The organism is Thermodesulfomicrobium thermophilum DSM 16697, assembly GCF_059568695.1.
In genome coordinates this window covers 56,576-112,850 of sequence record NZ_JCANTW010000018.1, presented here as the reverse complement: position 1 = coordinate 112,850, position 56,275 = coordinate 56,576, and the positions used below count along the sequence as shown (strand labels likewise).

At 64.2% G+C, this 56,275-nt stretch carries 54 protein-coding genes and 1 tRNA gene (2 of these 55 cut by a window edge); 32 read left to right on the top strand and 23 right to left on the bottom strand.

Translation table 11 applies throughout. The annotated features are described in order from the left end of the window. The 3 genes in view from BR00_RS11335 to BR00_RS11325 are tightly spaced (at most 9 nt apart) and all read right to left on the bottom strand, a layout consistent with a single transcriptional unit that may run on beyond the window. On the bottom strand, positions 1-199 hold the 5' end (the start) of the coding sequence (locus BR00_RS11335) for a DNA repair protein RecN (protein ID WP_496477706.1). 1,370 nt of this gene lie to the left of the window's left edge; only the first 199 of its 1,569 coding nucleotides appear in the window; its start codon is at positions 197-199; its stop codon lies off the left edge, out of view. A 9-nt stretch (positions 200-208) separates the two neighbouring features. Next, on the bottom strand, positions 209-1,828 hold the full coding sequence (locus BR00_RS11330) for a glycosyltransferase family protein (RefSeq protein WP_496477705.1): 1,620 nt from the start codon (positions 1,826-1,828) through the stop codon (positions 209-211). Further along, entirely contained in the window at positions 1,825-3,240 is a 1,416-nt protein-coding gene (locus BR00_RS11325) for an ATP-binding cassette domain-containing protein (RefSeq protein ID WP_496477704.1), read from the bottom strand. The genes BR00_RS11330 and BR00_RS11325 overlap by 4 nt, the downstream gene beginning before the upstream one ends. A 176-nt stretch (positions 3,241-3,416) precedes the next feature. Here BR00_RS11325 and BR00_RS11320 point away from each other — a divergent pair. Further along, positions 3,417-3,492 (top strand) — tRNA-Ala (locus tag BR00_RS11320). A gap of 94 nt (positions 3,493-3,586) precedes the next feature. On the opposite strand, the gene BR00_RS11315 is transcribed toward BR00_RS11320, so the two are convergent. Continuing rightward, on the bottom strand, positions 3,587-4,531 hold the full coding sequence (locus BR00_RS11315; protein ID WP_496477703.1) for a diguanylate cyclase domain-containing protein: 945 nt from the start codon (positions 4,529-4,531) through the stop codon (positions 3,587-3,589). Positions 4,532-4,922: 391 nt separating this feature from the next. Here BR00_RS11315 and BR00_RS11310 point away from each other — a divergent pair, with 391 nt between their 5' ends. Together BR00_RS11310 and BR00_RS11305 are read left to right on the top strand one after the other, a co-directional pair. Then, complete coding sequence (locus BR00_RS11310; protein WP_496477702.1) at positions 4,923-6,032, top strand: efflux RND transporter periplasmic adaptor subunit; 1,110 nt, start codon at positions 4,923-4,925, stop codon at positions 6,030-6,032. A 4-nt stretch (positions 6,033-6,036) separates the two neighbouring features. Beyond that, positions 6,037-9,102, top strand: a complete 3,066-nt coding sequence (locus tag BR00_RS11305; RefSeq protein ID WP_496477701.1) for an efflux RND transporter permease subunit — start codon at positions 6,037-6,039, stop codon at positions 9,100-9,102. A 72-nt stretch (positions 9,103-9,174) separates the two neighbouring features. On the opposite strand, the gene speE is transcribed toward BR00_RS11305, so the two are convergent. After that, the gene (gene speE / locus BR00_RS11300; RefSeq protein ID WP_496477700.1) at positions 9,175-10,128 is read right to left on the bottom strand and encodes a polyamine aminopropyltransferase; all 954 of its coding nucleotides are present in this window, start codon (positions 10,126-10,128) and stop codon (positions 9,175-9,177) included. A gap of 2 nt (positions 10,129-10,130) precedes the next feature. After that, a complete protein-coding gene (gene speD / locus BR00_RS11295) occupies positions 10,131-10,529 on the bottom strand; it encodes an adenosylmethionine decarboxylase (protein ID WP_496477699.1) in 399 nt (132 codons plus the stop codon). A 444-nt stretch (positions 10,530-10,973) separates the two neighbouring features. Between speD and BR00_RS11290 the strand changes: the two genes are divergently transcribed. The 4 genes from BR00_RS11290 to BR00_RS11275 all read left to right on the top strand — a co-directional run bounded on the left by BR00_RS11290 (position 10,974) and on the right by BR00_RS11275 (position 15,197). Then, the gene (locus BR00_RS11290; protein WP_496477698.1) at positions 10,974-12,203 is read left to right on the top strand and encodes a quaternary amine ABC transporter ATP-binding protein; all 1,230 of its coding nucleotides are present in this window, start codon (positions 10,974-10,976) and stop codon (positions 12,201-12,203) included. After that, complete coding sequence (locus BR00_RS11285; protein ID WP_496477735.1) at positions 12,193-13,053, top strand: ABC transporter permease; 861 nt, start codon at positions 12,193-12,195, stop codon at positions 13,051-13,053. The genes BR00_RS11290 and BR00_RS11285 overlap by 11 nt, the downstream gene beginning before the upstream one ends. Continuing rightward, positions 13,050-13,919, top strand: a complete 870-nt coding sequence (locus BR00_RS11280) for a glycine betaine ABC transporter substrate-binding protein (RefSeq protein ID WP_496477697.1) — start codon at positions 13,050-13,052, stop codon at positions 13,917-13,919. Before BR00_RS11285 ends, BR00_RS11280 begins: the two co-directional genes overlap by 4 nt. Positions 13,920-14,264: 345 nt before the next feature. Continuing rightward, positions 14,265-15,197: an Lcl C-terminal domain-containing protein gene (locus tag BR00_RS11275; RefSeq protein ID WP_496477696.1), complete on the top strand. Its 933-nt coding sequence runs from the start codon at positions 14,265-14,267 to the stop codon at positions 15,195-15,197. On the opposite strand, the gene BR00_RS11270 is transcribed toward BR00_RS11275, so the two are convergent. From BR00_RS11270 to hisS, 7 genes are read right to left on the bottom strand one after another with little or no spacing between them, the layout of a single operon-like run. After that, positions 15,173-16,840 (bottom strand): YcaO-like family protein, encoded by a 1,668-nt coding sequence (locus BR00_RS11270; RefSeq protein ID WP_496477695.1) that lies wholly within the window; start codon positions 16,838-16,840, stop codon positions 15,173-15,175. The genes BR00_RS11275 and BR00_RS11270 overlap by 25 nt on opposite strands. A 12-nt stretch (positions 16,841-16,852) precedes the next feature. Next, a complete protein-coding gene (locus BR00_RS11265) occupies positions 16,853-18,088 on the bottom strand; it encodes an RsmB/NOP family class I SAM-dependent RNA methyltransferase (RefSeq protein ID WP_496477694.1) in 1,236 nt (411 codons plus the stop codon). After that, a complete protein-coding gene (locus BR00_RS11260) occupies positions 18,085-18,876 on the bottom strand; it encodes a DUF116 domain-containing protein (RefSeq protein ID WP_496477693.1) in 792 nt (263 codons plus the stop codon). Before BR00_RS11260 ends, BR00_RS11265 begins: the two co-directional genes overlap by 4 nt. Before the next feature lie 11 nt (positions 18,877-18,887). Beyond that, complete coding sequence (gene fmt / locus BR00_RS11255) at positions 18,888-19,850, bottom strand: methionyl-tRNA formyltransferase (protein ID WP_496477692.1); 963 nt, start codon at positions 19,848-19,850, stop codon at positions 18,888-18,890. Beyond that, the gene (gene def / locus BR00_RS11250; protein WP_496477691.1) at positions 19,814-20,335 is read right to left on the bottom strand and encodes a peptide deformylase; all 522 of its coding nucleotides are present in this window, start codon (positions 20,333-20,335) and stop codon (positions 19,814-19,816) included. Before def ends, fmt begins: the two co-directional genes overlap by 37 nt. A gap of 1 nt (position 20,336) precedes the next feature. Continuing rightward, on the bottom strand, positions 20,337-22,136 hold the full coding sequence (gene aspS, locus BR00_RS11245) for an aspartate--tRNA ligase (RefSeq protein ID WP_496477690.1): 1,800 nt from the start codon (positions 22,134-22,136) through the stop codon (positions 20,337-20,339). Positions 22,137-22,158: 22 nt separating this feature from the next. After that, complete coding sequence (gene hisS / locus BR00_RS11240) at positions 22,159-23,406, bottom strand: histidine--tRNA ligase (protein WP_496477689.1); 1,248 nt, start codon at positions 23,404-23,406, stop codon at positions 22,159-22,161. 112 nt (positions 23,407-23,518) lie between these two features. On the opposite strand from hisS, the gene BR00_RS11235 reads away from it, so the two are divergent. The 10 genes from BR00_RS11235 (at position 23,519) to BR00_RS11190 (ending at position 33,545) form a co-directional block, all read left to right on the top strand. Then, positions 23,519-24,223 (top strand): molybdopterin-guanine dinucleotide biosynthesis protein MobB, encoded by a 705-nt coding sequence (locus tag BR00_RS11235; RefSeq protein ID WP_496477688.1) that lies wholly within the window; start codon positions 23,519-23,521, stop codon positions 24,221-24,223. 3 nt (positions 24,224-24,226) lie between these two features. Continuing rightward, complete coding sequence (locus BR00_RS11230; RefSeq protein ID WP_496477687.1) at positions 24,227-24,451, top strand: MoaD/ThiS family protein; 225 nt, start codon at positions 24,227-24,229, stop codon at positions 24,449-24,451. 2 nt (positions 24,452-24,453) lie between these two features. Next, positions 24,454-25,269 (top strand): HesA/MoeB/ThiF family protein, encoded by an 816-nt coding sequence (locus BR00_RS11225; RefSeq protein WP_496477686.1) that lies wholly within the window; start codon positions 24,454-24,456, stop codon positions 25,267-25,269. Continuing rightward, a complete protein-coding gene (gene rdgB / locus BR00_RS11220) occupies positions 25,269-25,889 on the top strand; it encodes an RdgB/HAM1 family non-canonical purine NTP pyrophosphatase (protein WP_496477685.1) in 621 nt (206 codons plus the stop codon). Before BR00_RS11225 ends, rdgB begins: the two co-directional genes overlap by 1 nt. Positions 25,890-25,894: 5 nt before the next feature. After that, on the top strand, positions 25,895-27,706 hold the full coding sequence (gene glmS, locus BR00_RS11215) for a glutamine--fructose-6-phosphate transaminase (isomerizing) (RefSeq protein WP_496477684.1): 1,812 nt from the start codon (positions 25,895-25,897) through the stop codon (positions 27,704-27,706). Then, positions 27,703-29,034 (top strand): N-acetylmuramoyl-L-alanine amidase, encoded by a 1,332-nt coding sequence (locus BR00_RS11210; RefSeq protein WP_496477683.1) that lies wholly within the window; start codon positions 27,703-27,705, stop codon positions 29,032-29,034. Before glmS ends, BR00_RS11210 begins: the two co-directional genes overlap by 4 nt. Then, positions 29,034-29,720, top strand: coding sequence for a DUF554 domain-containing protein (locus BR00_RS11205; RefSeq protein ID WP_496477682.1), 687 nt, complete (start codon positions 29,034-29,036; stop codon positions 29,718-29,720). Before BR00_RS11210 ends, BR00_RS11205 begins: the two co-directional genes overlap by 1 nt. 70 nt (positions 29,721-29,790) lie before the next feature. Next, a complete protein-coding gene (locus BR00_RS11200; RefSeq protein WP_496477681.1) occupies positions 29,791-30,162 on the top strand; it encodes a response regulator in 372 nt (123 codons plus the stop codon). Beyond that, complete coding sequence (locus BR00_RS11195) at positions 30,159-31,349, top strand: sensor histidine kinase (RefSeq protein WP_496477680.1); 1,191 nt, start codon at positions 30,159-30,161, stop codon at positions 31,347-31,349. Before BR00_RS11200 ends, BR00_RS11195 begins: the two co-directional genes overlap by 4 nt. A gap of 168 nt (positions 31,350-31,517) precedes the next feature. Further along, positions 31,518-33,545, top strand: coding sequence for a methyl-accepting chemotaxis protein (locus BR00_RS11190; protein WP_496477679.1), 2,028 nt, complete (start codon positions 31,518-31,520; stop codon positions 33,543-33,545). A 99-nt stretch (positions 33,546-33,644) separates the two neighbouring features. On the opposite strand, the gene BR00_RS11185 is transcribed toward BR00_RS11190, so the two are convergent. The 9 genes from BR00_RS11185 to BR00_RS11145 form a co-directional block, all read right to left on the bottom strand. After that, positions 33,645-35,252, bottom strand: a complete 1,608-nt coding sequence (locus BR00_RS11185; protein ID WP_496477678.1) for an FmdE family protein — start codon at positions 35,250-35,252, stop codon at positions 33,645-33,647. Between the two features lie 59 nt (positions 35,253-35,311). Further along, a complete protein-coding gene (locus tag BR00_RS11180) occupies positions 35,312-35,821 on the bottom strand; it encodes a molybdopterin dinucleotide binding domain-containing protein (RefSeq protein WP_496477734.1) in 510 nt (169 codons plus the stop codon). A 1,366-nt stretch (positions 35,822-37,187) separates the two neighbouring features. Further along, complete coding sequence (locus BR00_RS11175; RefSeq protein ID WP_496477677.1) at positions 37,188-38,171, bottom strand: hypothetical protein; 984 nt, start codon at positions 38,169-38,171, stop codon at positions 37,188-37,190. A gap of 14 nt (positions 38,172-38,185) precedes the next feature. Next, positions 38,186-38,440 (bottom strand): hypothetical protein, encoded by a 255-nt coding sequence (locus tag BR00_RS11170; RefSeq protein ID WP_496477676.1) that lies wholly within the window; start codon positions 38,438-38,440, stop codon positions 38,186-38,188. 47 nt (positions 38,441-38,487) lie between these two features. After that, the gene (gene nrfD, locus BR00_RS11165) at positions 38,488-39,612 is read right to left on the bottom strand and encodes an NrfD/PsrC family molybdoenzyme membrane anchor subunit (RefSeq protein WP_496477675.1); all 1,125 of its coding nucleotides are present in this window, start codon (positions 39,610-39,612) and stop codon (positions 38,488-38,490) included. A 12-nt stretch (positions 39,613-39,624) separates the two neighbouring features. Beyond that, positions 39,625-40,050 carry a 4Fe-4S dicluster domain-containing protein gene (locus BR00_RS11160; protein ID WP_496477674.1) on the bottom strand — a complete coding sequence of 142 codons (426 nt, stop codon included), beginning with the start codon at positions 40,048-40,050 and terminating at the stop codon, positions 39,625-39,627. A gap of 123 nt (positions 40,051-40,173) precedes the next feature. Beyond that, a complete protein-coding gene (locus BR00_RS11155) occupies positions 40,174-40,281 on the bottom strand; it encodes a 4Fe-4S binding protein (protein ID WP_496477733.1) in 108 nt (35 codons plus the stop codon). A gap of 221 nt (positions 40,282-40,502) precedes the next feature. Beyond that, positions 40,503-41,207, bottom strand: a complete 705-nt coding sequence (locus BR00_RS11150) for a cytochrome c biogenesis CcdA family protein (protein ID WP_496477673.1) — start codon at positions 41,205-41,207, stop codon at positions 40,503-40,505. After that, complete coding sequence (locus BR00_RS11145) at positions 41,207-41,608, bottom strand: thioredoxin family protein (protein WP_496477672.1); 402 nt, start codon at positions 41,606-41,608, stop codon at positions 41,207-41,209. Before BR00_RS11145 ends, BR00_RS11150 begins: the two co-directional genes overlap by 1 nt. 141 nt (positions 41,609-41,749) lie before the next feature. Between BR00_RS11145 and BR00_RS11140 the strand changes: the two genes are divergently transcribed. From BR00_RS11140 to BR00_RS11105, 8 genes are all read left to right on the top strand, one after another. Continuing rightward, complete coding sequence (locus BR00_RS11140; RefSeq protein WP_496477671.1) at positions 41,750-42,100, top strand: ArsR/SmtB family transcription factor; 351 nt, start codon at positions 41,750-41,752, stop codon at positions 42,098-42,100. Further along, a complete protein-coding gene (locus BR00_RS11135; protein WP_496477670.1) occupies positions 42,087-43,388 on the top strand; it encodes a permease in 1,302 nt (433 codons plus the stop codon). Before BR00_RS11140 ends, BR00_RS11135 begins: the two co-directional genes overlap by 14 nt. Before the next feature lie 44 nt (positions 43,389-43,432). Beyond that, positions 43,433-43,684: a thioredoxin family protein gene (locus tag BR00_RS11130; RefSeq protein ID WP_496477669.1), complete on the top strand. Its 252-nt coding sequence runs from the start codon at positions 43,433-43,435 to the stop codon at positions 43,682-43,684. After that, positions 43,677-44,051: a putative zinc-binding protein gene (locus tag BR00_RS11125; protein WP_496477668.1), complete on the top strand. Its 375-nt coding sequence runs from the start codon at positions 43,677-43,679 to the stop codon at positions 44,049-44,051. The genes BR00_RS11130 and BR00_RS11125 overlap by 8 nt, the downstream gene beginning before the upstream one ends. A 7-nt stretch (positions 44,052-44,058) precedes the next feature. Beyond that, positions 44,059-44,838 carry a prolipoprotein diacylglyceryl transferase gene (gene lgt, locus BR00_RS11120; protein WP_496477667.1) on the top strand — a complete coding sequence of 260 codons (780 nt, stop codon included), beginning with the start codon at positions 44,059-44,061 and terminating at the stop codon, positions 44,836-44,838. Positions 44,839-44,914: 76 nt separating this feature from the next. Continuing rightward, a complete protein-coding gene (locus BR00_RS11115; RefSeq protein ID WP_496477666.1) occupies positions 44,915-45,976 on the top strand; it encodes a 4Fe-4S binding protein in 1,062 nt (353 codons plus the stop codon). Positions 45,977-46,131: 155 nt separating this feature from the next. Continuing rightward, a complete protein-coding gene (locus BR00_RS11110) occupies positions 46,132-46,722 on the top strand; it encodes a hypothetical protein (RefSeq protein WP_496477665.1) in 591 nt (196 codons plus the stop codon). Then, positions 46,719-47,438: a septal ring lytic transglycosylase RlpA family protein gene (locus BR00_RS11105; protein WP_496477664.1), complete on the top strand. Its 720-nt coding sequence runs from the start codon at positions 46,719-46,721 to the stop codon at positions 47,436-47,438. The genes BR00_RS11110 and BR00_RS11105 overlap by 4 nt, the downstream gene beginning before the upstream one ends. Here BR00_RS11105 and BR00_RS11100 read toward each other — a convergent pair. Further along, on the bottom strand, positions 47,425-47,712 hold the full coding sequence (locus tag BR00_RS11100; protein WP_281751678.1) for an HU family DNA-binding protein: 288 nt from the start codon (positions 47,710-47,712) through the stop codon (positions 47,425-47,427). The two genes, BR00_RS11105 and BR00_RS11100, sit on opposite strands and share 14 nt — an antisense overlap. A gap of 74 nt (positions 47,713-47,786) precedes the next feature. On the opposite strand from BR00_RS11100, the gene BR00_RS11095 reads away from it, so the two are divergent. From BR00_RS11095 to malQ, 7 genes are all read left to right on the top strand, one after another. Next, positions 47,787-48,806, top strand: coding sequence for an elongator complex protein 3 (locus BR00_RS11095; protein ID WP_496477663.1), 1,020 nt, complete (start codon positions 47,787-47,789; stop codon positions 48,804-48,806). After that, positions 48,803-50,152 (top strand): 30S ribosomal protein S12 methylthiotransferase RimO, encoded by a 1,350-nt coding sequence (gene rimO, locus BR00_RS11090; protein WP_496477732.1) that lies wholly within the window; start codon positions 48,803-48,805, stop codon positions 50,150-50,152. Before BR00_RS11095 ends, rimO begins: the two co-directional genes overlap by 4 nt. An 87-nt stretch (positions 50,153-50,239) precedes the next feature. Then, positions 50,240-51,964 (top strand): 30S ribosomal protein S1, encoded by a 1,725-nt coding sequence (locus BR00_RS11085; RefSeq protein ID WP_496477662.1) that lies wholly within the window; start codon positions 50,240-50,242, stop codon positions 51,962-51,964. Positions 51,965-52,036: 72 nt separating this feature from the next. After that, positions 52,037-53,116, top strand: a complete 1,080-nt coding sequence (locus BR00_RS11080; protein ID WP_496477661.1) for a CofH family radical SAM protein — start codon at positions 52,037-52,039, stop codon at positions 53,114-53,116. Between the two features lie 57 nt (positions 53,117-53,173). After that, on the top strand, positions 53,174-53,317 hold the full coding sequence (locus BR00_RS11075; protein ID WP_496477660.1) for a hypothetical protein: 144 nt from the start codon (positions 53,174-53,176) through the stop codon (positions 53,315-53,317). Positions 53,318-53,438: 121 nt separating this feature from the next. After that, positions 53,439-55,343, top strand: coding sequence for a 1,4-alpha-glucan branching protein GlgB (glgB, locus tag BR00_RS11070; protein WP_496477659.1), 1,905 nt, complete (start codon positions 53,439-53,441; stop codon positions 55,341-55,343). Positions 55,344-55,353: 10 nt separating this feature from the next. Next, on the top strand, positions 55,354-56,275 hold the 5' portion of the coding sequence (gene malQ, locus BR00_RS11065) for a 4-alpha-glucanotransferase (protein ID WP_496477658.1). It continues 599 nt past the right edge of the window; only the first 922 of its 1,521 coding nucleotides appear in the window; the start codon lies at positions 55,354-55,356; its stop codon lies beyond the right edge, outside the window.

Here is a 56,275-nt window from a genome sequence, read left to right as displayed (position 1 = left end):
AGGCTTCCACCACGGCGCGGTCCGCTCCGGGGCGCACGAGTTCCGCCCCGCCGCGGCCGCCGAGGATGAGGCCGAGGGCGCGCAGGACCAGCGACTTTCCCGCCCCGGACTCGCCGGTGAAGACATTGATGCCTGGAGCGAACTCCAGGGTGGCGTGTTCGATGAGGGCAAGATTGCGGATGGTCAGCAGCTCGAGCATGGGTATTTCCTAGGCCGGCTCTGTAGCCGCAGCCGCCTCTTTTGTACAGGGAAGGAGGCGGGCCAGGGCGCCGGATGGGTCGGCGGCGTTGAGCGCGCGCATGAATTCTTCCAGCGCACCGTGTCGGCGGGCGGTGTCCGCGGCCAGGGCGAGTTCTTCCGCGGCCTCCTGCAGGCGGAAGGCGCGGGCATTGGTGCCGGCGATGTCGAGGGCCAGGCGCCAGTCGTCGGGGGCGCGCAGACCCAGGAAGGAAAGGGCCCCCAGGCGCAGGGCCTCGTAGCCGCGCCATGGGGCGAGGAGTTCGGCCAGGCGCCGGGGAGGCTCGGGGTCTTCGGGGAAGAGTTCGTGGGCGAGGATGATGGCCTCCAGGGCCGAGGCCGGCAGGTGGCGCTTGGGAGCGAAGACGAACCCCGGCCGGCAGGGGCGTCCGTGCGCCTCCCAGTACGTCGCCCAGGCGAGCAGGGTCACGGCCTGGGTGGGCTTGTGCGGCGCCGGCACGTGCGCTGCGGCGTGCAGCTTTGCGGCTGCCTCCCATTGCTTAAGGCGCAGGGCCGCCAGGGCGGCGAGGCCGCAGAGGACGGGGTCCTGGGGCGGGGTGAGGGCGAGGCGTTCCACCGTGGCCCGGGCGGCGTCTGGGGCGGCCTCCACCTCCAGGCGAAGGAGGGCCGCGGCGGCCTCCGGCTGGTCGGCATAGGGCAAAAGGTGGCGGCGCAGGCGCTCCGGAGGGATCTCCAGGCGTTCGGCCTCCCGGAGCACGGCGATGGTGCACCAGAAGGCGGCGTCGGCCTCGGCGCCTTGGGCGGCGTGGGACTGGCCAGGCAGGCAGTCCAGGAGTTGGCGCGCCCGGTGTTCGGGCAGGTGCTCGGCCTGTACCCGGGCATAGGCACGGAGCCCCAAGAGGCGGGCCTTGGCGGGCGAGGCGGCAAGGTCGCGCAGCATTTCCAGAAAATCGCCGCCATGTTCGTAGAGCAGCACTTCTTCGCCGGGGACGAAGAGCTCTTCCACCCCGGGCACGCGGGGGGTGAGCACGGCGCAGCCGCAGGAGGCGGCCTCCAGCAGGCGGAAGTTGATCTCGCCGAGGATGGCCTCGTTGGGGGCGATGCAGGCGTGGGCATAGGCGTCGAGCATGGCCTCGAAGGGGAGGTCGGTTTCCAGGCGAAAGCCGGGAATGCGCGTACAAAGCTCCACAAACCATCCGCGCACCGGCCGGCTGGGGCCCACGCGGCCCACGAAAAGGGCCGGGGTCGTGCGTTTTTCCCACGCCACGTAGGGCCGCGGGGTGCCGGGCCAAGGGAGCCAGCGCACGTGGGGGTGCGCGCGCTGGAGGTGCTCGACCCAGCTTTTTTGCGTCGTCAGGACGGCATCGAAGAGGCGGCCGTAGGTGGTGTGCCAAAAGGCGTTCAAGTGGGTGTCGATGGACCAGAAGACCTTGGGGCAGGAAAAGTGGGAGAGATCCGCCAGAAAGGCGCGGGGGCCCAGGCGTTCCTGCTGGATGATGAGGTCCGGCGTAAAGCCGCCCAAGAGCGGAGCAAGACGGTGGACCCCGTCGGGCGGGTGCAGGGGAAGCACTTCATGGCCGAGATGGGAGAGGGCCTCGGCCAGACCAAGGTCGATGGCGGCGATCTTCACGTGCTCTCTCCCATGAGATGGCGCCATGAGGGGCCTTTGGTCACTTCGACCCAAGGGCCCATGGCCGAGACGCGGCCGCCGTCGAGCACCATGGCGTGGGTGGCGATGGCCGCCACGTGGTGGGGGTGGTGGGTGGCCACCACCACGAGGCGCTCGTCCGTGGCCAGGGAGGCAAGGAGCGCCGCCAAGCGGTGCTGCCAGGGGGCGTCCAGGCCGGCGAAGGGCTCGTCGAGCACCAGCACCAAGGGCTGATGCACGACGGCGCGCGCCAGGTGTACCAGGCGCATCTGCCCCAGGGAGAGACTCCCCACCGGCAGCGGCAGCCACGCCTCGATGCCGAAGGACTGCGCCAGGGTGTGGGCAGCGGCATGCGCCCCTGGAGGCAGGGGCCGCGGGCGGCCCAGGGATCCGGAAAAGCCGGAGAGGATGGCTTCGAGCACGGTGGTCGCAGGCTCCATGGCACCGGTGAGCCAGGGGGCCAGGACACCCATGCGTTCTTTGGCCAGAAGCACGCTCAGGGCCGGCTCCAGGCGCAGGATTTCGCCGCCCGGCGCCGGGTGCCGCCAGCCGGAGACGAGCTGCAAAAAGGTGGACTTGCCGGCGCCGTTTTTCCCCGCCACCACCCAGGTCTCTCCGGCGTTGCCCTGCCAGGAGAGGGGCTCAAGCAGGGTGTTGCCCCCGGCCGTGACGGCAACCTGGCGCATGGCGACGCGCACCGGCCCTGGTTGCGGGGTTGGCCGTGCAGCCAGATGGCCCCGTTGGGGACGGAAGCGAGTCGTCGGGATTGGCCGAAGCTCGCCGCAGCGTATGCTGAAATGCTGCATGGGGATGTCCGGGAGTGCGTCCTCGGCGTGGGAGGTGAGGACCACCCAGGCGCCCTGGGCGGCCTCGTCTTCCAGGATGCGGCGAACCAGGCGCATCCCTGGAGGATCCAGAGCCAGCTGCCATTCGTCCACCAAAAGAAGGGACGGCCGCCCCAGGATGGCCCGGCCGAGAAGGGCGCGCTGCATCTCTCCGCTGGAGAGGGTGTGGATGGGCCGGGAGAGCAGCGGGGCGAGGGCGAGCTTTTCCGCCACCGTACCGACGTCTGCATGGACGTGCTCCGGCACAGGGCCGTAAAGGAGCGGCGTCCCCATGGCTCCGGCGGCGAGAAGGTCGTGGACGGGAAGGCGTGGGTGGTGTTCCTGGAACCAGGCGGCCTGGTGCGGGGCGACGAGACGGATCCAGGGCCGGGCGGCCAGAGGGGATGCCGAGTGCTGTCCGTTGATGGAATAGAGGCGTGCGGGAGGCCTGCCGGGGAGGTCCTGGGGCCAGATCTCTGCGGCGAGCAAGCGCAGGAGCGTGGTCTTGCCGGCTCCGTTGTCTCCGTGGATGAAGGCGTGGGCAGTGAGGTCGAGATCAATGGATCGCAAGATGGCACGCCCTCCGAGGCGCACCTGGGCCTGGCGGAGGTGGACGGAAAGCGATGGTCGTTGCATGACGGGCTATGTAGCAGGAGCGCCGGGTTCTCGCCAGCAGGGAAAAAAAGTGAAAATTAGGTGTTGACAACGGCCGCGCTTTTCTCCAAAAGCGCCTTCGCACGTCGCGTGGGGCTGTAGCTCAGCTGGGAGAGCGCTTGAATGGCATTCAAGAGGTCGTCAGTTCGATCCTGATCAGCTCCACCAACCAAAACCAGCGACGTTTCAAAAATCCCTTGAATGCCGCACGAAAACCGCCGCAAGGCGGTTTTCGTGTTTCTGGGCCAGGCGGCGCTCGGGGTTAGAGCCCGCCAGTATCCTTTTCCCAAAACACGCGGTTGCGGCCGGCGTTTTTGGCTCGGTAGAGCTGGGCGTCGGCCCGCTGCAAGACTTCTGGCGGGGAGCCGTCGCGGTGGGGCCAGAGGGTGACTCCGCCGATGCTGACCGTCAGTACGCCGAAGTCTGAACCTTGGTGGGGGATGGCCAAGGCTTTGATATGGTGCCGCGCCGCGCGGCACAGCTTGCGCGCCCCGTTGCGGGAGGCGTGCGGCAGCAGGATGACGAACTCCTCGCCGCCGTAGCGGGCCACGAGATCGCCCGGCCGCTTGGCGGCGGTGACCAATGCTTGGGCCACCTGACGCAGGGCCCGGTCGCCGGTGCCGTGGCCGTAGGTGTCGTTGAAGGATTTGAAGTGGTCGATATCCACCATGGCCAGCGACAGGGGTTCGTGGATGCGCTGGCAACGCCCCCACTCCTGCTCCAGGGCGCGGTCCAGGGCGCGGCGGTTGGGGATTTCCGTGAGCGGGTCGAGCAAGGCCAGTTCCTGTAAGAGCTCTTGCTGCCGGATCATGGTGAGGAAGTTGCGCACCCGGGCCCGCAGGATTCCGGCCCGCAGCGGTTTGGTGAGGTAGTCTACGGCCCCGAGTTCCAAACCTGTTTCTTCGTCCTCCGCGCTTTCTAGCGCCGTGACGAAGATGACGGGGATATGCTGGGTGGCGGGGTTGGCCTTGAGACGTCTGCACACTTCATATCCGGAAAGCCCCGGCATGAGCACGTCGAGGATGATGAGGTCCGGCTGGTGTTCTTCGGCAAGACACAGGGCCTCTTCGCCGGTGGCGGCGGTGAGGACCTGGTAGTCGCGTTGAAAGATTTCCCGCATGAACAGCAGGTTGACGGGCCCGTCATCGGCGATGAGCAGTGTGTGCCCTCGAGGCTTCGAAAAGGTGGACGGAAATATCGGGAGCATACGTCGCTTCCCTAGCGCAAGGGGCAGGCGTTGCCAAGGACTTTGCGGGATTTGGGAAACGAAGTGCCGCTCACTCGGGAGGCGGGGCAGGGGCCGCTCCCCGAAGCTCGAGGGCGGCGCCGTGCGAATCCCGCGCCCTTTGGCGAAAGTCCGGATGCCGGCGGGCAGTTTCTTGCGCTCCATGGAGATCCCCGCTGGGGGGTGCTGATTTTCCTGTCCCCGCAGGGGTAGGGGAGGTCGAAAGGCCCGCGCTGCATTGTCTCGCGGTGCGTGTTTTGAGGACTTGCCAGATAGGCGATGCTCCTTCAAAGGAGTGGAGCTGCTGTTTGCAGTGCTTCTGGAGTGCACGAGATACATATTGCGCGGGCAGACCGCGTTTTCGGGAGAGGATATGCAGCATTGGAGAGCGATTGTCGGGGCTGTGGCGGTCATTGTTGTGGTGCTCGGTGCCTTGGCGTGGGTCAAATGGACACAGATTCAGGCCATGGTGCAACAAAGCGCGCAGGCGCAGGTGCCGCCGGCTTCGGTTTCGGTGGCCTTGGTCCAGGAGATGCCGTGGCCTGAGGAGGTGCAGGCCGTGGGCACGGTGACGGCCCTCCAGGGGACGACGGTGCGGGCCGAGGTGCCTGGCCGGGTGGAGCGCTTGGCGTTCGATTCCGGCGACCGGGTGCGCGCCGGTCAGGTACTCGTGGTGCAGGACGCCCGTGAGGAACGGGCGCAGTACCAAGCCGCCCAGGCCGCGGCGGATTTGGCCGCCTTGGAACTTGCCCGCGGCCGCCGTCTGGCGGCGGAAGCGGTGCTCGCCCAAGCGGAACTTGACCGCTTGGAGGCCGCGGCCCGCCAGGCTCGTGCCCAGGCCGAGGCGTTGGCCGCCCTGGTGGCCAAGAAGACCATTCGCGCGCCTTTTGACGGGATGCTTGGCATTCGCCGTGTGAGTCTGGGGCAGAGCCTGGCGGCAGGGGATGCCATCGTGGACATCCAGCAGGTGGAGCCGGTGCAGGTGGAGTTTTCCGTGCCGCAGGAGCAGGCCGCACGGCTCTCCGTGGGCCTGCCGGTGGAGGTGGAGGCCGGCGGCGAGCGTCACCCAGGCCGGCTGCAGAGCATCGAGCCCCAGGCCGATCCTGCCACGCGCATGGTGCGCGCTTTGGCCCGTCTGGATGGCGCGGCCGGGGGGCTGCGTCCGGGCATGTTCGTGCGTGTGACGGTGCGCCAGGATGAACGCCGCGCGCTTCTCGCTATTCCGGCCACGGCGGTGCTCACCGCCCCCTATGGCGATTCGGTGTTCGTGGTGGACAACGCCACCCAAAAAACGGTGGCCCGGCAGGTCTTCGTGCGCTTGGGGGAGCGGCGGGGCGATTTCGTCGCGGTGCTCTCGGGCCTGAACGCTGGGCAACCCGTCGTGTCCAGCGGTGTGTTTCGTCTGCGTTCCGGGCAGCCTGTGGTGGTGACCGACGCCTTCACACTTCCTTTCGAACTCCAGCCCCAGCCGGCCAACGAGTAAGCTCATGCGTATCACCGATACCTTCATCCGCCGGCCCGTCCTTGCCCTGGTGGTGAATATCCTCATCGTCATCGCCGGGGTTCAGGCCATCAGCGGCCTGTCGGTACGCCAGTATCCCCGCAGCGAAAACGCCGTGGTCACGGTGCGCACCGTGTACGTGGGCGCAAGCCCGGAGCTGGTGCGCGGGTTTGTCACCACGGTGTTGGAGCGGGCCATCGCCGCGGCGGACGGCATCGACTACATCGAGTCCCAGAGCAGCCAAAATCTTTCCCTCATCCAGGCGCGTCTCAAGCTCAACTACGACCCCATCAAGGCCCTTTCGGACATCAGTTCCAAGGTGGACCAGGTGCGCGGCGATCTTCCGCCCGAGGCCGAGGTGCCGGTCTTAAGCGTGGAGAGCGCGGACACCCAATTCGCCTCCGCCTATTTGAGCTTCACGTCCGAGACCTTGGAGCGCAACCAGGTGACGGACTATCTGGTGCGGGTGGTGCAGCCCCGGCTCTCGGCCCTGCCTGGGGTGCAGCGGGCGGAAATCTTGGGCCCGCGCATCTTTGCCATGCGCATCTGGCTCGACCCCGATCGCATGGCGGCCTTGGGGGTGAGCCCCACGGACGTGCGCGCCGCCCTCGAGAGCCGCAACGCCCTGGCGGCCGTGGGACAGACCAAAGGCAATCTGGTGCAGGTGAATCTCGCCGCCACCACGGATCTGCAGAGCGTGCGCGAGTTCGAGGAACTGGTGGTGCGGGACGCGGGCGACCGGTTGGTGCGGCTGCGGGACATCGCCCAGGTGGTTTTGGGCGCCGAGGACTACGACGCCGAAGTGCGTTTTTCCGGCCAGGAGGCGGTGTTCATGGGCATCTGGCCTTTGCCCACGGCCAATTCCCTGGACGTCATCGACGCGGTGCGCCGGGAGATGGCTGACATCGAGAAATCGCTGCCCCAGGGGATGCACGGACGTATCGCCTACGACGCCACGGACTATATCCGCAACGCCTTGCATGAGGTTTTGGTGGCCCTGGCCCAGACTTTGGGCATCGTCGTGGTGGTCGTCTACCTCTTTTTGGGGCGGTTGCGTTCCGCCTTGGTGCCGGCGGTGACCATCCCCCTTTCTCTGGTGGGCGCGGCCTTTTTGATGAGCCTCATGGGCTTTACCATCAACCTGTTGACCTTGCTTGCCTTGGTGCTCTGCGTGGGTCTGGTGGTGGACGACGCCATCGTGGTGGTGGAGGACGTGGAGCGCCACGTGCGCCTGGGAAAATCCGCACGCGAGGCGGCGTTGGCCGCGGGCCGCGAACTGGCCGGGGCCTTGGTGGCCACCACGGTGGTGCTGGTGGCGGTGTACGCGCCCATCGGCTTGCAAGGAGGCTTGACGGGATCGCTCTTTCGGGAGTTCGCCTTGACCTTGAGCGGCGCGGTGTGTGTGTCCACGGTGACGGCCATCACCTTGTCGCCGGTGATGAGCTCCTGGCTGCTCTCCGGCGGTCATTTGGACCGCCCCTTTTCCCGGCGCATCTCCCAGGGCTTTGCCCGCTTTGAGGCCGCCTACACCCGGGTCCTTTCCCGGGTGATGGATCGGCGGCCCGGCATGTACGTGCTGTGGCTGGCCCTTTCCGTGGCGTGCGTCCCCCTCTTTGTGCTGGCGCCCAAGGAATTGGCCCCGGCCGAAGACCAGGGGGTGATTTTTGGCATCCTCGATGCCCCGGCGGATGCCTCGCTGGATCAAACCAGCCGTTTTGCCACGGCGGTGAATGAGGTGTTTTTCTCCGTGCCCGAGACGCAGGTCACCTTTCAGGTGACCTTCCCCAGCAGCGGCTTCAGTGGCTTGGTGCTGCGGCCGTGGGAGGAACGGCAGCGTACGGTGTTTGAGATCCTGCCTCAGGTGCAGCAGGGACTTTCCGCCATCCCGGGCATTCAGATGTTTGCGGTCTCGCCGCCACCGCTTCCGGGCGGCGGTGACTTTCCGGTGGAGTTCATCATCGCGTCCACCGAGGAGCAGGACCGGGTGCTGGAGCTGGCCACGGAGCTTCAGCAGCGGGCGACCGCCAGTGGGCTTTTTGCCTTTCCGCCGCTCATCGACGTCAAGATGGATCAGCCCACGGCCCGGTTGGTCCTCGACCGGGACAAAATCGCCGCCCTTGGCCTCTCTTTGGCCCAGGTGGCCTCAGACGTGGCGGTCATGACCGGGGGCAACTATGTCAACCGGTTCAGCATGCAGGGCCGCAGCTACAAGGTCATCCCTCAGGTGCAGCGGGTGGACCGCCTGACCCCGGAGCAGCTGGGCCGCATCCATTTGCGCACTCCGCAGGGGCTCGTGCCGCTGTCCGCGGTGGCGCATGTGGAATATAGCGCCGGGCCGCGTTCCCTCAACCGTTTCCAGCAGCTCAATGCCGTCAAGTTGAGCGGATACCCCATGCGGCCGCTGGATGAGGCGCTCACGTTCTTGGAAAATGAAGCTGCGCAAATACTGCCCAAAGGGTACACCGTCGACTACAAAGGCGATTCCCGGCAGCTGCGCACCGAAGGCAACCGCTTCGTGCCCGCCATGGCCTTGGCGGTGATCTGCGCCTTTTTGGTCCTGGCTGCACAGTATGAAAGTTTCCGGGACCCGCTCATCATCTTGGCGGGATCTGCGCCGCTCGGGCTTTTCGGCGCGTTGATCTTTGCCTTTCTCAAGATCCCGGATCCGTCGGTCCCCTTCTGGACCGATCATTTCACCACCACCCTCAACATCTACTCCCAGGTGGGCTTGGTCACCTTGGTGGGGTTGGTGGCCAAAAACGGCATCCTCCTGGTGGAGTTCGCCAACCAGCTCCAGGACGAGGGCAAGGGCAAGCTGGAGGCCATCCTGGAGGCGGCGCGCACCCGCCTGCGCCCCATTGTCATGACTTCGGCTTCCACGGTGGCGGGGTTTTTGCCTTTGGTGGTGGCCAGCGGCGCCGGCGCTGCGGCGCGGTTTTCCATCGGCATCGTGCTGGTGGGCGGTATGGTCATCGGCACCATCTGTTCGCTCTTCTTCGTGCCGTGCATTTATATGCTTCTGGCACGGGCCCGCAGGCCGCAGAGCACCTAGACTGTGCCTCTTTTTTTGAGAGTGCCCCGCGCCATCCCTGATGCTCAGGGATGGCGCGGAGTGTTTTGGCGGCTATGGATTTTCGACAATAACGCGGAGCGTCGAAGCGCCTGTGAAGTCCAGATCGTCTTCCAGAGGGGGAGATGCATCGAAGAAGGGCGGCGCAGGGGACGCAAGGATGTTCTGGACGAAACCTGGAAGCGCAAACACGGCGTGATGCGTGGCTTCGTTGTAGAACTGGAGCGCGGTCAGACCGCGATCGCGGATGCGCCGCCGCACTTCCTCGGGAGTGAGGGTCAGAGGGTCTTGCTGGTGCGATGCCGTCGCCATGCCCCACCAGGTTCCGTAGAGGGGAATATACACCAAGTACGGGCGCACGATGGGAAAAACTGATCGGAGGGTCGCGATGATACGAGCGTAGACCTGGGGGCTGGAGAGGGGCGACTCCACGTGGAGAGAGAGGAGCCCATGGGGCGTCAGTCGTCTGCTGCAAGCGGAATAGAACTCATGGGTGTAGAGGGCTTGAGAGGGGCCTCGGGGGTCGGTGAGATCCAGGGCGATGAGGTCGAAGGAGTCCTTGGTGGTTTCTACGAGCTTGCGGCCGTCTCCAATGGCCAGGTGGAGGCGTGGATCGTCGAAGACGCCACCATGAATGGCTGGCAAATAGCGGCGACAGGCCTCAATGACGCCGTTGTCGAGTTCTGCAAGCACCACGCGTTCCATTCCTGCATGCTTGAGGAGTTCTTCCGCCGCGCCGCCGTCGCCGCCGCCGATCACCAGGGCTTGGCGCGGGGCCGGGTGGGTGATGGCCGCGGGGTGGATCAGGTTTTCGTGATAGAAGAACTCATCTTTTTCGGACGTCATGAAGACGTCATCAAGGCAAAGCACTCGTCCCAAGGCAGGGGTGTCGAAGATGGCGATTTTTTGAAATTGGGTTTTTCCCTGCATGACGAGAGAGCCTGCCTGGATGAAATAGCCATGGCTTTGTGTTACAAGTTCTACGAGGAATTCAGGGGGATTGTTCATGCCTACTCCCGGTCCACGCATTGAATCCGTGGTGATTTGGGGGCGAATGTCTCCACGATATGGTGAAAGAGCTGCTGTGCTTTTTCTCGATTGTCTTGACTATAATTACAGACATACACATCAAGGGTCACGTAGCGCTTTTCCGGCCAGGTATGGATGGCGAGGTGGGACTCTGCGAGGATGACAGCCCCGGTTACCCCGCCGTCTGCGCCAAATTGATGAAAGAGATCGCCGACTGCTGTAAGACCGGAACGTTTCACCGCATGCAGACAGAGGGCGCGCAGGGCCTGTTTGTCATAAAAATAGCGGGTATCTCCAAGGCAATCGTAGAGATCGCCGATAAGATGGATGCCGGGTTGTGCTTTTTTCGGCTGAGCGGTGTCCAGTGGTCCTAGTGCCATAGGTGTTCCTCCCAGACGTGGAGATGATTTCGCCTCGGCCCGAGGACTTTTACATGGAGCGTCCCTGAGAAGGCCGGGGCCTCGTGTCCGTCTTGATGGTATTCGGCCATGCGGTCCGTACCCTCCCAGGAGAGGGAAGAGTCATGGAAAAACAGCGGCTTTTCTGCCCTCGGGCGGCAGACAGAAAATCTACTCTATTCGCTGCTTGAAATTTTGTCAAAATGCGTATATCCAAATCGATGTCATGCCTTGTCTGTACAGGATTTTTTGCGTTTCCCGATTATGGAGGATAATGCCTCTTGGCATGGCTTGGAGAAACGAGTTGAAACAATGCATAAACGGCATATTTGTATATATTAAATACAAATATTTTTGTTATGAAAGGGAGTTTTAATGGAAAAATCGGACAAAGATGTTCTTACTCCAAGAATTTGCATTCGAAATGTGAGTAAGATTTTTGGAAGCCATGCCCAGGAGGCCATGGAGCTCCTCGACGCCGGCAAGTCGAAGGCGGAGGTGCAGGAGGAGACCGGAGTCGTCGTCGGGGTGCATGATATTTCTTTGGATATTTATCCTGGTGAAATTTTTGTCATTATGGGGCTTTCCGGAAGCGGGAAGTCCACCTTGCTGCGTATCATCAATCGTCTGCATGAGCCAAGCCGAGGTCAGGTGTTCGTGGATGGCGAGGACGTGACCGCCATGAATGCCCGCGCCTTGCGCGAGTTGCGTCGCGCCAAGTTCGGCATGGTGTTTCAGAGTTTTGCACTGTTGCCGCATCGTACGGTGCTGGGCAATGTGGAGTTTGGACTTGAGATTCAAGGTGCGTCCAAAGAAGAACGGCAAAAACGGGCGCTAGAAGCTATCGAAACTGTCGGGCTTTTAGGATACGAAGGAAAGTTTCCATCTGAGCTTTCCGGAGGCATGCAGCAACGTGTCGGCCTGGCCCGTGCCCTCGCAGCAGATCCGGAAATTCTTTTGATGGATGAGGCTTTTAGCGCTTTGGATCCGCTCATTCGGAGCCAAATGCAGGATGATTTGCTGGAAATTCAGGATAAACTCGGGAAGACCATCGTCTTTGTATCCCATGATTTGGACGAAGCAATCAAGATTGGCACGCGTATCGCCATTTTGCGCAGTGGTCGCCTCATCCAAGTGGGAACGCCCCAGGAGATTTTGTCGCAACCTGCCGACGAGTACGTCTCTGCATTTGTGGAGGGAGCGGATCACGCCAAGGTCTTGACCGCACAGCAGGTGATGCAGCCCTTGCGGGTGACGGCCAATCGGAAGGACTCTCCGCGCGCCGTGCTGCGGAAGATCGAGCGGAGCGGGTTCGGCGGCTTGGTGGTGCTCGACAGCGCCCGGCACCTGCTGGGGTACATCGATCTCGCCTCCGTCATCTCCCAGCGCGATCATGCGACCATTGACCCGGAAAGTTTTCGTCCGCTCCCCAGCGCTCCAATCGATACGACCTTGGCGGATTTGCTCCAGCGCATGACCGCTGAGGGCTCTCCGGTGGTCATCGTGGATGACCGGCAGCGCGCCATCGGCGTGGTGGACAAGAGTTCGCTCCTTGCCGCCCTGGCCCAGGCCGGAAGCGATGGGAATGACGTGGAAACCACCCCCGCCCTCGAAACCCCGACTCAGCCTGAAGGAGCGCCGCGTGATGTGGAATAGTCCGTTACCGATCGATCAATGGGTTTCCCAGGCCGTGGATTCGTTTACCTACCGGTATGCAACGGCCTTTGATTCCATTACGGCATTTGTGCAGCATATCGTCGGCGGGTTGCAATCTGGACTGCAATGGATCCCGGAATGGGCGTTCATTATCGCCACTTCCGTGTTCTTTGTGGCTGCAGGAGGGTGGCGTCGCATGGCGAGCTGGTCGTTGGCGCTCTTTTCCATCATTGGGCTTGGTCTGGTGTGGAATCTTGGATACTGGACCGATCTCATCCAAACACTCTCCCTGGTCCTTGCGGCGGAGATTTTGGTGCTTTTGATGGGGCTTCCCCTGGGTATATTGAGCGCCAAGAGCCGTCCAGTGGAGAGCGTCCTGCGTCCTGTCCTCGACGTGATGCAGACTATGCCCGCCTTTGTGTATCTGGTGCCCGCGGTCATCTTTTTTGGCCTCGGTCTCGTGCCCGGAGTCATTGCCACCACGATCTTTGCCTTGCCGCCGCTCATCCGTTTGACGGCCTTGGGTATCCGCCAAGTGCCCGAGGAATTGGTGGAAGCCGCGCAATCTTTTGGCGCCACGTGGTGGCAGCTCTTGGTCAAGGTGCAGCTCCCCACGGCCATGCCGTCCATCATGGCCGGGGTGAACCAGTCGATCATGCTCGGCCTTTCCATGGTGGTCATCTCTGCCATGATTGGCGCCGGCGGATTGGGCAACGTGGTCCTGCAGGGCATCACGCAGCTCGATGTCGGCAAGGGTTTTGTAGGTGGTCTATGTGTCGTTGTTTTGGCTATTTTGCTTGACCGGATGACCCAATCTATCAACCAATGGAACAAGGAGAGACATTCATGATGCATCGAAGACAATTCATCGCCATTGGGGCTATGACCACTGCTGCGTTGTGCACGGGATTTCCCGTTTTTGCCGCAGATGATCCCGTCCGTTTGACCTATGTGGAGGCCTGGCCCTCCAGCAATCTGACCACCCATATTGCTGGGGCGATTATCGAACAGCACTTGGGCCGCAAGGTGGATCTCATCAGCACGGATGCCGGCCCCATGTGGGCGGCGGTTGCCAGCGGCCGTGCGGACGCCATGCTCACGGCATGGCTGCCGACCACCCACAAGACCTATTGGGACAAGTACAAAGACAAGGTCGTGAACGTGCGCCAGATCACCACGGGCACGTGGCTTGGTCTTGCCGTGCCCACCTATGTCCCCATCAACTCCATTGCAGAGCTGGAAACCCATCACGAGAAGTTCAAGGGCGCCATCACCGGCATCGAAGCGGGCGCGGGCTTGATGATCAACACCGAAAAAGCCATCAAGGAATATGGTCTCAAGCACATGCATCTGGTCACCAGCTCCACGGCGGCCATGCAGGCGCAGCTCAAGCGCGCTGTTGCCCGCAAGGACTGGATCGTGGTCACGGCGTGGAAGCCGTTGGGCATCTGGGCGCGTTTCGATTTGAAACCCTTGGAAGACCCCAAAAAGATCTATGGCGAGGCGGGCCATATCGACGCCATCGCCCATCCAGGGCTTGAGAAGCGGGCTCCGGAAGTTCTCAACTTCTTGCGTGAATTTACGCTCCCCATCGACGATATTCAGGCCATGATGGTGGAGCTCGATAGTGGCAAGGCCCTGCAGGACGTGACGGGGGCATGGATTGCCGCCCACGCGGAAGCGATCAAGGGGTGGGTCGCCAAAGCCAAGGCGTAAGCCCTCCTCCCGTTTGCCTTTGAAGATACAGCGCCGCCCTGGGAGGCGGCGCTGTGCTTTGGTATGCCTGCGGCTTGGGAAGCGCATTTCCGGGGTGCGCGGGCCGGAAACGCGGGGCCCTGCGTTGTCCATGTCGCCGTGAGGCTGCGCTGAAGGGGCTTGAGGTATCCGTTTTTTGGACTCCTCTGTTTGGTGGGAACGCTTCGCCTGCCTCCACACGGACCGGGGCGGAAATCCCGCCGCTGGGGTGCGCATGCGGGCTGTGCTTTCCATGGAGCGTCCGCTTGCGGCTTGTGCTGGGCAGGGGGGCTGGGTACGGGCAGGGAAAATCCCAAGGAGTTCCTCATGCCTCAGAAGAAGACGTTCCTCCAGGCGGCGTATCCATGGTCCGGACAGGAAGACTGCTTCGATGCGCGGGGGCACCGGCGTTCGTGCGCGGCAAGCGGGGAGGACGGCGCCCTCCGGCCGGGGCGTCCCTGGCCGCGGCCACGGTTTCGGGTGGATGGTAGCGTGGTGTGGGACCTTTTGACGGGCCTTGCTTGGCCGCAGGACGCTTCCGCCGGGGCGTGGCCCATGACCTGGGCGGAGGCCCGTGCTTGGGTCGCGGCGCAGAACGCTTCTCGTTTCTTGGGGTGCACCGATTGGCGGCTTCCCCGGCGTCGGGAACTCCTTTCTTTGGTGAGCCTTGCCCACGCCCGGCCGGCGCTCCCGCCGGGGCATCCCTTTGCCGGGGTGTTTGGCCATTGGCACTGGACCGCCACGGCGGCTGCCACGAGGGAGGGAGATTTTTGGCGTGTCCACTTGGAAGGCGGGCGGATGTTTCCCGGCCACGGCTCGGATCGGTGTCTGGTGCTGCCGGTGCGTGAGCGGTCGTGGCTGCCGGCCGAAAGTCCGGACGAGGGGCAGCGTCTGGGTCGGCCGTGGCCACAGCCGCGTTGGGTCCCCGGGCCGGAGGGGGTTCAGGACGCCCTGACCGGGTTGCGGTGGCTTTTCGTGGCGCAGTCCGATGCGGTCTCCTGGCAGGAGGCGCTGGATAGGGCCCGCGGCATGCCGGGGTGGCGGCTTCCCAGCATTTGGGAACTGGAGACCCTGGTGGACACCTCGCGGGCTTTTCCGGCTTTGGGGGTTCCGTTGGCAGCTGCGGTGGACGGCGTATGGTCATCCACTTCCAGCGGGTATGATCCGGCTTGGGCGTGGGTGCTCTATTGCGGCAAAGGCGCCGTGGGGGTCGGCCATAAGCCGAGGCGGGATTTTCAGGTGCTGCTGGTGGCGGAGTAGCACGATGAACGCTCCATGCGCCGTACGGCCGCAGCCGCCAGGCGAGGGCTGATACGGGAGAATTCATCCAGGTCCGTGGCGGTTTCCAGGCCGGGGACGATGGTCCGCACCACGGGGATGCCCACGCTCTGTTGGGTGAGGTCGGCGTAGATGGGGCACAGGCCTTGGTCCGCCAGCAGGGCCTCCACGAGCATGCGGTCGCCGGCGGCAGAGCCGGTGGACAGATCCGGGAGGTCTTCGAGCACGCGCTCCGGGAACTCCTCCGGCCACCGTCCTGATGCCGGACCTTGGGGGAAAGGAAAAGGGACCTCGGTGATGGCCGCCAGGGCCGCGGCCTTGGCACAAAGGTTCGTGGCCGTGGCCTTGACGAAACCGCCGTGGGGCAGGGGAACCCAGGCGCGCATGCAGGGCACGCCGAATTCGGTGGTGATGTCTTCCAGTACGAGATCAATGCCTTGGGCGGCGTAGGCGTCGAGCAGTTTTTGGACTTCGGGGTCGCGGCTTTGGGGACGGAAGGCGCGGGAGGCGTCCCAGGGGGAGACGGTCTCGGCGTCGCGCTCGAGCACTTCCAAAAGTCCGGCGAGGCAGGCTTCGTCCACGCTGGAGCCCGATGCCAGGCCGGTGGAACCCAAGGCGCCGAAGAGTTTGGGCTCGTCGAGGTTGGCGAAGAGATACACGCATTGCACCGGCACCCAGATGGGCTCCTTCCGGGCCGTGGTGGCGGTCATCCAGGCTATGGGGGCGTCGGGTGCCGGGGCCTCCAAGCAGAGCCGGTTGAGATCCACGGCGCGGTCATCCAGTTCGCACGCCCGTGCCGTGCGGATTTCGCCGCCGTGGATGCGTCCCGTGATGCGGCCGTCGCGGATATCGGCAAAGGACGAGATCCGTTCCACGATCTCCATGGCCAAGGATACCCGGGCCGCCTCCAGGTGCAGACCACGGCCATAGCTCGTCATGGTCCCGGAGAGGCGGTAGGCGAGGCGCCCGTGCTCCACGGTACGGTCCAGACGCCAGCAGCGGGTCAGCCCCCACGGCGCCAGCGAGGCCCCGTGGCGCAGTTCCGGGCCGGCAAGTACGCCGAGGCCGTAGAGGACCTCCATGGCGCGGGAGCGCACGTGCGCCAGGGGTGGTCTGGGGGCGGCCGGCGGCAGGGAAAGCCCGGTCCGTATTGTGCGGGCATCGGTGGGGCGCAGGGATTTGGGGGTGGTGGGAAGGGGCGGCAGCCCTTCGGGCAAGGGGGCGGCCTCGAACACCGCCGCCCCCAAGGCGAGGCCCCAGGCGCGGTGGATTTGGGCGTCGGGCAGGGCGCGGGAGCGCAGAAACACGAGGGGTGTGGCTGCAGCGAGCTCGCCAAGTCGCGGGTGCTCGAGGAGGTCGGTGAGGTGCTCCACGTCCGGATGCAGGAGCACGGTCTCCAGCGCCAAGGCCGCCAGGGTGGGGTCGGCATGGCCGGCGAGGGTGCGCACACGCTCTTCTCCCGCCTGCGCGAGCAGACGCCGCGCTTCGGCGCGCAGGAAGGCGTCCGTGGGCGTGGTCTGTACCATCTCCAGGATGGTGGGGAGGTCCACAGGAGGCGTGAGCTTGGGCGTGAAAAAGGCCACGCCCAGGTGGCTGTGCTGGTGGGCCAGGGTATAGTGGCGCATACGCAGGACTCCTCAGGAACGCTCGAGTAGGGCCGCGAAGAAGACTTCGCCCCACTGCGGCGGGGTCATGAAGCAGTGCCGCAGTCGCAGCTGCGGGTGCTGGGCGCGGAGTCGGTCCAATTGTCCTTCGTTTTCCTGCCGACTGACGGTGCAGGTAAGGTAGGCGAGCATGCCGCCCGGCGGAAGGATGCGTCCGGCGGTATCGAGGATTTCGGTCTGGAGGCGGGCAAGGGCATCCACGTCCTCGGGGGTGCGTTTCCAGCGGATGTCCGGCCGCCGGGCAAGGACCCCGAGACCGCTGCAGGGGGCATCCACGAGGATGGTGCCTGGCGGGATACGCAGGGGCGGTTTGCGGGCGTCGGCCTGCAGGATGGGAAGGTCTACCCCAAGGCGCCGGCAGTCGTTGCGGAGCCCACGCAGCCGGAAGGCATTGGGGTCAGAGGCCAGCACCTGCTTGCCCAAATCGTGCACGAGAAGCGCCTTGCCCCCTCGGCCGGCGCAGGCATCCCATACGGGCTGCGGCCAGCACAGGGGCTCCAGACCAAGGACGGCTTCTTGGCTGGCGAGGCTCATGCGTACCGCAATGCCCTGCGCTTCGGCGGCCTCCAAGCACTGCGGCCAGGTCTCGAGGGCCATGCCTTTTTGGCCGTCAAAGCGGGCCACGGGGCGCAGGCGCCGGGCAATGTCCGGGGGGACCTGGCCGCGCAGGCGCACGCCCACAGGTGCAGGCGTGAGGCTCATGGCGGCGAGCTCCCGGGCCGCATCCAGGCCGCGTTCCTGCTCCCACAGCTCCCAGATCCACGAGGGCAGGGAAAACCAGTCCCAGATGCTGCCGGCGCTGGCAAGGAAGGCGGCTTCGTCGTGGGCCAGGTCCGCATGGGACTCCAGGCGCCGCAAGCTGGCGTGCACCAGGGCCGCAAGCTTTGGCCCGAGGAGCGCCTTGGCCGCCTGCGTGGCCCAGGAGCGCGTGGCATGGGCGGGGACGCGCAGAAAAAGGAGTTCGTAGGCTGCAAGCTCCAGCAGGCGGCGCGTGAGCAGCGAGAGGCGCTGGAAGCGGGGCAGCTGCAGTTGGAGCAGGGCGTGGATGCGGCCAAGGAGCCGCACCGTGCCGTAGGTGAGTTCCGTGGCCAGGGGGCGCTCCCGCGGGGCAAGGTCGCGCAGGTGATGGTCTACGGCGGCCTGGATATCCTGGCCGCGGTCCAGGGTCTGGCGCAGGGCGGCGAGGGCGGCGCGGCGGGCTGGAGTCATGCGGCCGTTCCTGCCATGAAGCGCTCCACCGCCTTGCGGACCTCCTCCAACATCACCCGGGTGTCCCGACAGGGGCCGTGAGGGCGCTGGTTGAGGATGCCGAAGACCGGGATGGGAAAGGTGTCCTGGATGCCGTGGGCAAGGTCGCGCTCACAGGCCACGGCGATGATGAGCTGCGGCCGGTTTTCCACCACGATGCGCCGGGCGATGGTGCCGCCTGTGGCCACCGCCAGGCGCAGCCCCAAGGCGTCGCGAAGCTTCAAGAGATCGCCGATGTCGCACAGGCCGCAGCGTCGGCAATGGTCCACGTCGTAGGTCAGGCGTTGGGGGCAGCGGCTTTGCTGCAGGCAATGGGGGACGAGCACCAGGATGCGTTCGGCGGGCACGCGGAGTCCTTCCGCGCTCACGAGTTCGTTGTTCACCCGGATAAACGAGGCCTGCACATCCTGGGGCGGGATGCCCAGGACGCGCCCCAGCATGGTCATGAGGGGCAAGAACACCCGCACCGTCACCCCGCGCAGGCGTTTGCCGCCGAGCACCGGCCGGCCGAGGAGGATGTTGAGCACCAAGGCGAGGCTCGCCCAACTGAGGGCCAGGATGGCGGTGAGCACCAGCGCGCCCAAAAGCCAGGGGGCCAAGGGATGGATGGCGCCAAGCCCCACCACCGGTACGATCCAAAGCCCCACCAGAACGAGGCACACCAGTATCGAAGAGCCGGTGATGAGCCCGATGAACAGGCGCTTGCGGGCCCGGGGAGGTGCGGGGAAGGTGCTCGGAGTGCGGGGCATGTTCCGCCCCCTTAGAGACAGAGCCGCAAATACCCGCAGGCAAAGGCGCGGCCGGTCATGGGCTTGCCCCCTTCCGGGGTCAGGCGGGAAACCAAGTAGGCGCGGTCGGCACAGGCGATGGCCAGGGCATCGCCGTCCACGCCGAGCATGGTCCCCGGGGCGGTCCCTGGAGGCAGTGTTTCGCCGATGCGGCCGGGATGGATATTGAGGCGCAGACGGCGGCCTTCGTGCTCCCAGAAAAACCAGGTGCCGGGCCAGGGGTGGAAGGCCCGCACGTGGTTATGCACCACGGTGGCGGGCCGGTCCCAGGCAAGAAGCCCTTCTTCCTTGCGCAGTTTGGGGGCGTAGCTTGCCCGCGCATGGTCTTGGGGCAGCCGCATGAGGCGGCCTTGGGCGCGGCGCGTCAGCGCCTCCACCAGCAGCCGGCCGCCCATGTCCGCCAGTTCGTCGTGGAGGGTGGCGGCGGTGTCGTCGATGCCGATGGCCAGGGATCGCTGCAAGAGGATGTCGCCGGTGTCCATGCCGGCGTCCATCTGCATGATGGTGATCCCCGTCACCGGACAGCCGTCCTGGATGGCCCGCTGGATGGGGGCGGCTCCGCGGTAGGCGGGAAGGAGCGATGCGTGGACGTTGATGGCGCCAAGGGGGGCAATGTCCAGCACCGCCTGCGGCAGGATGAGCCCGTAGGCCACCACCACGAAGAGGTCCGCCTGCAGGTCCTTGAGGGCCTGCTGCGCCTCCCGGGTCTTGAGGGTTTCGGGCTGGAGGACGGGGATGGCGTGCTCCAGGGCCAGGACCTTCACCTCCGGCGGTTGGCAGCGGTGGCCGCGGCCGCACGGGCGGTCCGGTTGGGTGACGGCAGCCACCACTTCGGCCCCGTCAAAGGCCACAAGGTGCCGGAGCACGGTGGCCGCGAACTTCGGGGTGCCGAAGAAGGCTATTCGGAGGGGGTGCGCTCTTTCTGTTTGAGCCATTTTTGGAGCCGTTTTTCGTAGAGGGTTCGTTTGAGACGGCTGATGCGGTCGATGAAGAGGATCCCGTCCAGATGGTCGATTTCGTGCTGCAGGCAAATGGCAAACAGTCCGTCCGCGTCTTCCTCGATGGGATTGCCGTCCAGGTCCGTGGCCGAGAGGTGCACCCGTTCGGCCCGGGACACGGTGGTGCGGTAGCCGATCACCGAGAGGCAGCCTTCTTCGGAGTCCACCTCCCCCGCGTGCCCCGAGAGTACGGGGTTGACGAAGACCCTCGGGGCCGTGCGCTCCTTGGGGCCGGAGAGGTCCATGGTCACCAACCGGACGCTCTCGCCCACCTGGGGGGCGGCGAGGCCGATGCCGTCGTTTTGGTACATGAGTTCGAGCATCTCGTGGGCGAGCTGACGGATCTCCTCCGTGACCTCGGCGATGGGCGTGGCCTTTTGGGCGAGCACCGGGTCTGGATAGGTGCGGATGGTGCGGGCCATATCAGGCCTCCTTGGCGGTTTCCCGCAGGCGGATACCGAGTTCCCGCAGCTGCCGCGCCTCCACCGCCGAAGGGGCCTCGGTCATGAGGCACTGGCCTTTTTGTGTCTTGGGGAAGGCGATGACGTCGCGGATGCTGCGCACCCCGGCCAGGAGCATCACCAAGCGGTCCAGGCCGAAGGCAATGCCGCCGTGGGGCGGAGCGCCGAAATGGAGGGCGTCCAGGAGGAAGCCGAATTTGGCGCGGGCCTCTTCGGGGCTGATGCCCAGGGCTGCGAGCATGCGCTCCTGCGTTGCCGCGTCATGGATGCGGATGGAGCCGCCGCCGATTTCATTGCCGTTGAGCACCAGGTCGTAGGCCCGGGCTATGGCCGCGGCCGGATCTTGCGTCAGGGCTTCGGGGTTTTTGGGCGCGGTGAAGGGGTGGTGCATGGCCACCCAGCGTTTTTCGTCGGCATCCCATTCCAGGAGCGGGAAGTCCGTGATCCAGGCGAGGGCCAGGCGGGATTCGTCGATGAGGCCGAAGCGTTCTCCCAGGCGCAGGCGCAACGCCCCCAAGGCGGCGTACACCACCGCCGGTGAGGCGGCCTGGAAGAAGACGATGTCCCCGGGCTTGAGGGTCAAGGCTTCGGTGAGGCCTGCGCGCTCGGCCTCGGAGAGGAACTTGGCGATGGGCGACTGCCAGCCGTCCTCGCGGATCTTGATCCAGGCCAGACCCGCCGCGCCGTAGGTCTTGGCCAGTTCGGTGAAGTCGTCGATTTCCTTGCGGGAGAGCTCGCCGCCGCCGGGTACGGCCAGGGCCTTGACCATGGGGGCGTCGGCAAAGAGCTTGAAGGAAGAGCCGCGCACCAGGTGGGTGACGTCCGTAAGCTCCAGGCCGAAGCGCAGATCCGGCTTGTCCGAGCCGAAGCGGGCCATGGCGTCCGCGTAGGTGAGGCGGGGGAGGGGCAGGACGATGTCTTGGCCCAGGGCCTCGCGCACCATGGTCGCCACCAGGCCTTCGGCCATCTCCATCACCTGGTCTTCATCCACGAAGGACATCTCGATGTCGATCTGGGTGAATTCCGGCTGGCGGTCGGCGCGCAGGTCTTCGTCCCGAAAGCATTTGACGATCTGGTAGTAGCGGTCCAAACCGCCGCACATGAGCAACTGCTTGAAGAGCTGCGGCGACTGGGGCAGGGCGTAGAACTCGCCCGGAGACAGGCGGCTGGGCACCAAAAAGTCCCGCGCGCCCTCCGGGGTGGACTTGGTGAGCATGGGGGTTTCCACTTCCACGAAGTCGAGGCCGCCGAGATAGCGCCGCGCCGCTTGGCAGAGGCGGTGGCGCAGGAGCATGGTGCGGGTCATGGTGGGCCGGCGCAGGTCCAGATAGCGGTATTTGAGGCGCAAGGACTCGGAGACGTCCACCCGGTCTTCGATGGGAAACGGCGGGGTCTTGGAGGTGGCGAGGATCTTGAGTTCGTGGACGTAGACTTCAATCTCCCCCGTCACCAGATTGGGATTGATCATATCCTGGGGCCGCAGGCGCACTTCGCCGCGCACGGCGAGCACGTATTCGGTGCGCAGGCTGTGGGCGCGGGCGTGGGCCTCGGGGGCGAGCTCCGGGGAAAAGACGACTTGGGTCAGCCCGTTGCGGTCACGCAGGTCGATGAAGATGAGGCCGCCATGGTCGCGGCGGTATTGAACCCACCCCATGAGGCAGACCGTGGCGCCCGCATCGGCGGCGGTGAGGGCGGCGCAATGATGGGTGCGGCGCCAGCCGTCCAACTGATCCACAGCACACGAAGAAGTCGTTGTCTCCATTGGGAAATCCTTGAATATGATGTCAGGCTGCCCGAAAACCGAGCGCCTGGGCGAGATCGTCTTGGGCCACCGTGGTCTGGACCCCGGTGGCCATGTCCTTCACCACGATGACCCCGCGGGCCATTTCATCGCCTCCCAAGAGCAGGCAGGTCTTCACTCCCAGCTTGTTGGCCTGGCGCAGATGGGCCTTGGGGCTTTTGGCCTCGAAGGCGGTTTCGCCGCGAAATCCGTGGCGACGCAGGGTTTGTCCCAAAATCAGGGCCGTATCCAAGGCGGTTTCGTCCAAGACCGCGAGGTAAAAGTCCATGGCCTGGTCCGCAAGGGGGGGCAGCAGCAGGGCAAGCCGCTCCATGCCGCAGGCAAAGCCGATGCCCGGCACCGCCGGCCCTCCGAGGGCCGCCACCAGGCCGTCGTAGCGGCCGCCGCCGGCCACAGCGCTTTGGGCCCCGATATCTCCGGAAAGGACCTCGAAGGTGGTGCGCTGATAGTAGTCCAGGCCGCGCACGAGGCGGTGGTTGATGGTGTAGGGCGTGGCTGCGGCGTCGAGGATGGCGCGCACGCGCGCGAAGTGGGCCGCGCATTCCGGGCAGAGGTGGTCGGCGATGCGCGGGGCTGCGGCGGTGACCTCCCGGCAGCCGGGGACCTTGCAGTCGAGCACGCGCAGCGGGTTGGTGGTGGTGCGGCGCCGGCAATCTTCGCACAGGGCGGCGGCGTCGACAGCGTCAAGGAAGTCCCGCAGGGCCTGATGGAAGGTCGGCCGGCACTGGGGGCAGCCCAGGGAATTGAGCTCCAAGGTCAAGGACTGGATGCCCAGACGTTCGAGAAAGGTCCAGAGCATGAGGATGACTTCCGCGTCGGCCTGGGGGGCGCTGGCGCCCAAGACTTCCACGTCCAATTGGTGGAATTGGCGCATGCGGCCTTTTTGCGGGCGCTCGTAGCGGAACATGGGCCCGCAGGTGAAAAGCTTGGTCACGCCTTCGGTGCCGCCGTCTTCGATGAAGGCCCGGAGCACCCCGGCCGTGGCCTCGGGGCGCAGGGTGAGGGATCGGCCTTTGCGGTCGGCAAAGGTGTACATCTCCTTTTGGACCACGTCGGTTTCTTCACCGATGGAGCGGGCAAAGAGCTCGGTGCGTTCCAGGATGGGCACGCGGACTTCTCTGCACCCGTAGGCGCCGAAGACCTCACGGGCCACGGTTTCCATATGGGTAAAGACCGTGCTCTCGGGTGGAAAGAGGTCGGAAAAGCCTTTGATTTTCTGGATTCTTGACATATCGGGGCCACACCTTGAAGGAAAGACAGCTCGTGCGTTTCCACACGATCAGCGTTGAGGAAAGCGACCTTTGCTAGTGCACGACGCCGACATTGTCAAAAAGGAGGATGCCATGCGCGCCGTTGCCTTGGTAGGATGGAAAAAGTCGGGCAAGACCACATTGGCCGTGGCTCTGGCCCAAGAACTTTCCCGTCGCGGCCTGCGGGTGGGCGCGGTGAAGCATTCGCACCACGGGCTCGATGTGCCGGGGAGCGATACTGCGCAGCTTGCCGAGGTGTGCAGCGTGGTGGCGGGGGCGGCCCCCGGGCGGAGCGTCGTATGGTGGGGAGCGGAGCGCTCTCCCCACGACCTTGTGTCCCTGCTGGATGCCCAGGTGCTGCTCGTGGAGGGCGGCAAGGAGTGGGGCTGGCTGCCGCGCATTCTGGTGGCCCCTGGACGTGGCGAAGACCCGGCTGCCTTGGTGACCGGCCGGGAGCTCGGGGTCTTTGGCCCTGCGCCTGTGGCTGGACTTGCCGCCACCCAGGATGTGGCCGTGGTGGCCGACTGGGTATTGGAGCGCGGCTTTGCCTTGGCCGGGCTCGATTGCGGCGCTTGCGGCAAGGATTCCTGTGCCGCGCTTGCCCAGGCCATCGTGGCGGGGCAGGCACGGCCGCGGGAGTGCGTGGCGCAGGCCCCTGCCGTGCGGGTGCGCTGCGGCGGCCGGGATCTGGCCTTGGGCCCCTTTGTGGAGCGTTTGGTGCAAGCCACGCTGCGGGGACTGCTTTCGGAACTCAAAGGGTATGTGCCGGGTCAGCCGGTACGCATCGAGATGGAGTAGATCATGCGCATCGCGATCAAATGTTTCGCCACCCTTGCGCGTTTTGCCCCGTCTGCGGGGGTCGTGGAGCTTCCGGAAGGCGCCCGCGTGCTCGATCTTTTGGCCGCGCTGGGAATTCCGGAAAGCGAAGTCAAGCTGGTGTTCCGCAACAACCGTCACACCGCCGTGGAGACCGTGCTCGCCGATGGTGACGAGGTGCGGCTCTTTCCGGCCGTGGGTGGGGGCTAGCCATGGACGCAGCGGCCATTCTCGCCCGGGCGCGTCGCGATCCTCGGCGGGGTATATCGACCATCGCCATGGCAGACCTTGCGGACCTGGGCGCAGGCCCCCTGGACGCCTTGGCCTGCGGCGTCACCCCGGCCCCGTGGGTGCGCTCGGCCCACAGCATCGATGGGGCGGCGCAGGAGCGCCTGGCCCGGGCCCGAGTGGCGGTGGTGGGTGCCGGCGGGCTTGGCGGCTACGTCATCGAGCTTTTGGCGCGCATGGGCGTGGGGTTTTTGCGGGTGGTGGACGGCGACGCCTTCGAAGAGACCAACATGAACCGCCAGCTTTTGGCCGAACCCGCGACCCTGGGCCGGTCCAAGGCCCAGGTGGCCCAGGAGCGCCTGGCGCGTATCGCCCCGTGGTGCGTCGTGGACGCCCGGGCGGTGTTCGTGGACGCCGGCAATGCTGCAGCGCTCCTTGGCGGTGTGGATGTGGTGCTCGACTGTCTGGGCGGCGTGGACGCCCGTTTGGTGGTGCACGCCGCCTGCGCCGCGGCTTCGGTGCCGGTGGTGGCGGCGGCGGTCGCCGGCTGGACCGTGGTGGTGGGCTCCCAACTGCCGGGCAAACCGGGGATTTCGCTTTTGTGGGCCGACCCTTCTGCTGCGGATGCGGAAGGGCAGCTCGGGAGCCTCGCTCCGGCGGTCGCCATGGCGGCGAGCCTCCAAGCCGCAGAGGCGGTGCAGTATCTCACGACTTCCCGATTGGAGCTCGCGGGCAAGGTCCTGCACGCGGACCTCGGCACGTGGGCATTTTCCATCTATCACATGAGCGAGGACGAATAATGGAACTCATCTTGGCCACAGGAAATCCCGGCAAGGTGCGGGAGATGGCGGCGTTTTTGCAGTCTTGCCTGCCGGGGCTCGTGGTTTTGGGCTTGAACGACGTGGGGCTGACTGCGGACATTCCGGAAACCGGAGATTCTTTCGTGGCCAATGCCCGCATCAAGGCCCACACCGTGGCCAAGGCCACGGGCAAGGTCGCCTTGGCCGATGACTCGGGCCTGTGCGTGGACGCCCTGGGCGGCGCCCCGGGCATCCATTCCGCGCGCTACGCCGGGGAAAAGGCTTCGGACGCCGACAACGTGGCCAAGCTTCTTGCCGCCATGGTGGAAGTGCCTGAGGAAGCGCGGGGCTGCCGTTTCGAGTGCGTGTTGGTGGCGGCCGATCCCCAGGGCCGCGAGGTCATTGCCCGGGGGACGTGGCACGGCCGGGTGCTGTTTGCCCCGCAAGGAAGCGGCGGCTTTGGATATGACCCGATCTTTTGGGACCCGGAGCTTGCGCAAAGCGCGGCCGAGCTCCCCCTCTCCCTCAAAAATCAGCGCAGCCACCGCGGCGCCGCCCTGCAGGACTTGGCGCGGCAATGGGCCGCGGTGGAACGGCTCCTGCGCGAAACCCAAGGATAAACGTCATGTGCGGCATTATTGGATATACCGGACACCGGCCGGCGGTGCCGGTGATCATGGACGGGCTGCGGCGGCTGGAATACCGCGGCTACGACTCCGCGGGGCTGGCCTTCGTGGAAGGACGCTGCCTGCGGGTGCTGCGCGCCGAGGGCAAGCTCGCGGCCCTGGACGCCTGCTTGGAAGGCCAGGACTGTTCGCTCGCCCTCTTCGGCATCGGACATACGCGCTGGGCCACCCATGGTCTGCCCGTGGTGCGCAATGCCCATCCCCATCAGGACGCCTCGGGCCGGTTCGCTTTGGTGCATAACGGCATCATCGAAAATTACGCCGAGCTCAAGGCGGAACTGCAGGCCCAAAAAGTGCTCTTCGTCTCGGATACGGACACCGAGGTGCTGGTGCAGCTTCTGGCCCGGGAAGTTACGGCCTTTGGCGACGTGCGCCGGGGCATTGCCGCGGCCCTTGCCCGGGTGGAAGGGGCGTATGCCTTTGCCCTCATCGACCGCGAGAGCCCGGGGGTGGTGTGGGCCGGACGCCAGGCCAGCCCCTTGGTGCTGGGCGTGGGCGTGGGCGAACACTTCGTGGCCTCGGACATCCCGGCATTCTTGCCCTTTACCCGGGACGTGGTCTTTTTGGACGACGGCGACGTGGTGGAGATGCGTCCGGATGCGTGGACGGTGTTCGACGCCCGCACCTTGGCGCCTCGGGACAAGGCCGTGACGTGCATCTCCTGGGACGTGCAGGCCGCGCAGAAGGGTGGGTTCAAGCATTTCATGCTCAAGGAGATCCTGGAACAGCCGCGGGTGGTGCGCGACGCCGTGGCCGGCCGGGTGCGGGGCGGGAGCGTAGTGCTGCCGGAGTTGGAAGGGCTCGCCCGGCCTGAGCGGCTGGTTGTGGTGGCCTGCGGTACCTCCTGGCATGCGGGGTTGTGGGGCCGGTATCTCATGGAGTCCATGGCGAACATCCCCACCCAGGTGGAAGTGGCCTCGGAGTTCCGCTACGGCGGCTTTGTGGTGCGGCCTTCGGATACGGTGCTGGTCATCAGCCAGTCGGGTGAGACCGCCGACACCCTGGCCGCCCTGCGCATGGCCCGGCAGGCCGGCGCCACGGTGCTCGGCGTCTGCAACGTGGTGGGGTCGTCCATTGCCCGGGAGGCGCAGCGCGTCCTCTACACCCAGGCCGGCCCGGAGATCAGCGTGGCCTCCACCAAGGCCATGACCTCGCAGATGCTGGTGCTCCTCCTCCTTGCCCTCTACTGGGGGAGGGAGCGCCTTGCCGCCTCCCAGCGGGAAGCCATCCTGCATGGCCTTTCGGCGTTGCCGGAGATCTTGGAGGCGACCTTGCCGGGGCTGCGCCACGAGGCCCAGAGTCTGGCCCGGGAGTACGCCGCGGCCCGGGGCTGCTTTTATTTGGGCCGTGGACCCATGTTTCCCTTGGCCTTGGAAGGGGCCCTCAAGCTCAAGGAGATTTCCTATATCCACGCCGAAGGCTACGCCGCCGGCGAGATGAAGCATGGCCCCATCGCCTTGGTGGATTCTGAGTTTCCCACCGTGGCGGTGTGCCTGCGTGACGAACTTTTGCCCAAGATGCGCTCCAACCTTCAGGAAGTGGCGGCCCGGGGCGGGCGTATCCTCGCCATCACCAATCCCGGGGTGGAGGTTCCGGCCGCCCATGTCTGGGCCGTGCCCGAGGTCCCCGCGCCGTTGGGGGCGTTCATGGTCTTGCCGGCTTTGCAACTTTTTGCCTACGAGGTGGCCGTGTATCTTGGCTGTGACGTGGACCAACCCCGAAATCTCGCCAAAAGCGTGACGGTGGAATGATGGCCTACCGATGGATCTTCGTCGTGGTGGTGTGGCTGGCGGCCGCACCCCCGGCGCTGGCTGCAGGCTCGTATGGGGACGCCGTGCAGGATTTTCAGGCGCTCTCTCAAGACGCGGTGCGTGCCAACCGCCGTGACCTGTGGATCGCCCTCTCAGAGCGTTTTCGGCGCCTGGGAGAAAGCGCGCCGTCGGCGGACGAGCGGGTCAAGGCCTTGTGGTACGCGGCCCGAGCCTGGGAGGAGATCGCCCGGCGGTCGCACCTCGCCATGGACGCCCGCCGGGCGGCCGATGCCTACGGCCAGGTGGTCTCTCGGGCGCCGACCCATCGCCTGGCCGATGACGCCGCCCTGAACCAGGCCCTGCTTTTGGCCAAGGTCGGAGATGTGGGCGCAGCCCGCAGCGTCTTGGAACACCTGATCGTGCAGTTTCCCCAAGGGGACATGGTGCCCCAGGCCCGGCGTGAGCTTGCCCGCTTGGGCGGAACCGCGCCCAAGACTTCGCCGCCTACCTTCTCGTCCAAGGCCGCGTCTTCGTCGTCTTCAAAAGGTGGCCCCTCGGCGAAATCTTCTCCTCGATCTGTCACGAAAAAGCAAAAAAAACAGGCAGGAAGCCTGGTAGAGCAGCTCGGGCTCACGGTGCGCACGGTGGTGATCGACGCCGGCCACGGTGGCAAGGATCCCGGGGCCATGGCGCATGGCCTGCGGGAAAAGGACATCAACCTGCGTATGGCCCGGATTCTCGGCCCGCTCCTGGAAGACCACGGGTTCCGGGTGGTCTACACCCGCACCAAAGATGCCTACCTTTCCTTGGACAAACGCACCCGCCTTGCCAATGCCGCCAAGGGCGATCTCTTCCTTTCCATTCATTGCAATGCCCATACGGACACATCCGTTCAGGGATTTGAACTCTACTATCTCGACTTGGCCACGGACAAACAGGCCATTCGGGTGGCTGCACGAGAAAATGGCGTGTCGGAGAAAAAGATCAGCGATATGCAGCTCATTCTCTCGGATCTCTTGCTGCATTCCAAGATTGATGAATCCAAGACATTGGCTCGTGTGGTGCAAAAACAAGTGATGAGCTTGGCGGGAAGAAAGTTCGGTCTTCAAGATCATGGCGCGCGCGGTGCATTCTTCTACGTCCTCACCGGGGTGCGCATGCCTGCGGTTTTAGTGGAATTGGGATATATCACCCATGCCGAGGAGGCGCGGCGTCTGGCAAGTGATGCCTATTTGCGGACCATGGCCCAATCGCTGGCCCAAGGTGTAGTGGCGTATACAAAACAATTGGAGCGATTCGCCCAAGGAAAGACGGGCGGGGGATCCTGATGCATTTTCCAACTGGTGTGGTGCTCAATGCCGGGGCCATTATCCTCGGCTCGCTTATCGGTTTACTGCTTCATGGCAAATTGCCGGAACGCATTCGTACCGTTGTGTTTCAGGGCCTTGGACTGTGCGTGCTCATCATCGGCATCCAAATGGCTCTGCAGGCGCAAAACGGTCTCTTTGTGGCGTTGAGTGTCCTGGTGGGCGGCATTGTCGGCGAACTCTTGCGGCTGGAAGAAGGGCTGGAATCCCTTGGGAACGGAGTCAAACGCCTGGTCCGTTCTTCCAATGCCCAGTTTACGGACGGCTTGGTGAGCGCCTCGCTGCTTTTTTGCGTGGGCGCCATGGCCATCGTGGGGTCTCTGGACGAGGGGCTGCGCGGAGACGGGACGGTCTTGGCCACGAAGAGTCTGCTCGATGGGTTTTCTTCCATTGCGCTTGCTTCGACATATGGCCTGGGGGTGGCGTTTTCTGCGCTGCCGGTGCTCCTCTATCAGGGCGGCATCGCGCTTGCGGCAAGTGCGGTGCAGGATATGGTCTCCCCCATGCTCATGGCGCAGATTACGGGAACCGGTGGGGTGCTCATTGCGGGCATCGGGCTTTCGCTTTTGGGCGTGGTGCGTGTGCGCCTGGCGAGCCTGCTTCCAGCCTTGGTGGTGGTTGTACCGATTACGTTGTGGGCGGGGTGACGCCCTCGGGACATCGTATGGGGCGTCGGGAGACGTGGGCCGGGCGCGTTTGGAGAGAGGAGGATGGTTGATGGGAACGCTCCTGATCGTGGATGATGAGCCCGCCATCCGGCAGAGCCTGCAGGGCTATTTTCAGGACCTGGGCTTTCAGGTGCGCACCGCGGCCTCCGCGGAAGAGGTCTTGGCCATGGACGGTTTGGATGCCGTGGATGCGGTGATCATGGACATCCGCCTGCCCGGCCAAGACGGTGTTGGCTGCATGCGAGCCTTGGCGGCCCGGTTTCCGCGGATACGTTTTGTGGTACACACCGGTTCCCTGGATTTTGCGCTGGGGGAAGAGGAGGCTTTTTTGGGGATCTCGGAAGAACAGGTCTTCCTCAAGCCTGTGCCGGACTTGGAGATGCTGCGTGTTGCCCTGGAGCGTCTGGGGGTGCAGCCGTGAGCGCGCGGGTCTTGGTGGTGGACGACGAGCCCTTGCTGCGGGCCGCTGTTGCCATGAGCCTGGGAGACCACGGCTTTACCGTGGACGAAGCCCCGGACGGCGAGGCCGGTTGGGAGCGCTTTGTGGCCTTTGCGCCGGACGTGAGCCTGGTGGATCTGCGCATGCCGCGCCTTGATGGCCTGGGTCTTGTGCAGCGCATCGTCCGGCACGACCCCGATGCCGCGGTGGTGGTGGTCTCTGCCGCTGGAGAAGCGGCGGACGTCATCGCCGCCTTGCGCGTTGGGGCGTGGGACTATCTCATCAAGCCGGTGGCGGACATGGGCATGCTGCTTCATGCCGTGGAGCGCGCCCTGGAGCGCCGGCGCCTGATCCGCCAAAATCGGCAGTACCAAGCCGAGCTGGAAGCATCGCTGCAGCAGCTGCGCTGCGCCCAGGAAGAGGCCATTGCTGCAGCCAAGATGGCCGCGGTGGGGGATTTGGTGGCTGGGGTGGCCCATGCGGTGAACACGCCTCTCGGCGTCGGGCTCACGGCGGCGAGCCTCATGGCGGAACGCAGTCGGATCCTTGCGGCGGACTTGCAGCGCGGGAGCCTTTCCCGCTCGGAGCTGGACCGGGGCCTGCGCCTCTTGGCCGACACGGGCGAGACCTTGGTCGCCAGTTTGCGTCAGGCCGCCAGCGTCGTGGAAAGTCTGGGCAAGCTGGCGGCGGATCAACAGCGGGAAGACCCGGTGGACGTGGAGCTTTCCACGTATCTCACGCAAATGGCCTTGAGCCTTGCCCCGCAGGTGGAGGCCGCCGGCCACCATCTGGAGGTGCGCTGCGCGGCCCCGCTCTGGGTGCGGGTGCCTCCGGGGGCCATCATGCAAATCCTTTTGCAACTGGTGCGCAACAGCCTCGATCACGGGCTTTGCGGACTGCCTTCGGGGCAATCCATTACGATTGCAGCGGATTTTACTCCTTCCGGCCGGGTGGTGCTGCGCTGCTGCGACTCGGGCCGTGGGATTCCGGCAGAGCTCCTTTCCCGCATTTTCGAGCCGTTTTTCTCCACCACCCCAGGGGCGCGGCATCCGGGCCTTGGCCTTGCCATCGCCCATGCCTTGGCCACCCACGCTTTGGGGGGCCGTCTCTGGGTGGAAGCCGTGCCCCAGGGCGCGTGCTTCGTGCTGGAGTTCCCCTGCCGGAGGTAGCTGTCGGCATCCCTGGCGCGGGCGAGATGCTACCGGGTGGTCGGGCCGGGTGGTCGGGCCTATGGACGAATCGTGTCGTTTTGAGCTAACGCTGTCTGCATTCTAATCCACGGGATGCACCGCTTGGGCAATATCGCGGTGCAGTAGAAGCGAGACAGGAGGACGCGGATGCGGATTCGTTTGTTCGCCAAGATCATGGCCATGATGGGGGTCGCCGTGCTGGTGACCGGTGTCAGTATTTTTGTGGTCACGGACCGGCTGGCCAATGAGGCCTTGGACGACATCATGGTGCAGTCCATCGCCTCGTTCCAGCGCACCGTGAACCAACGCATCGAGGATTTGCTGCAAACACACCGGGAGGAGGCCGAACTCTTGGCCGGTCGTCCGGACTTGGCCGCTGCCGTGGCCGCCGGCGATGCCGCGGCGGTGCGCGCCATCGTGATGCCGGCCATGCGGAGCATGGGGGCGGAGGTCATCACCGTGGCCAATGCCCAAGGGGTGGTGGTGGCCCGCGCCCATTCGGACAAGCGCGGCGACAGCGTCGCCGGGCAGGTCAACGTGGAACGGGCGCTGCAGGGCGAGGTGAGCGCCGGCGTGGAGCCGGGGAACGTGGTGGCGTTTTCGCTGCGCGCCGGTGCCCCCGTGCGCCTTGATGGTCGCATCGTGGGGTGCGTGACCGTGGGGATGAATCTTACCGCCGAGGCCTTCGTGGACGGCATCAAGGCGCTGACCGGCCTGGAAGCCACGGTGTTTCAAAACGACACCCGGGTCATGACCACCATCGTGCGTGACGGCAAACGCGCCATCGGCACCAAGATGGACAATCCCAAGGTGCTCGAGACGGTCATCACTCGCGGTGAGATCTTTCTTGCCCGCAATACCATCCTCGGCAAAGAGTACGAGACCGCCTACTGGCCCATCCGTGATCCTCACGGTAAGATCGTGGGTATGTGGTTCATCGGCCAGCCGCGGGACGTCGTTCTGCAGGCTCGGGCAGGCATGGAGCGGGCCATGTTCTTGGCAACGTTGGGAGTGGCCTTGGCCATGCTTGGTGTGGGGGCCTGGTTTGCCCGCACCCTCACCCGGCCTTTGGGCGAGGCCACGAGCTTCGCCGTGGCGGTGAGCCAAGGAGAGATGGGACGGGAGTTGGGCGTGCGCCGGGATGATGAGATCGGCATCTTGGCCGATGCCTTGCGCCGCATGCTGGAGCAGCTGCGCGCCCAGATACAGGCCGCACAGGAGCAGACCGCTCGGGCCGAAGCCCAGGCCCGGCAGGCGGAAGAAGCCATGCGTCTGGCCCAGGAGGCGCAGGCCGAGGCCGAGGCCGCCCGCCGCGAAGGGATGCTGGAGGCCGCAGCGCATATCAGCATGCTCGTGGATCGGTTGGGGTCCGCTTCCCAGGAGCTGGCGGCCCAGGTGGAGCAGTCCAGCCGCGGGGCCGAGGTGCAGCGTGACCGCGCACGCCAGGTGTTCACGGCCATGGAGCAGATGAACGCCTCGGTCTTGGAAGTGGCGCAGAACGCCTCGCGGGCGGCCTCTTCGGCGGAAGAGGCGCGCAGTATCGCCGGCACGGGCCAGGAAGGGGTGGACTTGCTGCAAAAGGCCGTGGGCACTGTGGACGGCTTGGCCCAGGCCATGAAGACGAGCCTTGCCGAACTGGGCACCCAAGCCGAGGGCATCGGCCGGGTGGTGGATGTCATTGCCGATATTGCGGACCAGACCAATCTCCTTGCCCTCAACGCCGCCATCGAAGCCGCCCGTGCTGGTGATGCGGGCCGCGGCTTTGCCGTGGTGGCGGACGAGGTGCGCAAGCTGGCGGAAAAGACCATGGCCGCCACCAAGGAAGTGGGCGCGGCCATCAGCGCCATTCAGGCCAAGACCCGGGAAAACGTGGGTCGCATGGAGGAAACCGCCGCTGCCGTGGCTGCGGCCATGAGCCGGGCGGAGGACTCCCGCAAGGCCCTGGAGGGCATCGTGGCCCGGGCCCAGGACACCTCGGATCAGATCCGCGCCATTGCCACGGCGGCGGAAGAGCAGAGCGCCTCCAGCGAGGAAATCCATCGCGCCACCACCGAAATGCAGCAGGTGGCCGAGGAGACGGCCCGGGCCATGACCCAGGCCGCGGAGGCAGTGAGCGAACTGGCGCGGGCGGCTCAGGAACTGCAAACTCTGGTGGCGCAGATGCGCCAGGCATAGCGGCGCTGTATCAGAGCCACAATGCAACGCGCCCCCCGTTTGGGGGGCGTTTGCCGTTTGTGGACTGTAACGTTGGCGCGGGTGTCGGCGTGCCTGGGACTACTTGGCAAAGGGGCACTTGGGGTAGGTGCAGATGTCGCACCCGAGGCAGATGCCGCCTTCGGCCATCTGCGCCAGATCCTGGCGGGTGATGGGAACGCCCGCCAGAAGCCGGGGGAGCAGCACGTCCAGGCTGGTGGTCTTGAAGAACAGGGCGCAGGCAGGGACCCCAAGGACTTGAACGTCTCCCACACGGCCGATCAAGGTCATGGCCCCGGGGAGCAGTGGCGCCCCGTGCAGGACGTCAGTGAGCCCCGCGTCCATCAGCCCCGGCAAGGTGACGTCGTCGGGGTCCACGGATAGCCCGGCGGTGGTGATGATGAGATCTGCGCCAGCGTCCACAAGCTCGGCCACGGCTGCGGCGATGGCCGTCCTTTGGTCCGGGGCAAAGCGCACGGCCACCACGTGCGAGCCCAGGGCTTCGACTTTGCCGCGCACGATGGGGGCAAAGCGGTCCTCGATGAGGCATTGGAAAACCTCGGTGCCGGTGACGAGGATGCCCACGCGCGCCGGACGCAGGGGATGGACGGCAAGCAGCGGCCCTTCCCCCAAGGCCGCCAGGGCGCGCTGGAAGAGGTCGCGGGAGAGATACAAGGGGATGGCCCGGGTACCGCCGAGGATGCGGCCTGCCTCGACCACGCTGCCGCTTTGGCGGGTGGCGCACATCACCTGGGGCACGAGGTTGAAGGCCACCAGCCGTTGCCGGTCCACCCAGAGGAGCCCGGGATGGCTGGCGAAGAAATCCAGCCGGCCTTCCTTGGGCGCATCGCTGACGCGTACCCCAGGGCCTGCCATGCGGGCGGCAAAGGCGCGGACCGCCTCGTTTTCGTGGACCGCTGCGGCAGGGGCGCTCTCCTCCACGTACACATGCATCCGCCCCATCTGCTGCAGCCGACAGATATCGCCGGCGGTAATCTCTTGGCCGGCACGAAACGCCGGGCCTTTGACCTTTCCAGGGATGATCTGGGTCATGTCGTGGAGCACCCGTTTGCCCACGGCCTCGGCCAGGGGCACGGCCTGGAGCTGGACGGTCTCCGGACCGGCCTCCAGATACGGGGCTTCGCCCTGGCAGCCGCGGCACACTGCCCCGTCATTGGCGGGATAGGCCTCGGCGCACACCGGGCAGATGGCGATGGCGGACATGGAGCGGTGCCCCAGGAAGCGCTTGGGCACGGTCACGGGCTGCTGCATGAGAATACTGTCTCCAGCGGCTTCGATCTCGCGGAAGAGCGCCTCGGTGTCCTGCTGCGCCTTGGGGGTTTGCTTGAGAAACCAGCCGCGGATGTGGGGCCACGCATCGAGGGCAGGCACGTGGACGTGAACCCGGGTGCCGACGCCGGTGTACTTGTCATACAGGGTGACGGCATAGCGGCCGAGGTTGATGACCTTCATCCAGCCGTTGCCGGTGCTGCAGAGGGTAAGCAGCTGCACGGCGTCGGGCAGGCATTTTTTGGTCTCCACGATGGCCTCGAACAGGGTGCCCTCGGGGAGTGCGGCCTTGGCCCGTTCCACCATGTAGCCGCCAATGAGCAGCCCGGGCGCGGGATAGCCGTGGAAGGCCGCGGCCATGGCCTTGAATTCGTCGAAGGAGTACGGTCCGATGTGCATGGGGTGCCTCAAAAAAAGGAGGGGCAACGCCCCTCCGGTGGTGCATTGCGAAGTACGCTTCAGGCGCGGACCACCTTGACCCGGCTTTGGTAGAAGACCGCGCTGGCCCCTACAGGATCCACCAGGCCGGTATTGCCGAGCACCGGGTCCACGCGCATGGCGGCATTGCCATGGAAACCTCGGGCGCGGCGGGGATCTCCGGCGATGGAGACCCCGTCGATGACCATGTCCCCGGCACCATTGGCCCAGTGGCCAAAACCCAAGGGGAAGGCCACGACGCCTGGGCGCAGACCCTGTACCACTTTGACTTTACCTCGCATGGGTTTGGTGCGGCCATGGCCCAAGTCCCAAACACCGTTGGGATTGGTGGGCGAGATGAGCATGACCTCGTCCCCGTTTTTGAGCCCGAGACGGGCGGCGTCTTCTGCCGCCATTTCCACGAAGCCTTCGGGAAGGATGGCGTCCAGCCAATAGTCGGGGATGGTGCGGCTCTTGGTTTGGGAGATGGTCTTATAGGTGATGAGGGTGAATGGGAATCCATTTTTGGCGTCTTCCAGGACATTACCCATGCAATCCACCGGATTCGGCATCCAGAAGGCATGGGGCACGTAGGGCTTGCCGGTCATGGAGTATTTGGTGAGTGCTAGCTTCTCCATGTAGATTCCGACCATTTTGCCATATTTGTTGGCCACTTGATCGCCTTTGTACGCTTTGGCGTATTCCTGGAATCGGCCGCCGCGGTTGAGGACGGTGATCACATGGGGCCATAGTTCTGGGCCGACGATGGCCTTCCAGCGCTCGGGATGGAAAACGGTCTCTGGCAGGTGGCTGCGGGCGGCAAGAAAGAGGCGTTCCTCTTCCGCAGAGGCTGCAGGCACCTTGTCCGAGCCATCGGCCTTTTCCCCAAAGGCGACGTTGGCCACCATGCGCAGGTAGAGGTCTTCCATGCGAGTGAAGTGCTTGCCTTCTCCCCAAGCGTTGGGGCCGAAGTTGGGGAGTTTGAGGGCCTCGGCCATGGCGAGAAGGGTGGATTCCAGGCATAGCGGCATCTTCTCTCCGTATACCGTCACCGTCTCCGTCATGGGGGCGGCTGCTGGCTGGCGGATGGGGGCTACTTTGCAGCTCATGGATGGATGGGAGCCGGAAAACTCCCAACGCTCCAGGTAGGTGAGGTCCGGGAAGATATAGTCCGCGTACATGCTGGTCTCGACTACGGTGATGTCTGAGGCGATGAAGAGCGGAATCTTCTTGGGGTCCTTGAGGATTTCCACCAGGGCGTGACCTGCGGGCAGGGCGTACACCGGCGTGCCCATGTAGAGAAAGAGGCACTTGATCTGGTAGGGGTACATGTCTCCCGCGCTGGGAATGACTTCCTGGTAGATGTCGCTGGCAAAGGGATACCAAACCCGTTTGGAAGGGTAGCCGGCAAAGAGGGTGGTCTTGTCGTAGGCGACTCCGTGGCGGATGATGGAGATGCCCCAGGGCGAGAGCTTGGGCCCCTTGGTCACGGGATAGGGCATGCCTTCTTTGGAGCCCGTAGTGTTGTAGGTGGCGACCTTGATCATCCCCCCGGTCCAGTCGTGATTGCCGATGAGGACGTTGACGGTCATCCAGGTGAGGACGTTGTAGAAGCCGATGGTGTGCTGCGAGGCGCCGCGGTGGATGTCCGCTGCGGCGCGCTTGCCGTGGCTGGTGAATTCCCGGGCGACTTCGGCGATATCCGCTTCCGGCAGTCCGCAGATTTCCGCCCATTGGGAAAGGGTGCGGGAGAAGGCCGTTTCTTTGGAGATCTGCAGGACGCTTTTGACCTTTTTGCCGGCGATCTCGGCGTCCACCAAGAGATCACCGGTGACGGGATCGGTCTCGCTATTGGGGTCGAAGAATCGGGGCTCAGAGCCTTGAAGGGTGACGAAGGCGTCGAACTCCCTCGTCTGCTCAGGGTGTTTGCTCGATGGCCGTATCTCTTTGGGGCGGCCCAGGTCCGAAGCCCGCAGGAACCGGCCAGGAGTCCCGTCGTCGTTCATGAGTACCAGCCAGCAGGCCTGCGTCCAGGTGGGCTCTCCGCTGGCCTTGGCTGCGGCTTTGTTGGCATTGGCCAGATAGCGGGCATCGTAGCGTTCGTTTTCGATGATCCAGCGGATCATGGGCCTGCCCCAGGGCACCGACCGCCTCAGGGGCTACGGGAAGCCATTTCCACGCCCGTCCTGCAGTCTTGGAGCAGCGGGGGTCCACCACGGCGATCTTGCGGCCTTTGTCCACCATGCCTTGGGTGATCTTGCCGGCGCGCATGGGTGGGCCGTAGTTGGCCTCATAGGGGCTTGCGCCCACGAAGAGGAGGAACTCGGCGTTGCCCGTGTCTGCCTGCCAATAGAACTTGCTGCCATCGGTGAATTTCCCTTCGACAAACTGGTCGCTCATGGCCTTGCAGGTGAAGTAGAGCGACCCCTGGCAGACGGTGGTGTGCCCGTGGGTATTGGTGGTGCCGAGACCATCGCGGAAAAAGCGGCTGATGAACTCGCCGCGTCCACCCTTTTGGCGTCCCCAGTAGTAGCAAATCTGATTGTTTTTGGGGCCGAGGTCCGGGTGTTGGGGATCGATAAGATACTTGAGGTTGTCGGCATGCTTGGCCTGGAATTCTTCCAGGGTCATCTTTTTGGCAGCCACATTCTTGGCATCCTCGGCCAAGGCCTTGTGGACCGCAGGATCCCGCAAGGCGGCCAGATCGGCAATGCCCTCCACGTGCCCTTCGCCAAAAAGGTTTCCTCCGAAGACGACCTCCTTGATGGCCTGGTCGAAGGGGATGCTGATCCATTTGTTTTCTCCGCGCTTGCCTGCGCGCTTGAGGACTTTGACGATGCGGTAGGGGTCGTAGAGGGTCTGGATGCCCGCAAATCCCTTGGGGCACAGCGCGGCATCCATGGCGGCGGCCTCGGTCAGGGGCGTGGAATAGGGATTTGAGGGCAGAGGTTCCAGGGATTGTATGGATTGCCATCGATCTTGGCCACCCGCCCTTGATGGATTTTGACCGTGATGCCGCATTGGGTGTTGCATTGCTGGCATACGGAACGAATTTGATGTTCGGGTCGCAGCAGGGTGTATGCCCCTTGTTCGGGAATGGATGTGGCCTCGGCGGCGTCATCGAGCAAGACGCCGGCGGCACTGCTCGCAGCGGCAACGCCGCCCAGCAAGGCGCAGGTCTTGAGGAAATCGCGGTGGATGGTGCAGTGGGGACATCTCAGACATGGGAACCTCCGTGACGGAAAAGGGCAGGAAGCAGTCGGGGACCCAGGGAAAGGGCAAGGAGGGCCAGGGACGCGACAAAAACCACCACCAGCCATTCTCCCAACTGCGGGGTGGTGTGGAGGGCCAAGCGTTCTTGGATGAAGGCTTGGTCGAGACCCGGAAGTGGCGCCACGCTTTGCGGTGGGACCACGAAGACCCAGCGGGTGGCGAGGAATGAGACCATGACGCTGAGGCTTCCCCAGGCTGCGGCCCGTGCCGTTCGCCGGAAAAGGATGCAGACGATAGGGACAACGATCCCCAGTCCGACGTGGAGGCCCCAGAACACCCACCCGTTGGTTCCGGAGAGGATGGCCTGGAGCGCCTGATGGTTGGCCGTGTCGCCAGACTGGAGCACGGTCAGCCCCATGAGGAGTTCGAGAAGCGCAAAGAGGATGACCAGGGTCAGGACGCCGTAGCCTACTCCCATGACCAGGCGTTCGGCATACCCAAAGGCCCAGGCCAGAAAGCACATGAGCGCGGTGCCCGCCATGAGGGCCGCCACCACGAAGTACAAGGGCTCCATGGGGCCGCCCCAAATGGGCAGATAGGTAAGCATGCCAAAGATGTATCCATTGGTGGTGTAAAAGAGGATGGCGATGGGGATGCTTGCGAAGGTGAACAGGCGCACGAGCCTGGCATCGTTTTTGTGGATGGCCCAAATCTTGAGCAGGTAAACTCCAAGGAGGGCGTTGAAGAAAACGAACATCCACGCCATGGGCGAGGTGAGGGCCGGTGCGGTGAGGAAGCGGTACATGCGCTCCATGTGCCCCAGGTCCAAGGCAATGGCCAAGCCGGCGCAAAGTTCCGTCACCACCACGGTCCACGCCACCATGCCCGAGAGCGGCTCATAATCGTGTTTGCCGAACACCGTTGTTGCCAAGGCTAAAGGAAGACCTCCAGCGGAAAACCCGAGAAAAGTGAGATAGAGGGCGACTCCAAGCCCCCATGGGAGGAAGGAGGTCAAACCGGTGGCGTGTGTCCCGTAGAGCAGGGCCTCCAGGACGCCCCATGCGCCGAGGATAAGCCCAAGGATGGCGACGCCGAGAACGAGCCTGTTGGGAGCGGTTGCAGTGGTCATGGGAGCCCTCCTTTAGGTGAGGTAGAACACGTGGGGTTGGGTGCCGAGGTGCTCTTTGAGGCGCATGACCCGCGCAGAGCCGACCAGACGGTGCACCATGGACTGCGGGTCGTTGAGGTTGCCGAAGAAGGTGGCTCGACCCACGCACGAGGTGACACAGGAAGGAAGCTGACCATTGTGGACGCGGTGGAGACAGAAGTGACACTTGCGGGCATTGCCCACGGGCGAGGCGCGTCGGCGGTCTCCCCAATCTTTGTCGTATTCCGGGGCAGTGCGCTTGGCGTACCCTCGCTCCATTTGGCTTCGATTCACCAAGACCCCTGCCAACTCTGGGGTCCCCGTGGAGTAGGCTTCGCCAAAATCAGAGGTGCGCGCTCCATAGGGACATGCTTTGAGACAGAATCGGCATCCGATGCATTTTTCATAATCAACAACCACTGCTCCTTCATCGTCTTTCTATGTTGCATGAACCGGACAGACCGGTACACATGGAGGATTTTGGCAATGTATGCACGTTCGAGAAAGAAATCGGCCCGCCACATGTGGATATGTGCCGATTTCTTACTCAATGACAGGACGATACACGACTCCAGGCGGAATGTTGTTTTCTGTTACGCATGCAATGGTGCATGCGTGACATCCGATGCATTTGGCGAGGTCGATGACCATACCCCATGCTGCAGGAATTTTATCCTGTCGCGTGCGGGCAAGATCTCGGTGTATGGTGATGAGAGGATCTTCCGTTGGCAGGGCGGGCTGAAACATAGGTGCCTCCTTAAGGAGCACGGACGAAAAAAGGTGTGATGCGAAGCTATGGTTCGTGGCTAATAAAGGAGAGCGAAAAGGTCAGTAGTGATTGAAGAATAAAGTGATTGCCAAACAGCTCATGGCTACTGCCCGCGCCACGGGGAAAGCAGGAAAAAGAGGCCCAGGGCGGCGATGCCCACGCCAGCCAGACGGCGGAATGCGGTGCTGCCTCGTTGCCAGCGGGCGTTTGCCACCAGGCGGCGGATCCAGGCGGTGCAACTGCCGGCCACGGCTATGGGCAGGCAGTGGCCGAGGCCAAAGGCAAGGATGAGCAGCGTGCCTTGGGCGACCTGCCCCTGCACGGTGATGATGGCGAGTATCGGGGCGATGAACCCAAAGGTGCAACTTCCGGAGAGCACGCCATAGGCAAGGCCCAGGATAAGCGCGCCGAAGGGACCGCGCAGCCGTAGACGGCCCAGGAGCCCTCCGTGCAGGGAGCAGCGGGCAAGGCCGAGCATGTCCAGGGCCACCCACAGGAGCACCAGCCCCATCGCTATGCCCCAGTAGGGGCTCACCGCCCCAAGCATTTGGCCCAAGGCGGCGCAGATCACCCCCAGGGCCGCAATGGTGGTGAAGAGCCCCAGGGTGAAGAGCCCTGCGTAGAACATGGCCTGACGCCCTTCCACCAAGCGTTCTTGGCCGGCCACGTAGCCCACGATCAATGGAATGGAAGCCAGGTGGCATGGGCTCAAGAGAACGCTCACCATGCCCCAGGCAAAGGCCCCGCCCACGGCCAGGAGACTGCCGGTCTCCATCCAGGAGGCAATGGTCATGAGCAGGGAATCCATTATTGGACTCCCAGCCGGGCGAGGACCTTTTCGATGGATTCTTGGGAGAAGAACCCTTCGTGGCGCATGATCTCCTTGCCGGAGGCGTCGTAGAAGATCTGGGTGGGGATGGCCCGAATGCCGAATCGCTCGGTCTGCTCCGGGTGCTGCCAGACATCGATGAACACGATGGCGGCCTTGCCCTCGTACTTGCGCGCGAGGTTTTCGAGCACCGGGGCCATCATTTTGCAGGGAATGCAGCTTTTGGCGCCCAGATCGAGGACCGTCACCATGCCGGGCGCGGGCACCGGCACCGGATCCCCGGACAGGGATGATGCGGCCCCTGCCTTCGGCCCGCTCGCGAAGAGCGCCATCCCGACGACCACGAAAAGCCATATTCCACGTTGGACCTTGTGCCGCATAGATACCTCCATGAAGGGTTTCGGGGGATGTAGATGTTTGTCGGTATGGCCAAAAGATTTGCGGGTCAAGGTGCTTGGTGGGCATTGACAGCCGAGGCGCAGCGCATTATTTGGCCAAATTGCCAAACGTTGGAGGTCGTCATGCAGGAACAAGCCGAGTTGTACCAGCGGCGTGCGGAGATTTTGAAGGCCTTGGCCCATCCCACCCGGCTGTGGATGGTGGATCAGCTCGCCCAGGGCGAGGTGTGCGTGTGCCAGTTCGTGGAGGCGGTCGGTGTGGATTTTTCTACGATATCCAAGCATCTGGCGGTACTGAAACGCGCAGGGCTGGTGGAGGACGAGCGTCGCGGCAAACAGGTGTTCTACCGTTTGCGGGTGCCGTGTGTGACGGGATTTTTCCGTTGTGTGGATCAGGTGTTGGACCATCCGGCTGCGGCCGGGACATGCGCCGCCTGTGCGACGGCGAAGGAGGATTGCCATGAACTGGCGTGAAGAATGGAAGATTTTGGTCGCCATGGTGGGGGCGTTCGTCGTCTGTTGGTATTTGCCGGTGGGCGTGCCGCGTTTTGATGCCGCGGTGCTCGAGGCCTTCCATCTGGTGAAGTGGTATGCCCAGGAGCATGTGCTCTTGTGCTTGGTCCCGGCCTTTTTCATCGCGGGCGCCATTGGCGTTTTTGTGAGTCAGGCTGCGGTGATGCGCTATCTGGGCGCTGGGGCCAAGAAGGTGCTCGCGTACGGCGTGGCTTCGGTGTCGGGGACGATTTTGGCGGTGTGCTCGTGTACGGTGCTGCCGCTTTTCGCCGGCATCTACCGCATGGGCGCCGGGCTTGGGCCGGCGTGTGCCTTTCTCTATTCCGGGCCTGCCATCAATGTGCTCGCCATCGTGCTCACCGCCCGCATTTTGGGCCCGGAACTGGGTATTGCCCGCGCCGTGGGGGCCGTGGTGTTCAGCCTTGTCATCGGTCTGTTGATGGGATTTTTCTTCCGCAAGGAAGAAGGGGAGCGTCTGGCCATGCAGCCTGTGGCCTCCGATGAGGAGCCCGCGCGGCCCTTGTGGCAGACCGCCATCTATTTTGCCCTCATGGTGGCTGTTTTGGTATTCGCCAATTGGGGGCGGCCGCAGGAGCATGCGGGGCTGTGGGCCGCTATCTTCGCCGCCAAGTGGTGGCTCTCCAGCGTGGCGGCTGCGGGACTGGCCGTGGTGCTGGTGTTGTGGCTGCGGCTTCCGGCGTGGAAGGTGGGGCTCACCGCTTTGGCCACAGCCCTGACGGCAGTGGCCTTTCCCCAGGAGCCGGTGGCCGCGTTCACGGTGGGCGTGGTGGGGTTGTCGTGGATGACCAGCGTGGACCCCGGCGAGAGCGGGCAGTGGTTTTCCACCTCGTGGACGTTTGCCAAGCAGATTCTCCCTTTGCTTTTGGGCGGAGTGCTCGTGGCGGGCTTTCTCTTGGGCCGCGTCGGCCATGAGGGGATCATCCCTTCTTCGTGGGTGGCCGGCTTCGTGGGCGGAAACTCCCTGATGGCCAATTTCTTCGCCTCGTTCGTGGGGGCGTTCATGTACTTCGCCACCCTCACCGAGGTGCCCATCGTCCAAGGCCTCATTGGCGCGGGCATGGGCAAGGGCCCGGCCTTGAGTCTGCTGTTGGCCGGGCCGGCGTTGAGCCTGCCCAATATGCTCGTCATCGGCAGCATCATGGGGGCGCGCAAGACGTTGGTCTTCGTGTGCCTGGTCGTGGTCATGGCCACGGTTTCGGGGTGGGCTTTTGGACTCCTCTGGACGTGATGAATCCAGAGGCATAGACACATGAGCGGGAAGGAGGAACGGAAATGACGCACATTCAGATTCTCGGCACCGGATGCCCCAAATGTACCAAGCTGGCGGAGACCGCCAAGGCGGCGGCGGACGCCCTGGGATTGGCCTATGAGCTGGAGAAAATCACGGACATCAACAAGATCATGTCCTTTGGGGTGATGATGACTCCGGGCTTGGCGGTGGATGGCAAGGTCCTCATGGTGGGCAAGGTGCCGAGCCTGGAGGAGATGAAGACGGTTTTGGCCAAGGAGGCGAAAAGTGTCTAGCTGCCAATGTTCCTGTCAGGGGGCGCCGACCTTGATCTTTGCCTGCTCCGGCGCGGCCGATGTGGGGGGCCTCGCTGATGCCGCGGCTCGTGCCCTCACGCGGCAGGGCACGGGCCGCATGTATTGCCTGGCGGGCGTCGGCGGCCGGGTGAGCGGTATCGTGGCCACTACTCAGGCCGCGGACAAAATCCTCGTGATCGACGGCTGTCCCTTGGAGTGCGCCAGGAAGACCCTGGAAGAGGCGGGGTTTTCCTCCATGGTGCATGTCCAGCTGCAGGATCTTGGCTTTCGCAAAGGCGAGAGCCCGGTCACCGAAGCCAACGTGGCCGCGGTGATGGACGCGGCCGTTGCCCGCATGGGGTGTTGAGGCCGGTATGTTTGTGTGGAACATGGATCCCGTGGCATTGGAAGTGGGCCCTGTGGCCGTCCGTTGGTACGGGCTCCTGTTCGCCTTCGCCTTTGTGGCAGGGTACCACATGATGGTCGCCATGAGTCGCGCCGAGGGGCGGGATCCCGCCCCTTTGGAGCGGCTGTTTACGTTCGCCGTAGTGGGCACGGTGGTGGGCGCCCGCTTGGGGCATTGCCTGTTCTACGAGCCAGAGTGGTACTTGGCGCACCCGTGGGAGATCCTCAAAATTTGGGAGGGCGGCCTGGCGAGCCATGGCGGCGCCGTGGGGCTGGTGGCGGGGGTGTGGGCTGCCCGCCTGCGTGATCCGGGCGTGGATGTGGGTTGGGTCCTGCGGCGGCTGCCTCTGCCCGCGGCGGTGGGCGGCGCGTGCATCCGGCTGGGAAATTTCTGCAATTCCGAAATCTTGGGCAAGCCTGCCACCGTGCCGTGGGCTGTGGTGTTCGCCCGGGTGGATGGGGTTGCCCGTCATCCGGTACAGCTTTACGAGGCCGTCACCTATCTGGGGATCGGCGTTCTTCTGGCCGTGCTCTACCGGCGTCCATGGTGGCGGGAGCGGCTTTTGGGGCTCTTTTTGCTTTTGGTCTTTGGCCTGCGCATGGTCTGGGAAACCGTGAAGATGCCCCAGGCCGCGCTGGACGCAACCGGGACGTGGACTACGGGGCAGCTTTTGAGCATCCCCTTTGTGCTGGTGGGGCTGGGGCTTGTGCTGTGGCCGCAGGGCGTGCAGGAGCGGCGGGCGCGGTGACCTGCCCCGTGGGGGAACCTCGCTCCCGTCTTCTTCGCAAGGAGTCCTCCCCCGGCACGTTGTGGAAGGAGTCCACATGTCTCTGCATTTCTTTCGCTTACGCCCCTCGCCCGAGGCCTTCCGCCGTACGCTTCAGGCCGTCTTCGCCTTGCTATCGCTGGGGGTCGGTTGGCGGTTTTTCCGCTTCCTGGCTTGGGCGCTCGGCGCGTCGGATCAGTTCTCGCCCCGCCCCGCCGGGGTGGAGGCCTTTTTGCCCATCAGTGCGCTGCTCGGCTTCCGCCGCCTGCTGACTACCGGGCTGTGGGACAACGTCCACCCCGCCGGCCTGACCATCTTTATCAGCGCGCTGCTCATGGCCCTGCTCTTTCGTAAGGGATTTTGCGGCTATGTCTGTCCCGTGGGCTTCGTGTCCCATTGGCTGGCGCAAGTGGGCCGGGCCTTCGGCATCAGCCGGGACCTTCCTCGGCTGGCAGAACGCCTGATGGGGGTGCCCAAGTACGTGCTGCTCGGCTTTTTCCTGATGACCGTGGTGCGCATGCCCGGAGACCAGTTGGAGAGCTTTCTCTTCTCGCCCTACAACATGGTCTCCGATGCCAAACTCATGCGTTTCTTCCTTTCGCCCTCCGGCACGGCAGTCGCGGTGCTGGCTCTCTTGGTTGCGGCCTCGCTGGTGCTGCGGAACTTCTGGTGCCGGTTTTTGTGCCCCTACGGCGCACTGCTTGGATTGGTGTCGCTGCTTTCTCCGCTGGCCGTCTGGCGCGACGAGGCGCGCTGCGTCTCCTGCGGCCGCTGCCGTCGTGTCTGCCCCGCCGCCATTGACGTCCCCAAGAAGGTCCGCGTGAATTCGTCCCTATGTATCGGATGTATGCAGTGTATCGGGGCGTGTCCCGTGCCCGGCTGCCTGGCCCCAGCCCTGTTTGGGTGCGTCGGGGGCAAAGGGCTGTGCCGCGCCGAAGAGGGGGGAGGCGCCTCGGCCGTGGCGTGTCCGCCGCGCCGGGTGTCCCCGTTGGTGGCGGGGCTGGGGGCTGCGGGCTTGTTGCTGCTGGCCTGGATCTGGGCCAAGGCGACTGGCCACTGGGACGCCGCCATCCCGCAAGCCATGCTGCGCATGATCTATATGCGGGGCATGGCGCAGTAGCGGTCATCTCGTGGCGCAGCTCCACGAAGCCTTCCGTTTGCCGGCTGATGCTCCAGAGGCGAAGGGCGGTTGTTTGGGGCCGTTATGGTCTTGCCTTTGGCGAGCCTTTGCGCAACCCTTACCGGGCGTCTGACGCACCGCTACGGAGGACACCCATGATTCAGGATGAAAAAACGCTCACCATTCGCGCACAGGCCCCGGTGGCCATGGCGCCCGCATTTGCTGGGCTGCTGCGGCAGGGAGTGGGAGTATGGCTTGGGGCCCCCAAGTCCGTACGCGATTTTCTTTTGGAAGATCTCGGCTTGGATGTGGAGTACGCCACCCACCGCGTCCCCGGGCTGTTTCTCAACGGGGTGGCGGTGGACGACTGGGAAGCCATCCAGGTGGTCCCAGGGGACGAGGTCGCCTTGAGCGGCACCATGCCGGGCTTGGCGGGGATTGCCCTGCGCCGTCAAAGCCCTCTCAAGCGTTTTCGCGCGGATCTCTCCACGGCGTTTCACGCCCGTGCGGTGGCTGCCGGGACCGTGACGGTGCGGCCGTTCAATTTTGTGGCGCAGGACCTCGCGCAGCCCCTTTTGGCCCGTGGGGTCCATGTGGGAGGGGACATCCTCGCCGCGTACGCCCAAAGCCGCAGTGAGGACCTCGCGTCCTGTCGTCTGACGGAGAGCACCGAGCCGTTGCCCCAAGGCGTGCAGCGATGGCGCCTTGTGGAGCGCGTGCTCCTCGTGGTGGAGTGGGTGTCATGAGGCAAGTGGTGTGGGCGGCTTTGGCGCTGATGCTCTTTGCGGTGGGGTGCGGCGGCCGCTATCTGCCTTCGTGGCCATCGGGAAGCAGCGCGCCGCCGACATCCAAAGGGCACGGCGGTACCGGTAAGCCCTATACGGTTATGGGGCAAACCTATTACCCGCTCCAATCGGCGGAAGGTTATGAGGAAGTGGGGATCGCCTCGTGGTATGGTCCGGATTTTCACGGCAAGCGCACGGCCAACGGCGAGATCTACGACATGTACCAGATGACCGCCGCGCATCGTATCCTGCCCATGAACACGCGCCTGCTCGTCACCAACCTCGACAACGGCCGCAGGGCCGAGGTGCGGGTCAATGATCGCGGGCCCTTTGTGGGCAACCGGGTCATCGACCTTTCCTATAGCGCTGCCCGCGCCCTTGGGGTGGTGGGACCGGGGACCGCCCGGGTGCATCTGCGCGCCCTGGGGGGGCCGGTCTATTTTCAGGGGCCGTTTTATGTGCAGTATGGGGCGTTTACCGTGCGCGACAATGCCTACCGCCTGCGCGATCGCTTGATGGCGCGCGGATATCCCGGCACCCGGGTGACCGAGGGGGATGTGGCCGGAGTCCATTTCTGGCGGGTGCAGGTGGGCGCTTTCCCGACGCTCGATCAAGCCCGGGCCGCGCGGGAGCGCTTCCTGCCGGAGAGCCCGGACTGCTTTGTCATTGCGGATTGAGTTCCGCGCGGAGCTTGCGGGAGATGCGGAACACCACCACCTTGCGGCCCGGAAGGATGATGGCCTCGTTGGTCTGCGGGTTGCGGCCGCGGCGCGGGTTTTTGGCGTAGGCGTCGAATTTGCCGAAACCACTCACCAAAAGGGCACCGTCTTTTTTGATCCCTTCCTTCATGAGTTCGATGAGGGTGTCCACGTGGCCTTTGATCTCCGCCCGGTGACGGCGGGATTTTTCATAAATGGCGTCGATGATTTCCGCTTTGGTGAGGGTGGGCATGGGATGAAGACCTCCTCGGGTGGCATGATGGTTGCCGTCGAGTAGCGGAAAAGAAAAGACATTGCAAGGAGTTCATGGGAAATTTTTGTCGCTTCCAGGTGGTTCCCGCCCCGCCGAGGCCTGCTCCTTTGCGGCTCGTTCCCGTCTTTCTTCCTTACGCCGCCTGCCCGCGGCGCTGTCTGTACTGTCATCAGGCCGCCCAGACCGGACAGCGCCCGGTGTCGCACGCCCATGTCCTAGGCCGCGTGGAGCGTTCCCTTGCGCGCGTCCAGGGGCCTGCCAGTGTCGGCCTTTACGGAGGAAGTTTCACTGCCTTGCCGGAGGCTCTCCAGCGGCAGGTCCTCGAATGCGTGCTGCGGCATATGGATACCTGGGGAGCACGCGGGCAGGTGCGCCTCTCCACCCGGCCGGATGCCGTGTCGCCCCAGCTCCTGCGGCGCTTGCGGCGTTGGGGTGTGGACTTGGTGGAACTTGGGGTGCAGAGTTTCGACTCCGCCGTGCTTGGCCGAAGCGGTCGGGGATACACGGGCGCGCAGGCGCACGCGGCCTGCCGCATGGTGCACGATGCGGGGCTGGAGTTGGGGATCCAGCTGTTGCCGGGGCTTCCGGGGCATACCCAGGCGCATTGGCTGGAGGATGTGGAGTGCACGCTGGCTGCGGCGCCCAAGGTCGTGCGTATCTACCCTTGCGTGGTGGTGGAGGGCACTCCCCTTGCTCGGCTGTACGCCGAAGGCCGCTACCAGCCGTGGGAGCTTCAGGCCACGGTGGGGCTTGTGGCCGAGGCCCTGCCCCGGTTGTGGCGTCGCGGCATTCGGGTCATTCGGGTGGGGCTCGCCCCGCAGCCGGGATTTTTGCTGCAGGCAGGACCGTGGCATCCGGCGCTGGGCAATATGGCGCGCTCCGTGGCCATGGCGCGGATGCTCACGAGGGCCGTGGGCGCGCGGCGTGTGGAACGGATGATCGCCCCGCGTTGGGTGCAGGGGGATCTTTGGGGGCATGGCCGTGCCAATGCCCCGGTTTTTGCCCGCCTGGGGATCGTCCCGCAGCGGGTGACTTTTGATGCCAACGAAGGAATACGAGTATGGATGACGTGATACGTGTCGCCACGGTGAGCTTGGGATGCCCCAAAAACCGTGTGGACACCGAGCGGATTTTGGGCGGCCTTGGTGCGCACTACCAGCCGGCCCAATCCCCGGAAGCGGCCCAGGTGCTCCTGGTCAATACCTGTGGATTTCTGCAGGCTGCGGTGGAGGAATCTCTCGATACCATCATGGAGATGGTGCGTGTGGCCCAGGAGGCGGCCTCCCCCCCGCTCGTGGTGGTGACCGGCTGTCTCGTGGCCCGCTACGGCGCGCACGTGGTGCAGCAAGAACTGCCTGAAGTGGATCTCGTGGTGGACATCGCCGGGCAGCGCCAATTGCCGGAGCGTATTTTGCGCCACTTTGGCCTGCAGCCCGCCGCCGATGGCCGCGTGGTGAGCACGCCACCCAGTTTTGCCTACCTGAAGGTCGCGGAAGGCTGCTCCAACCGCTGTCGTTTTTGCACCATCCCGTCCATTCGCGGGGGCCTGCGCAGCCGTCCGCTGGAGGAATTGGTGGCCGAGGCCTCGGCGTGCGTGGCCGCAGGACGGCGGGAACTCGTACTCGTTGCCCAGGATCTGACCGCCTACGGTCAGGATTTGGGCATGCGCCGAGGGCTGGCCCAGCTGCTCGACGCCTTGGCGCGCATACCGGGACTCTCGTGGTTGCGGCTCATGTATCTCTATCCCTCGGGGCTCACGGAAGAGCTTTTGGCCGGCATGCGCGACCTGGGGGCGCCGGTGCTGCCATATTTCGACATTCCGTTCCAGCACGTCCATCCAGAGATTCTGGCGGCCATGGGCCGGCCTTTCCGCACCCAAGACCCGCGCGCCGTGGTGGAGCGGGTGCGGCGCTATTTTCCCCAGGCCGCCCTGCGGACTTCGCTCATCGTGGGCTATCCCGGAGAGACGGATGCGCATTTTGCGGCGTTGGAATCGTTTGTGGCCGAAACGGAGCTCACGCACGTGGGGGTGTTTGCCTTTTCTCCGGAAGAGGGGACGCCTGCTGCAGCCCTCGAAAACCAGGTGCCGCCGCGGGTGCGCCAGAGCCGGAGGCGGCGGATCATGGCCTTGCAGCGGCGCATCAGCCGTCGGTATTTGGCCCGTTTTCGGGATCAGGAGTTGGAGATCCTTGTGGACCATCCGAGCGCCGAATGGCCTGGGCTTTTTGAAGGCCGGGCCTGGTTCCAGGCCCCGGAGGTGGACGGGGTGGCGTACGTGAGTGGCCCCCAAGTACAGCCCGGGGCCATGGTGCGCGCCCGGGTGGACGCCACGCATGATTACGATCTCGTGACCTTGGCGGAGGACGTCGGGAGCGAAGAAGAATGCGATTTCAGGGCCATGGATGCGGATGGACTCTGAAAAATGCGGCGCCGTCTTGCGCTTGTCAAGGAGGAGCGCCTTTGCTAGGGAAAACGAAATTCTTTTTTTGTTAGGGGGTAAACTCGTATGCACACCACACCAACCACAACCCAGCCCGAGGAAACCATGGAGATGGATTTCGCAGCCCAGCTGGAAAACTATCTCGACTCCGACTTCGGCGAGATCGAAGAGGGGACCATCGTCAAGGGCGAGGTTGTGAAGATTGACGACGCAGCGGTGCTTGTGGACGTCAATTTCAAATCGGAAGGACAGATCCCTGTCGCGGAATTTATGGAAAATGGCCAGATCGCCGTGAAGGTCGGCGATGTGGTGGACGTATATGTGGTGCGCAAGAGCGAACGGGAAGGCACCATCGTGCTGTCCCGGGAAAAGGCCAAGCGCATGCAGGTGCTCGACGAACTGGAGCGCGTGCTGGAAAGCGGCGAGACCGTCATGGGACGGATCGTGCGGCGCATCAAGGGTGGCTACGTGGTGGACATCCAGGGCCTGGAGGCGTTCTTGCCGGGTTCGCACGTGGATTTGCGTCCTGTTCCGGACATGGACGCCTTGGTGGACGGCGATTTTCCGTTCCGCGTGCTCAAGGTGAACCGCCGGCGCAGCAATGTCATCGTGTCCCGCCGCGTCATCCTGGAAGAGGAGCGTGACCGCAAGCGTGCGGAACTGCTCTCCACTTTGGAAGAAGGCCAGATCGTGCGCGGCGTGGTGAAGAATATCACCGAATACGGCGCCTTCATCGACCTGGGCGGCTTGGACGGCCTGCTGCACATCACGGACATGGCCTGGAAGCGGGTGAAGCACCCGCGTGAGATGGTGCAGATCGGTGATGAGCTGGAGCTCAAGGTGTTGAGCTTCGACCGGGAGGAAAAGAAGGTTTCTCTGGGGCTCAAGCATCTGGTGCCGGATCCGTGGCAGAATATTGCGGAAAAATATCCCGAAGGCACCAAGCTCTCGGGCCGGGTCACCAACCTCGTGGATTACGGCGCCTTTGTGGAGCTGGAGCCTGGCGTGGAAGGCCTGGTGCACATCTCCGAGATGTCCTGGACCCGGAAGCTGCGGCACCCCTCGCAGATGGTGCGCGTGGGTGACGAAGTGGACGTGGTGGTCCTGGGCGTGGACTTGGAGCGCAAGCGCATCTCGCTGGGTATGAAGCAGGTGAACCCCAATCCGTGGGATTTGGTGGCCGAAAAATACCCCGAAGGCACGGTGCTGGAGGCTGCGGTGAAGAATATCACCGAGTTCGGTCTCTTTATCGGCATCGAGGACGGCATCGACGGCCTCATCCATGTCTCGGATCTCTCCTGGACCAAGAAGATCCGTCACCCCGGCGAGCTCTACAATGTGGGCGACATCGTGCGCGCCAAGGTGCTCACCGTGGACAAGGACAACGAAAAGTTCACCCTGGGCATCAAGCAGCTCACGGAAGATCCGTGGTACACGGTGCCTGCCCGCTACCCCGTGGGCACCACGGTGACGGGTACCATCACCAACATCACGGACTTTGGCCTGTTCGTGGAGGTGGAGGAAGGCATCGAGGGTCTGGTGCACGTGAGCGAGATGAGCAAGAAGAAAGGCAAAACCCCCAAGGATGTCTTCAAGGAAGGCGAGACCATCGAGGCCAAGGTCATCCATGTGAGCGCGGACGAGCGCCGCTTGGGCCTTTCCCTCAAGGAAGAGCGCAAACCCCGTGCCGAGTACCGCTCCACGCAGGTGGGTGGCTCCACGGGTATCAATGTGGGAGATATGATCCGCCAGAAGTTGGAGGAAAGCGCCGAGTCTGGCGACGAGGAATAATCTGGTCATGCCGTGATGACCCAGGAGGGGGCTGCGTCCTGGGCGCAGCCCCCTCGCATTTTGGGAGGACGTATGTCGCTTTCCCCTGCGGCTCAGCGCCGTTTGCGCGCGCTGCGACCGGGTGAACGCATCGACATGGAATTCGCCTTGGAGCTTGCCCAGCACGCTTCGGTGCATGAGCTCGGCGAAGCGGCCTTGCGCCAGCGCCGCGCCCGCCATGGAGACCGCGCGTATTTCGTCTACAACCAGCACATCAACTACACTGACGTGTGCCGCAACGCCTGTCGCTTTTGCGCCTACTCCAAGCGGGTGGGGGATCCGACAGGGAAGACGCTTTCCTTGGAGGAAATCGCCCAATGTCTGCGGGAGCGCTTGCATGAGCCCGTCCGGGAGATCCATATCGTCGGCGGCCTCAATCCCGAACTTCCGCAGGAATATTACCTGGAGATGTTACGGCTGTGCAAAAAGCTGCGGCCCGAAGCCACGCTCAAGGCCTTCACTGCGGTGGAAATCGCCTACTTTGCCGACACCTGGAAGATGACCGAGGAAGCGGTGCTGGAACTTTTGCGCCAGGCCGGGCTGGACGTGCTGCCTGGCGGCGGGGCGGAAGTCTTCGATTCCCGCATGCGGCAAAAACTTTGCCCGGAGAAGATCGCCGCCGAGCGCTGGTTGGCCATCCACGCCCTGGCCCACCGCATGGGCATGCCCACCAACTGCACCATGCTCTTTGGCCATGTGGAAGGTTGGCACGAGCGCATCGCGCATTTGGCCGCCTTGCGCGCTCTGGAGGATGAGTCCCCGGGGTTTGTGTGCTTCATTCCTCTGCCGTACCAGCCCAAGAACACCGGACTTGGCGTCCCCGGGCCGACAGGGGAGGACATCTTGCGCATGGTGGCCGTCTCGCGTCTTGTGCTCGACAACATCGCCCATATCAAGGCGTATTGGGCCTTTATGGGGATCAAGATGGCGCAGTTGGCGCTGTGGTCTGGGGCGGACGATCTTGACGGCACCATTTTGGGCGAACGCATCGGCCATGCCGCGGGCGCCGCGACTCCGCAGGCCCTGACCATGGAGGAGCTGCACGAGACGATTCGCAGTGCCGGTTTTGTCCCGGTGGAGCGTAATACCGTATTTCAACCCCTTACATCTTGACTTTTGGACGACCTTGGGTTTTGGCTTGCCAAAGGCTATATCTACGAGGAGGAGCATATGATCGGCGAATTGGTGACGAACATGCTGCACAGCACTGTGCCGGGGTTTATCGGGGTGACGGTGATCTTCGTGTACTTGGCCACTATCGTGTGGGCGGCCATGTACCGCATCAAGGAAGGCGGCCACCTGGAGCACCACTAGTTCCGAGTCCTATTCCAGCATTTCAAGGCGGCTTCGGCCGCCTTTTTTTATGCCGCTTGCCCTTGCGTTTGCCTCCAGGTACACCACACACATCATCTCCAATCATCAATATGGAAGGATTATGCGTTCTTTTTCCGAGCTCGATGTCTACCTGTTCAAGCAAGGGCGGCACACCCGGCTCTACGAGTTCTTAGGCGGACATTTGGCGGAAGGCGGCAGTGGCGCCCACTTTGCCGTATGGGCCCCCAACGCCACGGCGGTGTTTGCGGTTGGGGATTTCAATCACTGGCACGGCGAGGCCCATCCTCTTTCTCTGCGCCCGGATGGCACGGGCATTTGGGAAGGATGGGTGCCCGAGGCCCGGCAAGGCCATCGCTATAAGTATCGCGTCTGCTGGCCTGGGGGCGAAGGGCTGCGGGCCGACCCGTGTGCCGTGCATGCCGAGACGCCGCCGGCCACGGCCTCCATCCTCTGGCCCTTGGCCGGACATGCCTGGGAGGATGGGGAGTGGATGGCGTCTCGGCGCCGCGCCAACGGCCTGGACGCCCCCATGGCCATCTATGAGGTGCACCTGGGTTCGTGGCGGCGCGGCCCTGGGGGGCGCTGGCTCTCCTACCGGGAGATGGCCCACGAACTGGCGGACTACGTGGCATCCATGGGGTTTACCCACGTCGAGCTTTTACCGGTGGCGGAGCATCCTTTTTATGGCTCCTGGGGATATCAGGCCACGGGGTATTTCGCGCCCACCAGCCGTTATGGAACGCCTCAAGATTTCATGTACTTGGTGGATTATCTCCACCGCCGAGGCATTGGTGTCATCCTCGATTGGGTGCCTGGACATTTCCCTACCGATGCCCATGGGCTCGCGCGGTTTGACGGCACCGCCCTCTACGAGCACGCCGATCCGCGCCAGGGATTTCATCCTGACTGGAAAAGCGCCATTTTCAACTATGGCCGCTACGAAGTGGCTGGGTTTCTTTTGTCCAACGCCTTGTATTGGTTGCGGGAATACCACATCGATGGTTTGCGGGTGGATGGTGTGGCCTCCATGCTGTACTTGGACTATTCGCGCAGACCCGGCGAGTGGGTCCCCAATCGCTATGGGGGGAGGGAAAACCTCGAAGCAATCCAGTTTTTACGTACGCTCAATACGTTGATCTATGGAGAATTTCCTGACGTACAGACCATAGCTGAAGAATCAACGGCGTGGCCGATGGTCTCCCGTCCGGTTTACCTTGGAGGCCTTGGATTCGGTCTCAAGTGGAATATGGGGTGGATGCATGATACCCTTCGGTATATGTCTTTGGATCCCATATTCCGCAAATACCATCATAATCAACTCACCTTTGCCATTTGGTACGCATTTACCGAAAATTTTGTCTTGCCCCTCTCTCATGACGAAGTGGTACACGGCAAAGGGTCGCTTGTAGGGAAGCTTCCTGGGGATATTTGGCAAAAGATGGCCGGATTGCGTTTGCTTTTGGCCTATATGTACGCTTTGCCGGGGAAAAAACTCCTCTTCATGGGTGCGGAGATCGCACAGTGGAAGGAGTGGAACCATGACGAGCAATTGGACTGGGCATTGTTGGATTTTCCCTTTCATAGCGGGGTGCAGCATTTTGTCCGCGATATGAATCGCTTGTATCGTGATCTTCCGGCGCTGCATCAGGTGGATTTCGATTCTTCGGGATTTCAGTGGGAAAACTGTTTCGATTCCGAGCAGAGCGTGGTGAGTTTCTTCCGGCGCGACAAGGAAGGCCGGGAGGTTTTGGTGGTGCTCAACGCCACGCCGGTGCCGCGTCATGGATACGTCGTGGGGGTCCCCAGGCCGGGCGTGTGGCGGGAACTGCTCAACTCCGATGCCGCGTGGTATGGGGGCTCCAACCTGGGCAATGCCGGGGCGGTGACGGCGTGGACGGGGCCGGTGCGGGAATTTCCGTACGGTGTGCATTTGACCTTGCCGCCGCTGGCGGCCGTGTTTTTGTGTCATGAGGACTGCTGTCCTCCGCATTGGGGCTCGATGTAGGGAGGCGGGTATGATGGATGGGCGTCGTCGAGCAGGGGTCCTGGCGCATGTGACGGCCCTGCCTGGGCCAGGCGGTATGGGGGATTTCGGTCCGGGAACGCGGGCGTTTCTCGATTTTTTGGCCGAGGCAGGGCAAGGAATATGGCAGATCCTCCCCCTTGCCCCCACCAACACCGGGGCCGGCAATTCGCCCTATAGCGGCTATTCGGCCTTTGCCTGGAATCCGCTTTTGATTTCTCCCCACCTTTTGGTGCGCGATGGTCTGCTTTCGCCGCAGGATGTGCGTACCCCACCCCCTCTCGCACAGGGGCGGGTGGATTTCGCGGCCCAGGCGGCCTGGCGCACGGCCTTGCTCGACGCCGCTTATGATGCGGCTTGGCCGAAGCTTTCCGAGGATAGGGATTTTCTTGCCTTTTGCCAGGAGCATGCCGGGTGGCTGGAAGACTGGGCGGTGTTTGCGGCCCTCAAGCGTCAGACGCAGGGTGCTCCCTGGTACCAATGGGACACGCCGCTTCGTCTGCGTCATCCCCAGTCCGTGGAGGCTGCCCGCCAACGCCTGGGATTTTGGATCCAGCGGGAACGCTTCGTGCAGTACCTGGCCGCGCGGCAATGGCGCCAGGTGTTGGAGTACGCCGCAAGTCTGGGGATCGTGGTGCTGGGAGACGTCCCTATTTATGTGAGCCTGGATAGCTGTGATGTCTGGGCGCATAGGGAGATCTTCCAACTCGACCACGAGGGGCGGCCCATTTTCAGCGCCGGCGCGCCTCCGGACTACTTCAGTGCCACGGGTCAGATGTGGGGAAATCCCGTCTACGACTGGGAGCGCCTTGCGCGCACGGGCTATGAGTGGTGGGTGCAGCGTTTGGCGCATGAACGCCGACGGGTGCATGCCATCCGCTTGGACCACTTCCGGGGGTTTTGCGCCTATTGGC

Bases quoted from the DNA above. Each gene is read 5' to 3' on its own strand.
- BR00_RS11315 (WP_496477703.1), bottom strand. From the start codon at position 4,531: ATGCTCCCGATATTTCCGTCCACCTTTTCGAAGCCTCGAGGGCACACA.
- BR00_RS11310 (WP_496477702.1), top strand. From the start codon at position 4,923: ATGCAGCATTGGAGAGCGATTGTCGGGGCTGTGGCGGTCATTGTTGTG.
- BR00_RS11305 (WP_496477701.1), top strand. From the start codon at position 6,037: ATGCGTATCACCGATACCTTCATCCGCCGGCCCGTCCTTGCCCTGGTG.
- speE (WP_496477700.1), bottom strand. From the start codon at position 10,128: ATGAACAATCCCCCTGAATTCCTCGTAGAACTTGTAACACAAAGCCAT.
- speD (WP_496477699.1), bottom strand. From the start codon at position 10,529: ATGGCACTAGGACCACTGGACACCGCTCAGCCGAAAAAAGCACAACCC.
- BR00_RS11285 (WP_496477735.1), top strand. From the start codon at position 12,193: ATGTGGAATAGTCCGTTACCGATCGATCAATGGGTTTCCCAGGCCGTG.
- BR00_RS11280 (WP_496477697.1), top strand. From the start codon at position 13,050: ATGATGCATCGAAGACAATTCATCGCCATTGGGGCTATGACCACTGCT.
- BR00_RS11275 (WP_496477696.1), top strand. From the start codon at position 14,265: ATGCCTCAGAAGAAGACGTTCCTCCAGGCGGCGTATCCATGGTCCGGA.
- BR00_RS11270 (WP_496477695.1), bottom strand. From the start codon at position 16,840: ATGCGCCACTATACCCTGGCCCACCAGCACAGCCACCTGGGCGTGGCC.
- BR00_RS11265 (WP_496477694.1), bottom strand. From the start codon at position 18,088: ATGACTCCAGCCCGCCGCGCCGCCCTCGCCGCCCTGCGCCAGACCCTG.
- BR00_RS11260 (WP_496477693.1), bottom strand. From the start codon at position 18,876: ATGCCCCGCACTCCGAGCACCTTCCCCGCACCTCCCCGGGCCCGCAAG.
- fmt (WP_496477692.1), bottom strand. From the start codon at position 19,850: ATGGCTCAAACAGAAAGAGCGCACCCCCTCCGAATAGCCTTCTTCGGC.
- def (WP_496477691.1), bottom strand. From the start codon at position 20,335: ATGGCCCGCACCATCCGCACCTATCCAGACCCGGTGCTCGCCCAAAAG.
- aspS (WP_496477690.1), bottom strand. From the start codon at position 22,136: ATGGAGACAACGACTTCTTCGTGTGCTGTGGATCAGTTGGACGGCTGG.
- hisS (WP_496477689.1), bottom strand. From the start codon at position 23,406: ATGTCAAGAATCCAGAAAATCAAAGGCTTTTCCGACCTCTTTCCACCC.
- BR00_RS11235 (WP_496477688.1), top strand. From the start codon at position 23,519: ATGCGCGCCGTTGCCTTGGTAGGATGGAAAAAGTCGGGCAAGACCACA.
- BR00_RS11230 (WP_496477687.1), top strand. From the start codon at position 24,227: ATGCGCATCGCGATCAAATGTTTCGCCACCCTTGCGCGTTTTGCCCCG.
- BR00_RS11225 (WP_496477686.1), top strand. From the start codon at position 24,454: ATGGACGCAGCGGCCATTCTCGCCCGGGCGCGTCGCGATCCTCGGCGG.
- rdgB (WP_496477685.1), top strand. From the start codon at position 25,269: ATGGAACTCATCTTGGCCACAGGAAATCCCGGCAAGGTGCGGGAGATG.
- glmS (WP_496477684.1), top strand. From the start codon at position 25,895: ATGTGCGGCATTATTGGATATACCGGACACCGGCCGGCGGTGCCGGTG.
- BR00_RS11210 (WP_496477683.1), top strand. From the start codon at position 27,703: ATGATGGCCTACCGATGGATCTTCGTCGTGGTGGTGTGGCTGGCGGCC.
- BR00_RS11205 (WP_496477682.1), top strand. From the start codon at position 29,034: ATGCATTTTCCAACTGGTGTGGTGCTCAATGCCGGGGCCATTATCCTC.
- BR00_RS11200 (WP_496477681.1), top strand. From the start codon at position 29,791: ATGGGAACGCTCCTGATCGTGGATGATGAGCCCGCCATCCGGCAGAGC.
- BR00_RS11190 (WP_496477679.1), top strand. From the start codon at position 31,518: ATGCGGATTCGTTTGTTCGCCAAGATCATGGCCATGATGGGGGTCGCC.
- BR00_RS11185 (WP_496477678.1), bottom strand. From the start codon at position 35,252: ATGCACATCGGACCGTACTCCTTCGACGAATTCAAGGCCATGGCCGCG.
- BR00_RS11180 (WP_496477734.1), bottom strand. From the start codon at position 35,821: ATGGGTAATGTCCTGGAAGACGCCAAAAATGGATTCCCATTCACCCTC.
- BR00_RS11175 (WP_496477677.1), bottom strand. From the start codon at position 38,171: ATGGATGCCGCGCTGTGCCCCAAGGGATTTGCGGGCATCCAGACCCTC.
- nrfD (WP_496477675.1), bottom strand. From the start codon at position 39,612: ATGACCACTGCAACCGCTCCCAACAGGCTCGTTCTCGGCGTCGCCATC.
- BR00_RS11155 (WP_496477733.1), bottom strand. From the start codon at position 40,281: ATGGTCATCGACCTCGCCAAATGCATCGGATGTCACGCATGCACCATT.
- BR00_RS11150 (WP_496477673.1), bottom strand. From the start codon at position 41,207: ATGGATTCCCTGCTCATGACCATTGCCTCCTGGATGGAGACCGGCAGT.
- BR00_RS11145 (WP_496477672.1), bottom strand. From the start codon at position 41,608: ATGCGGCACAAGGTCCAACGTGGAATATGGCTTTTCGTGGTCGTCGGG.
- BR00_RS11140 (WP_496477671.1), top strand. From the start codon at position 41,750: ATGCAGGAACAAGCCGAGTTGTACCAGCGGCGTGCGGAGATTTTGAAG.
- BR00_RS11135 (WP_496477670.1), top strand. From the start codon at position 42,087: ATGAACTGGCGTGAAGAATGGAAGATTTTGGTCGCCATGGTGGGGGCG.
- BR00_RS11130 (WP_496477669.1), top strand. From the start codon at position 43,433: ATGACGCACATTCAGATTCTCGGCACCGGATGCCCCAAATGTACCAAG.
- lgt (WP_496477667.1), top strand. From the start codon at position 44,059: ATGTTTGTGTGGAACATGGATCCCGTGGCATTGGAAGTGGGCCCTGTG.
- BR00_RS11115 (WP_496477666.1), top strand. From the start codon at position 44,915: ATGTCTCTGCATTTCTTTCGCTTACGCCCCTCGCCCGAGGCCTTCCGC.
- BR00_RS11110 (WP_496477665.1), top strand. From the start codon at position 46,132: ATGATTCAGGATGAAAAAACGCTCACCATTCGCGCACAGGCCCCGGTG.
- BR00_RS11105 (WP_496477664.1), top strand. From the start codon at position 46,719: ATGAGGCAAGTGGTGTGGGCGGCTTTGGCGCTGATGCTCTTTGCGGTG.
- BR00_RS11100 (WP_281751678.1), bottom strand. From the start codon at position 47,712: ATGCCCACCCTCACCAAAGCGGAAATCATCGACGCCATTTATGAAAAA.
- BR00_RS11095 (WP_496477663.1), top strand. From the start codon at position 47,787: ATGGGAAATTTTTGTCGCTTCCAGGTGGTTCCCGCCCCGCCGAGGCCT.
- BR00_RS11085 (WP_496477662.1), top strand. From the start codon at position 50,240: ATGCACACCACACCAACCACAACCCAGCCCGAGGAAACCATGGAGATG.
- BR00_RS11080 (WP_496477661.1), top strand. From the start codon at position 52,037: ATGTCGCTTTCCCCTGCGGCTCAGCGCCGTTTGCGCGCGCTGCGACCG.
- BR00_RS11075 (WP_496477660.1), top strand. From the start codon at position 53,174: ATGATCGGCGAATTGGTGACGAACATGCTGCACAGCACTGTGCCGGGG.
- glgB (WP_496477659.1), top strand. From the start codon at position 53,439: ATGCGTTCTTTTTCCGAGCTCGATGTCTACCTGTTCAAGCAAGGGCGG.